Annotated in this window: 50 protein-coding genes and 1 other RNA gene (1 of these 51 only partly in view); 29 read left to right on the plus strand and 22 right to left on the minus strand. The window is 57.0% G+C overall.

Annotated features, from left to right (window positions below):
* Positions 1-890: HAD-IC family P-type ATPase (locus FD37_RS13105; protein ID WP_235807849.1), on the minus strand; the 890-nt coding region annotated here is incomplete at its 3' end.
* A gap of 208 nt (positions 891-1098) precedes the next feature.
* On the opposite strand from FD37_RS13105, the gene FD37_RS02780 reads away from it, so the two are divergent.
* The 3 genes from FD37_RS02780 (at position 1099) to FD37_RS02790 (ending at position 5265) form a co-directional block, all read left to right on the plus strand.
* A complete protein-coding gene (locus tag FD37_RS02780; protein ID WP_045806613.1) occupies positions 1099-1722 on the plus strand; it encodes a cation efflux transmembrane domain-containing protein in 624 nt (207 codons plus the stop codon).
* 660 nt (positions 1723-2382) lie between these two features.
* Entirely contained in the window at positions 2383-3309 is a 927-nt protein-coding gene (locus FD37_RS02785) for a replication initiation protein (protein ID WP_056963280.1), read from the plus strand.
* Between the two features lie 363 nt (positions 3310-3672).
* The gene (locus tag FD37_RS02790) at positions 3673-5265 is read left to right on the plus strand and encodes a cation:proton antiporter (RefSeq protein ID WP_056963282.1); all 1593 of its coding nucleotides are present in this window, start codon (positions 3673-3675) and stop codon (positions 5263-5265) included.
* Between the two features lie 112 nt (positions 5266-5377).
* On the opposite strand, the gene FD37_RS02795 is transcribed toward FD37_RS02790, so the two are convergent.
* The gene (locus FD37_RS02795) at positions 5378-5698 is read right to left on the minus strand and encodes a DsrE family protein (RefSeq protein ID WP_056963284.1); all 321 of its coding nucleotides are present in this window, start codon (positions 5696-5698) and stop codon (positions 5378-5380) included.
* Positions 5695-6567: a sugar phosphate isomerase/epimerase family protein gene (locus FD37_RS02800; RefSeq protein WP_056963286.1), complete on the minus strand. Its 873-nt coding sequence runs from the start codon at positions 6565-6567 to the stop codon at positions 5695-5697. Before FD37_RS02800 ends, FD37_RS02795 begins: the two co-directional genes overlap by 4 nt.
* 907 nt (positions 6568-7474) lie before the next feature.
* Between FD37_RS02800 and FD37_RS02805 the strand changes: the two genes are divergently transcribed.
* Positions 7475-9445 (plus strand): elongation factor G, encoded by a 1971-nt coding sequence (locus FD37_RS02805; protein WP_056963289.1) that lies wholly within the window; start codon positions 7475-7477, stop codon positions 9443-9445.
* Positions 9446-9599: 154 nt separating this feature from the next.
* On the opposite strand, the gene FD37_RS02810 is transcribed toward FD37_RS02805, so the two are convergent.
* Complete coding sequence (locus FD37_RS02810) at positions 9600-10547, minus strand: helix-turn-helix transcriptional regulator (protein ID WP_056963291.1); 948 nt, start codon at positions 10545-10547, stop codon at positions 9600-9602.
* 104 nt (positions 10548-10651) lie between these two features.
* On the opposite strand from FD37_RS02810, the gene FD37_RS02815 reads away from it, so the two are divergent.
* Positions 10652-11299 carry an FMN-dependent NADH-azoreductase gene (locus FD37_RS02815; RefSeq protein ID WP_056963293.1) on the plus strand — a complete coding sequence of 216 codons (648 nt, stop codon included), beginning with the start codon at positions 10652-10654 and terminating at the stop codon, positions 11297-11299.
* Between the two features lie 85 nt (positions 11300-11384).
* On the opposite strand, the gene FD37_RS02820 is transcribed toward FD37_RS02815, so the two are convergent.
* Positions 11385-11603, minus strand: a complete 219-nt coding sequence (locus tag FD37_RS02820) for a hypothetical protein (protein WP_056963296.1) — start codon at positions 11601-11603, stop codon at positions 11385-11387.
* Positions 11604-12046: 443 nt separating this feature from the next.
* Here FD37_RS02820 and FD37_RS02825 point away from each other — a divergent pair, with 443 nt between their 5' ends.
* The 3 genes from FD37_RS02825 (at position 12047) to FD37_RS02835 (ending at position 15662) form a co-directional block, all read left to right on the plus strand.
* Positions 12047-14062 carry a hypothetical protein gene (locus tag FD37_RS02825; RefSeq protein ID WP_147007647.1) on the plus strand — a complete coding sequence of 672 codons (2016 nt, stop codon included), beginning with the start codon at positions 12047-12049 and terminating at the stop codon, positions 14060-14062.
* A 302-nt stretch (positions 14063-14364) separates the two neighbouring features.
* On the plus strand, positions 14365-15039 hold the full coding sequence (locus FD37_RS02830; RefSeq protein WP_056963298.1) for a type 1 glutamine amidotransferase: 675 nt from the start codon (positions 14365-14367) through the stop codon (positions 15037-15039).
* Positions 15040-15173: 134 nt separating this feature from the next.
* A complete protein-coding gene (locus FD37_RS02835; RefSeq protein WP_056963300.1) occupies positions 15174-15662 on the plus strand; it encodes a hypothetical protein in 489 nt (162 codons plus the stop codon).
* 145 nt (positions 15663-15807) lie between these two features.
* Here FD37_RS02835 and FD37_RS02840 read toward each other — a convergent pair whose 3' ends face one another.
* Positions 15808-16062, minus strand: coding sequence for a hypothetical protein (locus FD37_RS02840; RefSeq protein WP_056963302.1), 255 nt, complete (start codon positions 16060-16062; stop codon positions 15808-15810).
* A 277-nt stretch (positions 16063-16339) separates the two neighbouring features.
* Here FD37_RS02840 and FD37_RS02845 point away from each other — a divergent pair, with 277 nt between their 5' ends.
* The 4 genes from FD37_RS02845 to FD37_RS02860 all read left to right on the plus strand — a co-directional run bounded on the left by FD37_RS02845 (position 16340) and on the right by FD37_RS02860 (position 19913).
* Positions 16340-16711, plus strand: a complete 372-nt coding sequence (locus FD37_RS02845) for a cupredoxin domain-containing protein (RefSeq protein ID WP_045806600.1) — start codon at positions 16340-16342, stop codon at positions 16709-16711.
* Positions 16712-16723: 12 nt separating this feature from the next.
* Positions 16724-16996, plus strand: a complete 273-nt coding sequence (locus FD37_RS02850; RefSeq protein WP_082605101.1) for a cupredoxin domain-containing protein — start codon at positions 16724-16726, stop codon at positions 16994-16996.
* Positions 16993-18921, plus strand: coding sequence for a copper-translocating P-type ATPase (locus FD37_RS02855; protein ID WP_056963306.1), 1929 nt, complete (start codon positions 16993-16995; stop codon positions 18919-18921). The genes FD37_RS02850 and FD37_RS02855 overlap by 4 nt, the downstream gene beginning before the upstream one ends.
* Positions 18922-19439: 518 nt before the next feature.
* A complete protein-coding gene (locus FD37_RS02860) occupies positions 19440-19913 on the plus strand; it encodes a GNAT family N-acetyltransferase (RefSeq protein WP_056963308.1) in 474 nt (157 codons plus the stop codon).
* Positions 19914-20303: 390 nt separating this feature from the next.
* Here the strand turns inward: FD37_RS02860 and FD37_RS02865 are convergent, their stop codons facing one another.
* Genes FD37_RS02865 through FD37_RS02875 form a run of 3 tightly spaced genes read right to left on the minus strand, consistent with a single transcriptional unit; the run spans position 20304 to position 23406 of the window.
* Positions 20304-21143, minus strand: a complete 840-nt coding sequence (locus FD37_RS02865; RefSeq protein WP_045806595.1) for an energy-coupling factor transporter transmembrane component T family protein — start codon at positions 21141-21143, stop codon at positions 20304-20306.
* A complete protein-coding gene (locus tag FD37_RS02870) occupies positions 21125-22843 on the minus strand; it encodes an ABC transporter ATP-binding protein (protein ID WP_056963310.1) in 1719 nt (572 codons plus the stop codon). The genes FD37_RS02865 and FD37_RS02870 overlap by 19 nt, the downstream gene beginning before the upstream one ends.
* 2 nt (positions 22844-22845) lie before the next feature.
* A complete protein-coding gene (locus FD37_RS02875; RefSeq protein ID WP_045806593.1) occupies positions 22846-23406 on the minus strand; it encodes an ECF-type riboflavin transporter substrate-binding protein in 561 nt (186 codons plus the stop codon).
* Between the two features lie 643 nt (positions 23407-24049).
* Here FD37_RS02875 and FD37_RS02880 point away from each other — a divergent pair.
* Positions 24050-24946 carry an EamA family transporter gene (locus FD37_RS02880; RefSeq protein ID WP_056963313.1) on the plus strand — a complete coding sequence of 299 codons (897 nt, stop codon included), beginning with the start codon at positions 24050-24052 and terminating at the stop codon, positions 24944-24946.
* Between the two features lie 145 nt (positions 24947-25091).
* On the opposite strand, the gene FD37_RS02885 is transcribed toward FD37_RS02880, so the two are convergent.
* Positions 25092-25550: a nitroreductase family protein gene (locus FD37_RS02885; protein ID WP_045806591.1), complete on the minus strand. Its 459-nt coding sequence runs from the start codon at positions 25548-25550 to the stop codon at positions 25092-25094.
* A 172-nt stretch (positions 25551-25722) separates the two neighbouring features.
* On the opposite strand from FD37_RS02885, the gene FD37_RS02890 reads away from it, so the two are divergent.
* Positions 25723-26154, plus strand: a complete 432-nt coding sequence (locus FD37_RS02890) for an NUDIX domain-containing protein (RefSeq protein WP_045806590.1) — start codon at positions 25723-25725, stop codon at positions 26152-26154.
* 164 nt (positions 26155-26318) lie between these two features.
* On the opposite strand, the gene FD37_RS02895 is transcribed toward FD37_RS02890, so the two are convergent.
* The gene (locus FD37_RS02895; protein WP_056963315.1) at positions 26319-27506 is read right to left on the minus strand and encodes a helix-turn-helix domain-containing protein; all 1188 of its coding nucleotides are present in this window, start codon (positions 27504-27506) and stop codon (positions 26319-26321) included.
* 169 nt (positions 27507-27675) lie between these two features.
* Here FD37_RS02895 and FD37_RS02900 point away from each other — a divergent pair, with 169 nt between their 5' ends.
* Together FD37_RS02900 and FD37_RS02905 are read left to right on the plus strand one after the other, a co-directional pair.
* Complete coding sequence (locus FD37_RS02900) at positions 27676-29709, plus strand: right-handed parallel beta-helix repeat-containing protein (RefSeq protein ID WP_045806588.1); 2034 nt, start codon at positions 27676-27678, stop codon at positions 29707-29709.
* 206 nt (positions 29710-29915) lie between these two features.
* Positions 29916-31151, plus strand: a complete 1236-nt coding sequence (locus FD37_RS02905) for an MFS transporter (RefSeq protein WP_045806587.1) — start codon at positions 29916-29918, stop codon at positions 31149-31151.
* A 345-nt stretch (positions 31152-31496) separates the two neighbouring features.
* Here the strand turns inward: FD37_RS02905 and FD37_RS02910 are convergent, their stop codons facing one another.
* Together FD37_RS02910 and FD37_RS02915 are read right to left on the minus strand one after the other, a co-directional pair.
* The gene (locus FD37_RS02910) at positions 31497-32009 is read right to left on the minus strand and encodes a PadR family transcriptional regulator (protein ID WP_056963317.1); all 513 of its coding nucleotides are present in this window, start codon (positions 32007-32009) and stop codon (positions 31497-31499) included.
* A complete protein-coding gene (locus FD37_RS02915; RefSeq protein WP_056963320.1) occupies positions 32006-32857 on the minus strand; it encodes a sialate O-acetylesterase in 852 nt (283 codons plus the stop codon). The genes FD37_RS02910 and FD37_RS02915 overlap by 4 nt, the downstream gene beginning before the upstream one ends.
* A gap of 222 nt (positions 32858-33079) precedes the next feature.
* Here FD37_RS02915 and FD37_RS02920 point away from each other — a divergent pair, with 222 nt between their 5' ends.
* Positions 33080-33637 (plus strand): TetR/AcrR family transcriptional regulator, encoded by a 558-nt coding sequence (locus FD37_RS02920; RefSeq protein WP_056963322.1) that lies wholly within the window; start codon positions 33080-33082, stop codon positions 33635-33637.
* Between the two features lie 28 nt (positions 33638-33665).
* On the opposite strand, the gene FD37_RS02925 is transcribed toward FD37_RS02920, so the two are convergent.
* Positions 33666-34358, minus strand: coding sequence for a YjjG family noncanonical pyrimidine nucleotidase (locus FD37_RS02925; protein WP_056963324.1), 693 nt, complete (start codon positions 34356-34358; stop codon positions 33666-33668).
* A 185-nt stretch (positions 34359-34543) separates the two neighbouring features.
* Between FD37_RS02925 and FD37_RS02930 the strand changes: the two genes are divergently transcribed.
* The 5 genes from FD37_RS02930 to FD37_RS02950 all read left to right on the plus strand — a co-directional run bounded on the left by FD37_RS02930 (position 34544) and on the right by FD37_RS02950 (position 41718).
* Positions 34544-35389 (plus strand): alpha/beta hydrolase, encoded by an 846-nt coding sequence (locus FD37_RS02930; protein ID WP_225436284.1) that lies wholly within the window; start codon positions 34544-34546, stop codon positions 35387-35389.
* 195 nt (positions 35390-35584) lie between these two features.
* Positions 35585-37447 (plus strand): bifunctional metallophosphatase/5'-nucleotidase, encoded by a 1863-nt coding sequence (locus FD37_RS02935; RefSeq protein ID WP_056963325.1) that lies wholly within the window; start codon positions 35585-35587, stop codon positions 37445-37447.
* A 303-nt stretch (positions 37448-37750) separates the two neighbouring features.
* Positions 37751-39154: an APC family permease gene (locus FD37_RS02940; protein ID WP_045806580.1), complete on the plus strand. Its 1404-nt coding sequence runs from the start codon at positions 37751-37753 to the stop codon at positions 39152-39154.
* Between the two features lie 169 nt (positions 39155-39323).
* The gene (locus tag FD37_RS02945; protein WP_056963327.1) at positions 39324-40748 is read left to right on the plus strand and encodes a hypothetical protein; all 1425 of its coding nucleotides are present in this window, start codon (positions 39324-39326) and stop codon (positions 40746-40748) included.
* Positions 40749-40908: 160 nt separating this feature from the next.
* Positions 40909-41718 (plus strand): Cof-type HAD-IIB family hydrolase, encoded by an 810-nt coding sequence (locus tag FD37_RS02950; RefSeq protein ID WP_056963330.1) that lies wholly within the window; start codon positions 40909-40911, stop codon positions 41716-41718.
* 125 nt (positions 41719-41843) lie between these two features.
* Here the strand turns inward: FD37_RS02950 and FD37_RS02955 are convergent, their stop codons facing one another.
* The 3 genes from FD37_RS02955 to FD37_RS02965 form a co-directional block, all read right to left on the minus strand.
* Complete coding sequence (locus FD37_RS02955) at positions 41844-42242, minus strand: aggregation-promoting factor C-terminal-like domain-containing protein (RefSeq protein WP_056963332.1); 399 nt, start codon at positions 42240-42242, stop codon at positions 41844-41846.
* Positions 42243-42447: 205 nt separating this feature from the next.
* Positions 42448-43581, minus strand: coding sequence for an MFS transporter (locus FD37_RS02960; RefSeq protein ID WP_056963334.1), 1134 nt, complete (start codon positions 43579-43581; stop codon positions 42448-42450).
* A 184-nt stretch (positions 43582-43765) separates the two neighbouring features.
* Entirely contained in the window at positions 43766-45100 is a 1335-nt protein-coding gene (locus FD37_RS02965) for an amidohydrolase family protein (RefSeq protein WP_056963336.1), read from the minus strand.
* 589 nt (positions 45101-45689) lie between these two features.
* Here FD37_RS02965 and brnQ point away from each other — a divergent pair.
* The gene (gene brnQ, locus FD37_RS02970; RefSeq protein ID WP_056963338.1) at positions 45690-47066 is read left to right on the plus strand and encodes a branched-chain amino acid transport system II carrier protein; all 1377 of its coding nucleotides are present in this window, start codon (positions 45690-45692) and stop codon (positions 47064-47066) included.
* Between the two features lie 89 nt (positions 47067-47155).
* Here brnQ and FD37_RS02975 read toward each other — a convergent pair whose 3' ends face one another.
* Positions 47156-47491, minus strand: coding sequence for an ASCH domain-containing protein (locus tag FD37_RS02975; protein ID WP_056963508.1), 336 nt, complete (start codon positions 47489-47491; stop codon positions 47156-47158).
* Between the two features lie 133 nt (positions 47492-47624).
* Between FD37_RS02975 and FD37_RS02980 the strand changes: the two genes are divergently transcribed.
* Together FD37_RS02980 and FD37_RS02985 are read left to right on the plus strand one after the other, a co-directional pair.
* Positions 47625-48107: a GNAT family N-acetyltransferase gene (locus tag FD37_RS02980; RefSeq protein WP_056963340.1), complete on the plus strand. Its 483-nt coding sequence runs from the start codon at positions 47625-47627 to the stop codon at positions 48105-48107.
* Between the two features lie 107 nt (positions 48108-48214).
* Positions 48215-49087 carry an aldo/keto reductase gene (locus tag FD37_RS02985; protein ID WP_056963343.1) on the plus strand — a complete coding sequence of 291 codons (873 nt, stop codon included), beginning with the start codon at positions 48215-48217 and terminating at the stop codon, positions 49085-49087.
* Positions 49088-49577: 490 nt separating this feature from the next.
* Here FD37_RS02985 and FD37_RS02990 read toward each other — a convergent pair whose 3' ends face one another.
* From FD37_RS02990 to recU, 4 genes are all read right to left on the minus strand, one after another.
* Positions 49578-50330 (minus strand): ABC transporter ATP-binding protein, encoded by a 753-nt coding sequence (locus tag FD37_RS02990; protein ID WP_056963345.1) that lies wholly within the window; start codon positions 50328-50330, stop codon positions 49578-49580.
* Positions 50327-51151: an ABC transporter permease subunit gene (locus FD37_RS02995; RefSeq protein WP_082077997.1), complete on the minus strand. Its 825-nt coding sequence runs from the start codon at positions 51149-51151 to the stop codon at positions 50327-50329. The genes FD37_RS02990 and FD37_RS02995 overlap by 4 nt, the downstream gene beginning before the upstream one ends.
* Positions 51152-51351: 200 nt before the next feature.
* The gene (locus FD37_RS03000) at positions 51352-53694 is read right to left on the minus strand and encodes a transglycosylase domain-containing protein (protein ID WP_045806571.1); all 2343 of its coding nucleotides are present in this window, start codon (positions 53692-53694) and stop codon (positions 51352-51354) included.
* A 32-nt stretch (positions 53695-53726) separates the two neighbouring features.
* Complete coding sequence (gene recU, locus FD37_RS03005; RefSeq protein WP_045806570.1) at positions 53727-54332, minus strand: Holliday junction resolvase RecU; 606 nt, start codon at positions 54330-54332, stop codon at positions 53727-53729.
* A gap of 280 nt (positions 54333-54612) precedes the next feature.
* Here recU and FD37_RS03010 point away from each other — a divergent pair, with 280 nt between their 5' ends.
* The 4 genes from FD37_RS03010 to FD37_RS03020 all read left to right on the plus strand — a co-directional run.
* Positions 54613-55182, plus strand: a complete 570-nt coding sequence (locus tag FD37_RS03010; RefSeq protein ID WP_056963347.1) for an SLOG family protein — start codon at positions 54613-54615, stop codon at positions 55180-55182.
* Between the two features lie 54 nt (positions 55183-55236).
* Positions 55237-55590: a cell division regulator GpsB gene (gpsB, locus tag FD37_RS03015; RefSeq protein ID WP_045806568.1), complete on the plus strand. Its 354-nt coding sequence runs from the start codon at positions 55237-55239 to the stop codon at positions 55588-55590.
* 18 nt (positions 55591-55608) lie between these two features.
* Positions 55609-55982: RNase P RNA component class B (gene rnpB / locus FD37_RS12555), an RNA gene on the plus strand.
* 240 nt (positions 55983-56222) lie between these two features.
* Positions 56223-57259, plus strand: the 5' portion of a protein-coding gene (locus FD37_RS03020) for a THUMP domain-containing class I SAM-dependent RNA methyltransferase (protein ID WP_045806567.1). It continues 121 nt past the right edge of the window; only the first 1037 of its 1158 coding nucleotides appear in the window; it begins with the start codon at positions 56223-56225; the stop codon falls past the right edge of the window.

A 57259-nucleotide genomic window follows, 5' to 3' on the forward strand; every position in this document is an offset into this window, starting at 1 on the left:
ATGCGCTTGACCCCGTGGGCCAGGCTGATGGTCACGATGATGGGCAGCGTTTCCGGGACGGCGGCGACCGCCAGCGAGATCCCGATCATCAGACTGTCGGCCAGACCCTGGTTTTGCATCCAAATGCTCAGGGCGAAGATGGCCAGCCCCCCGATGATGGCAAAACTCGTCAGCCAGCCGGAAAGGCGGTTGAGGCGGCCCTGTAACGGCGTCGCCCGTTTTTTCGTTTTGTTCAGGAGCCCCGCGATTTGGCCCAGTTCCGTGGCCATACCCGTGGTCGTGACCTGCATGGTGGCCGTCCCCGCTGTCACGGCGGTTCCGGAGTAAACTTGTTGTTCGGCACTCGGGGTGTCCGCCGTGGTCACGGCCGTCTTAGCGACCGGGAGACTTTCCCCGGTCAGGACCGCTTCGTCGACGGCGAGGTTGGTGCTCTGCCGCACGATGCCGTCGGCGGGGACCTGGTCGCCGGCCTTGAGCAGGATCAGGTCGCCGACGACCACGTCCTTTGCGGGAATCGTCCGGGCCACGTCGTCGCGGCGGACGGTCGTGGTCGGCAGGCTCATGGATTGCAGGGCGGCCAGGGCCTTTTCGGCGGAGGCCTCCTGGTACAGGCCAATCGCCACGTTGATGATCAGGATGGCCCCGATCACCAGGGGCTTGGTCCACCCGCCACCCTGCGCCACCGCCATGTAAGTGGCGAGGCCCACGGCGAAGAGGAGGACCAGGGAGGAAACGTCGTTCAGGTGGTGCGCGATTTGGCGCCACAATGCGGGCTTTTTCGCCGCAATCAGTTCGTTGGGGCCGTCGCTGTGGCGTTGGCGGGCCGCCTGGTCAGTGGTCAGCCCGGCCTGGGCCGTTAGGTTGAAAGGGGTCATCTCTTTTCTGGTCATGAATAAGTCCTCCGAATCTATAAAATGGTTACTGTATGAATTACTATAACCTTATTATTACGAAAAGTTTTGTGTAGAATATGGACAAAATGTGATTTTTTTGTGAGGGTTCGCGTCTCCAAGGGTTGTCATTTGATTTTTATATGTTATGTTATACATATGATAACAACATATTTAAAGCGATTGTTATCTAAAAGGAGGAGATTTCATGGAAGAAACGTTGGTGACCGTTCGGCGGGGAATTCGAACGGAGATCTTTTCGACGGGGTGGATGGCGTTCGAATTTTTAGTGGCCCTGTATTCGGGCATCACGGCCGGGTCGATCCTGTTGGTGGCCTTCGGGCTGGACAGCTGCCTCGAGATCATTGCGGGGGGCACCCTGATCTGGCGGCTGCGCAAAGAGGCGCGGGGGGCCTCGACCGCAACGATTCAGCGGGCCGAACGCCGCTCATCACTCATCGTGGGGACGGTACTGGTGTTGCTAGCGCTCTACGTCGTGGGGGTGTCGGCGGTCAACCTGGTGACCCATCAAACGGCCGAAGCGAGTTGGTCGGGACTGGCCATCGCGGGGGCCTCGGTGGTGCTGATGCCCCTATTGACGCTGCGTAAACGCGCCTTGGGGCGCCAGCTGCACTCGGCGGCCTTAATGGAAGACGGCATGTGCAACATCACCTGCGCCTACATGGCGGGAACGGTGCTGGTCGGGGCGCTCCTGACGCTGCTGTTCAACTGGTGGTGGGCCGACTCGGTGGCCGCCCTGGTGCTGGTCTATTTCATTGCCAGTGAGGGGTGGGAAGCCCTGCAGACCGGTTTAGGTCACGGGGAAGCCTGAGTCAAGCGAAACGTCCGGGCGTGACGGCCGGGGCGTTTTTTTAATGCGGCTGACTTAGAATCCAGTGAACCGCTCGGCCGGTCCATCGGCATGGGGGACATGAAGTCACCAAAATACGGGTCAGTCGTCAATTGGGTGACTGGGTGTCCCTCATCGGCCGAGCAAAGCGCGACTGGTGGGGCTTCACGCCGGGTATGGGGGACACCCAGTCACTCAGGGATCCCTGCTGCGCCTGAGAAGTGACTTGGTGTCCCCCATACCCGACGAAAAAGCCCGCGAAAAGCGCGGTGGGTCGCGTTTATGGCCGGATTTTTACGTGCTGTCCCTCATTCAGTTACGCGGTGTCCCTCATTAAGCAACCGGGTGTCCCCCATGCGCTGCACGCGGTGTCCCTGACGCGGTGACGCGCCGTCCCCCAAACGGGGGCTCAAATGCCGCCATACCAGCTTTTCGGGAACGCTGAAAGAGGGTCTTTAAAGCCGTTTAAAGCAGGGCACTTAAAGGAGTCAACCAGGCCGGTCATGACCGGTTATTGCCGGGGAATGGTTCCCGGTGAATGGGGGACACGGCGTAACTAACCTGACAACGGGGGATTGTGTTTCGGCGATTCGGCGTGGTAAATTGGGAACATGCAAGCCAACGGAAAGTCAGGTGACGGTGATGGAACCGGCAGAACAGGTGGAACAAACGGCGTTACCACTGGGCCACGAGGTGGTCAAGTGGGACAACGCGATGAATGAAATCAACTTAGCGTCACTTTCGGTCGTCGAGATGAACCTGTTTACCGCCATCTGCGCGCAGGTCGTCGAACGCAACGCTGATGAGGTCCATCTGACCTACTCGGCGCTCCGGGAGCTGATGCACTACAAGTCCAAGAGTCGGGTGCGCTTTGCCAAGATGGTGGTCAAGGCGACCGACCGGCTCCGGGCCTTTTCCGTGACCTACGAACGGGGCGATAAGGTCGGGGCCGGCCAACTGTTTTACAACGTGGAGGCCAATAAGGTGACCGGGGACATGACGGTGGCGGTCAATCCGAAGGTCCTGGGCATCCTCAACGATCTGACCAATCACTTTACGCTGTTTCTCCAACCCGACTGGGTCATGCTCGACAGCAAGTACGCCAAGCTGATCTATCTGATGGTCATGCAGTGGCGGACCACCGGGAAGGACCTGGTGATCCCCGTGACGGAATTTCGGCAGCGACTGGGGATTCCCGACTCCATGAGCACGAGCCAGGTGACCAAGCGGATTATCTTGCCGGTGGAGCAGCAGCTGAATCAGAAGAACCTGGTGCCCGGCTTCAAGATCACGCCGATCAGCCGGGGTCGCAAGTACATCAAGTACCGGCTGAGCTTTGACGCCCTGCCGAAGTTACGGCACACCACGCCGGCCCAAGACGACCGGATTCGGCGCCTGACCGAGGTCGCCGAGGCCAAGGACCCGCAGACCGCGGCCATGTACGGGGCGGCGGATCGGCGCGTGTTGAGCGACGCCACGCTGACCCATACCGAGGCCCGGCGGCAGGTGCGGGCCCACCAACAAGCCCAGGGACTGCCCGATATCCCAATATTCAAATTGACTGATTAGAGGCCATTCCGAACCCGGAATGGTTTTTGTGTGGCCAATTTTGGACGGAATTGTCTGCTCATTTTGCCTTGTTCTTGGCACGACCGACGCCGTTTGGGATAATGAGCGGGGAGGGGGCCAGAGCCGTGTTTATTATCGGGATTATTGAAATTATTATTGGATTGCTCATTTTCAAGATGGCGTTATCCTTGTTGTTTATGTAGAAAATGGGATGAAGCGTCAGGACCCCGCGTGCGGTTCTGGCGCTTTTTGCTTGGGCGAAGCGTCTCTCTAGGCGTCTAACCGCGGATGAGCGCCAGGGTATGCTATATTTAGTTAGGTTATTGAATGAATCATCAATTAAAGTGAAGGAGTCGTCCAGTCATGAGTCAGATGATTTCCACGTTTATCCTGGTGTTGGCCGCAGCGTTGAGTATCTTCATCTCCCAGGTCTTCCCCAAGATATCGGTCAATTATATTAGTATGTTGATGGGCGCCGGGATCTTCCTGGTGCCGTTACTCGGCAGTCACGTTGAGGCGTTCAATTCCGACATCTTTATCGGAATGATCGTCGCACCCCTGCTGTTCTTCGAGGGGCAGGCCACCCGGCTGAACCTGGTCGGCCAGGAACTGCGCCACATCCTGCAAACGGCGGTGGCCTTGGTCTTGCTGTGCCTGGTGTTCGCCGGATTCAGCGTGTGGGTCGTGGGCGGGGTGAGCCTGCCGCTGGCCTTCATCCTGGCGGCCATCAGCACGCCGACCGACGCCACCGCCATGGAGTCGGTCACCAACGGCCTGAAGAGCCCCCAGGAGACCGGGGTCTTCTTGAAAATGGAGTCGTTGTTTAACGACGCCTCCGGGATCATCCTGTTGAACATGGCCGCCTTGTGGTACGTCAACGGGTACATCAACTACCAAGAGACCGTCGTCGACTTTCTGATCTCCGCGGTCGGCGGGGCGGCCTTCGGGTTTGCGGTGGAGTGGGGCGTGACGCTGGTCCGTCAATTACTGATGCGGACCTCGTACAACTCGCTAAACGCGCAGATTCTGCTGTATATCCTGACGCCGTTTGTCCTGTACTACGCGTCGGAGGCCCTCCACGTGTCGGGCATCATCGCCGTGGTCTGTGCCGGGCTGGTCAGTAACGCCGAGGCCCAACGCAGCCGGTTACTCAACGCCCGGCAGATTCACCTGGGGGTCGACCTGCAGGACATGATCACGGAGATCTTTAACAGTGTGGTCTTCGTGGTGCTGGGGTTCATGTTCCTCACCATCCTGGCGCAAGAACACCTGACTGGCAGCACACTGAATTGGCTGGTCATTGGGGTCGTCCTGTACCTGGTCAACGTCCTGGTCCGTTACGGCTACGGCCGCTTACGCCTACGCTTCACCAATCGCCTGGGCTGGGTCTTTGCATTGGGCGGCGTTCACGGGGCCGTGACCCTGGCCTTGGCCTACACGTTGGCCGAAGCCCACGTCAGCACCGGGGACTTTAACCTGGTCCTGATGGCCGAAAGCGTGCTGATTCTCCTGAGCCTGCTGGTCCCGACCGTGGTCTTCCGGTGGCTGCTGCCCCCGGCCGTGTCCGACCAGGATGCCAGCCAGGAGTTGGCCGAGATTCGGGTCACCATGGTGCACCACGCCATCGACGCGGTGCAGAAGATGTATTTGCCGGAAAACGTGAAGCGGTCGGTCATCTTCGATCTACTGGCCCAAAAGCAGGTCACCAAGATTCGTGACTTCACCAAGGAATGGCGAGAAGCGGTCCGCCGCCCCGAATTTACCGGTGCCGAGAAGGAGCTGGAGATGCGGGCGTTCATGAACGCCTTCGCCCGGGAACGGGACTACCTGGACACGATTTCGCAAAGCGAGGTCCGGTACCAGGACTACGTCTTTAGCCTGTACAACGAACTCCTGTTGGCGGAATCACTGGTGATCGGTCCGGCCGTGGCCGAGGCGGACGAGAACCCGCGTTAGACATCCCTGCAGGGCGCGCCCTCTGTTGCGGTGACGTCACTTGAAAAGATTGAAAAGGCCCGTTTGAGCGGTTAAAGCTCAAGCGGGTCTTCTCTTGTAACGATTGGTTCATCTAAGGCTTCAGATAGAGGAATCCCTGGGCCTGGAGTTCCACGATGCGGACCACACCGGCCGCGACCACGTGGACGCCCGCGGGAAGCTGGGCGGGCGTGAGGTGTTGGCTGTCCAGGGCGTGGTGGCAGGCCTCGACTTGTACCTGGGGCAGGGCCGTCAAGAAGGCGGTCCAGGCGGGGGTGGCCAACGACGCCACGGCCGGGCCGTTCACGACCAGGACCACGTGCAGGGATGGCAGGTCGCTGACGAGATGGCGGACGTTGTTTTGCGCCAGCGGGACCTTGGCGAGCTCGTCGAGGTGGACGACTAGATCGGTCATGGGCGCACCTCCCGTTCGAGTTGGCGGGTCTCCAGGTCCCGGAGATAGTGGTAGCTGTGCAACATGTTGGCACAGGTCGCCGCCGTTTTGTCGGGGACCTCGTAGATCATGGACGCGGCTGGGTTCAACAGGGGTAAGACCCGTTGCCAGTCGATCAGGCCCTGACCCAGGGGCAGGCTGTCGTGGCGTTGCCCCAGAGAATCGACCAGGTGATAGTGGCGAATCTGGGGTGCCAACCGACGCAGGGTGGCCACGGTCGCGTTCATGTCACCGTTTAAGCCGATGAAGACGTGGCTGAGGTCACAGACCAGGGGCCAGTGGTGCTGGATGATCCGGCCGTCTAAGGCGGGGTCCCCGTAGAGAAAGGTCGGGGTGAGGCCGTTTTCGATCATCACGTGGCCGCCCCCCTGCCGGATCAGGTGCGCCAAGCGGGTGAAGACCACGTCCTGGGCGTCCGCCAGCGAGGGGTACTCGGCGATCAATCGTTGACTTTCGGCGCCCCCGTAGCCCCCGTGGACCAGGATCCGGACGTTGAACCGCTGGGCCAGCTCCAGCAGGTCGGCCGTCGAGCGGTGTAGAAAAGAATAGGCCGCGGCTTCACGGTGCGGATCGAGCAGTTGGTCCAGGTGCTGGCCCTGAAAGGTCATTGGGTGGTGGATCACGATGGTTGGGGTCACGGCCTCCTGAACGAATTGGACGGCGGTGCGCAAGCGGTGCAGGCCGGTCGGTGTGAAGTCGGCCTCGGCGGTGAAAAATTCGAAGACGGCGGGCCGGTATTTCAGTCGGTCAAGCAGTTGCGCCGGTTCGGCGGCCGCCTTGAGGCCCAATTGGACCCGACCGGGCCGGGGTGGCAGGGTTAAGGTGTTCATCACAAAAAAACTCCCTTCATAAAAATCGTTAGGGTTAGTATACCCCTAAGTGCCCGCAAAGAGGATGGGGCGGTCGCATGCAAAGAGAGTGGGCCAAAAGGCGGTTAGCTGGCGAGCATTCACGTCGTCAGGCGGACAATCCTGAACGTGGATTGTTTGACTGACGGGGTTAAGCGGAACCAGCTGCCTTTTGGCCCACGTTGCGCCACCCAATATTCGGAGACACTAAAAAAGAGCCTGAGACTTTTGTCCCAGGCTCACAGATTACGGTTGGTAAAATTGTAAAACCACGCCTAACCAGACCAAGCCAATCACGGCGACGGTCAGGAAGAGGTAGATCAGTTGCTTGAACTCCGGTTGACGGTGCATCATGGCCGCCCCTCGATCCGCGGGTTTTCGATGAAAGTTTGCATGCTTGCCCCCTGTTGGGCCCCCGATGAAACCGCTGGGGTCCTGGCTCTACTATAGCGGAATTCGGAGCCGGAGTGGGTGACAGTTTCGCAACAATTAGGGGGCTTCATTAACGGGTCCGTCACCAAACGATTGCGAAACGGTTACAAACCGGCTAGGGGTGGTAACAAACGATGACCAGGCCCAGCCACCCCAGGCCGATCAGGGCCACCAGGGTGAGGCCGATGATGAGGTATTTCCAGTCTGAACGGTGCCACATAAATCGATGAAACCCTTTCTTTAGCGGAGATCCTGACAAGGAGATCTCCCGGGTACCAAATTTGTTCTCAGGTGAAGCGCTCCCTTTCAGTATAGAACACTTTTAGTGGTTTGACGATAGCTAGTGTAGATTAATTTATGGGCGACACGTCTAAATCGGAAAGCGGCGCTATTGAATCTTGACGAGCGGATGGCTAAACTAGTGAATATGACTAAGTAAAACGAGGAGACGTGAGAAATGAAACAAATCGTAACGGGCATCGTGGCCCACGTCGACGCCGGGAAGACCACCCTGTCGGAGGCCTTGCTGTACCGTGCCGGGACGCTCCGGAAGCTGGGGCGGGTGGACAACGGGGATGCCTTCCTGGACTCCGACGACCTGGAAAAACGGCGGGGCATCACCATCTTTTCCCACCAGGCCGCGCTGCGGTATCGGGACCTGGACCTGACCCTGTTGGACACCCCGGGACACGTCGACTTCGCCGCGCAAGCCGAGCAGGTCTTGGACGTGCTGGACTACGCCATTCTGGTGGTCTCGGCGACCGACGGCATTCAGGGCTACACCCGCACATTGTGGCGGTTATTGGCCCGCTACCAGGTGCCCACGGTGATTTTCGTGAATAAAATGGACGCCGTGACGGCCGACCGCGACCAGATCCTGTCACAGTTGCAGACCAGCCTCTCCGCGGGGTGTATTCCCTTTGACACGCAGGCGGATGGCGGCTTAACGGCCGACGCGGTGGAGAACGTGGCGATGCAGGATGACCAGGTGCTGGAAGCCTACCTGGACCAGGGGACCCTGTCCGCGGTCACGATTCAGGACCTGATCGCCCGGCGCCGGGTCTTTCCCTGCTACTTCGGTGCGGCCCTCAAGCTGGACGGCGTCGACGCGTTGCTCCAGGGACTCCACGACTGGACCCGCGTGCCGCAAGTCGCCCCGGAATTTGGCGCGCGGGTCTTTAAGATCTCCCACGACGACAAGGGTGAGCGCTTGACCTGGCTGCGCTTGACCGGCGGGACCCTGCGGACCAAGGACGTCTTGCTGGGCGAACAAAAGGCCAATCAGCTACGCCGGTATAATGGGACCAAGTACACGGTCACGCCCGCCGTGAGTGCTGGTCAGGTCTGCGCGGTACCGGGACTGACGGGGACGACCCCCGGCATGGGACTGGGCCACGCGCCGGCCGGGCCCCAGCCACTGATCCAACCGGTGTTGAACTACGCGGTGGACCCGCAAGCTCACGACCTGCAGGTGGTCCTAGCGGCGTTGCGGGAGCTGGAGGACGAGGATCCCCAGTTGCACGTGTCCTGGTCCAGTCACCTGCAGGAGCTGCGGGTCCAACTGATGGGGACGGTCCAGCTGGAGGTCCTCCAGCAGTTATTACACGACCGTTTTCACCTGGACGTGGCCTTTGACCAGGGCAGTATCCTGTACCGGGAGACGGTGACCGCGGCAGTCGAGGGCGTCGGGCACTTCGAGCCCCTGCGTCACTATGCCGAGGTCCACGTGCTGATCCAACCCACCGAGCCGGGCAGCGGGATCACGGTGGCCACGGACTGCAGCCTCGAGGTCCTCGGCCGCAACTGGCAACACCAGGTGGTGACCAACCTGCAGGCCAAGGAACAGCTGGGGGTCCTGGTGGGCGCACCGCTCACGGACGTCAAGCTCACGTTGGTCGGCGGTCGGGCCAGCATCGTGCATTCGGTGGGGGGCGACTTCCGGGAGGCCACCTGGCGATCGGTCCGGCAGGGCTTGATGATGGCGCGCCAACAGGGGCACGCCCAACTGCTGGAGCCCTGGTACCGTTTCCGCTTGGAGGTGGGCCAGGAACAGATCGGGCGGGCGATGACCGACATTCAACGGATGAGCGGGACCTTTGAGTCGCCCACGACCAACGCGACGACCGGGGGGGCGACCCTGACCGGCGTGGCGCCGGTGGCCGAGATGCAGGACTACTCCCAGGAGGTCTACGCCTACACCCACGGCCAGGGACAGCTGGAGTGCGTGGTGGACGGGTACCGCCCGTGCCACAACGCCGAAGAGGTCATTTCGGACCGGGCGTACGAGCCCACGGCCGACCTGGAAAACACCCCGGATTCGGTATTCTGCGCCCACGGGGCCGGTTATCCGGTCAAGTGGGACCAGGTGCCGGCAATGGCGCATGTCCCGTACGTGTACACGGCCGAGCAACTGCGGGCCTTATCTTAGCGGCAAGTGGGTCCCAGGGCGGTTAGCGGACGCCGTTAAGCGAAAGCAGCTGCTCTGGGGCGCCCGTTTCGGCGCGATTATTCGACAGAGATAACAGCAGGACGAAGGGTCTCGATTTGAGGCCCTTCGTCCTGTTTGTGATCAAAGGGGCTGCTTAGGCGTCTGACGGGGCCGCGGGCGGATCGTAGCGGGCTAGGATTTCCCGGAGCTCTTGCAGGTAGGCGGCCTGCAGGGCGGGTGGCGCGAGGACGTGGACGTTGTTTCCCAGCCCCAGCAGGTACTGGACCATGTAGGCGAATTCGTCGGCGTTGTACCCGCCGAACAGGATCGTCTGCCCGTGCTCGGTGTGCAGGTGCATGTTGGGGTAGCGGTTCTTCTGGACCAGCTCACGGCCCAGCGGGGTCAGGGTGCAGCGGAAGGGCACGTCGTGGTGGTGGGCGTCGTAGTCGCGCCGGAACCGGTCGAGGGTCGCCCGGTCGTAAACGGCCGGCTCGGCGGAAACGCTGAGGGCGGAAACGGCGTCGCAGCGGGTGATGCCCCAGACGTGCCGGTCCAGGTCGTACCCGCTAAAAAACCAGATGCCGTGCCGGTAGAGCAGGTCGAACAGCTGTTGCTTGTGGGGGCCGCTCGGCAGGGTCACGGTGACGACCTGCTGGTCCACGATGGCCGTCAGCAGGTCGCTGAGAAAGGTCGGCGTGTCCAGGTTGGGCACGTTGTAGTAGTGGACCACGGCCTGCAGCTGGCGGACGGTCCGTTGCTGGGGCACCGGCAGGGTGGCCATCAGCTTGTCGTAGATGGCCCGGTAGGACTTCTCGAACGGGGTGGCCGACAGGAGCGAGAGGGCCTTGATGGCGAAGAACAGGGCGTTGATCTCCTGACCGTTGAACAGCACCGGGACCCATTGATCCTGCTTGGTCAGCCGGTAGCCCCCGTAGCGGCCCGGTTCCGTGTAGAAGGTGAGTCCGAGGCCTTCGAGCGCCGTGATGTCGCGCAGGGCGGTGCGTTTGGAGATGTGAAATTCGTTCATGAGGTCCTGAACGTGAAAGCCGGTCTTGTAACTGAGAAAGATCAATTCTTGGTTGAGTCGTTCAAACTTGGTCATGGGAGGACCTCCGAAAAAAGTTTTTTAAAGGTGCCAGGGTTTGGCACCTTTAAATTGTAGACTCAAGTCATGGAACAAATCAATGACTAAAGGAGTCTTTTTCGATGAAAACTTTACTGATCAACGCCCACCCCGATTACCAAAACGCCCAACACTACTCGCTGCGCCTGCAGGACCGCTTCCTGGAAAATTACCGGCGGGCCTTTCCGGAACAGACGGTCGACGTCTTGAACCTGTACGGCACCGAACTGCCCCAGCTGACGACCGACCAGCTCCTGGGGATCTGGCGCAAGCAGGCGGCCCACGTGACGCTGAGCCCGGAGGAAACCCGGCTCTGGGGCCTGAACCAACGGCTGTTAGGCCAGTTCAAGGCCCACCACCGCATCGTCATTGTGTCGCCGCTGCATAACTTCAACGTGACCGCCCGGCTGAAGGACTACCTGGACAACATCCTGGTTGCCCGGGAGACCTTCCGGTACACGGCAACGGGGTCGGTGGGTCTGATGACCGACGATTACCGGGTCCTTTTGCTCCAGGCCAGCGGCTCGGTCTACACCCGCAACGACCGGTACACGCCGATGGAGTTCTCCCGGCTGTACCTGCAGAAGATGTTCCAGGAGATCATGGGCTTCGACCGGTTTGGCATCGTGCGCATCGAGGGGACCCAGACCCACGGCGTTGACGTGTCCGCGGCGGTTCACCAGGGGTTGGTGGATCTGGACGCCCAGTTTGCGCAGTTCTATGCCGACTAGGGTGGCGACCAAAAAGACGCACCGCGAATTCATGCTCGCGGTGCGTCTTTTTGACGGCTGATTGGGTGAGCCAGGGAGCGCCCACCTAGTTTTCGAGTTCCATGAAGGGAACGCCGCGCCCGGTGGCCAGTTTGATGATGGCCTGGGCGGTCTCGAAGTCCTGCTTGCTCATCAGGACCACATCGTCGGCCCCCCCCGTGGGGCGTAACAGGACCGGACGGTGGGTCGTGGTGACCCGCTGGGCGAGTTCCGTGAATTCCGTTTCAGCAGTGTGATTTTTTAAAGCAGTTGGTTGTTTTGGCATGATTAAAACCTCCAGTATCTGTACAGTGTTCAGCGTCAGTCACTGCGGCCAATCGTGAATCATGGGTTGGATAGCGGTGGCGCTCATCTATTGATTATATAAGAGACGATGGTGGCCAGGGCCCTGGGGCGCCCGGTTAGGGTAGTGAATCACCACAAGTAGTTTGACGGGAAGAAACGAAAATACACAAAAATTACTTTAACTAAACAATTAAAATCCACTGCAACCGCCCAACCCACGGTTGCCAAACCGTCTCCAGCGGCCAATTAAGCAACTGGGGTTACCAAACGACCCCTTCCACTTGTGGTGAGGGGCATTAATGGGGATGATTGAGGGTAGTCAACGGCATCAGGTATTGGGGAGACAATCGTGGTGTCGCGGAGCCTGAATCGTGCTAGAATTTTGGGGGAGTCGCGTTAAATTTAGGGGATTGGGGGACCATCATGAAAGGATTATTACGGGGATTCAATGCGTTTACGGCGGGATTACTGGGGTGTGTCGTGTTTCTGGCGGCCCTGCAGCCCGTGACGACGCTGGGCGATCCGGACTGGCCGCAACCGCTGGTCATGGTCTGCCTGACGGCGGCGTTCTTGATTATCTTGAATTGGGTGCGCAAGTGGCTGGCCACCTGGACACCGGCCACGTATCGCAAGGCGTTGTGGGTAATTGGCATTCTGATTGTTCTGGTCCAGTTGGCGGTGGCCGTCAGCTTCACCGACGCGGCGCGGGCCGACGCCTACTTCGTGCGGAAGCAGGCGATTCAGCTGGCGCAGGGAAACCTGAACTGGAACAACTACTTTATGATTTATCCGAACAACGTGAACATTACCTTGATTGAAGCGCTGCTGCTACGGCCCTTACTGGCAATCACGTCCTCGCCGTGGATCATCATGAACGTCCTGCGGTTTGCCTGGCTGGATACGGGGCTCCTCGCCGGGCTGGCGCTTTTGAAACACTGGCGGAAGTGGCAACCGGGGGCCATCGCTTACCTGACCCTGTGGCTCATCAGCGTGCCGGTCTACGCGTACGGCCTGTACGCCTACACCGACGTGCTGGTCTTTCCCCTGGTCTTGGATATCCTGGTCCTGGTGCTGTGGACGCAGCGGCTACGGGGGCTCAAGCGGTGGCTGGGCGTGTGGGCGACCTTACTCCTGCTGAGCCTAGGAGTCGCCGTGAAAAGCAACATGATCGTTCTGTGGATCGCCGTGGGCCTGCTGATCCTGCTGCTCTGGTGGCAACGGCAACTGACCGGGCGCCAGGTCGCCGGTTGGGTGGCGAGTGCCTGTGTTCTGCTGGCGGCCGTCATGGCGGGGATGTCGCTGTGGGGCCATCAGCAGGGGTACCGGCAACAACCAGATACCAAGTTGCCGGCAACTAGCTGGATCGCCATGAGCCTGAACCCTGGGACCAACGGTGAATACAACCTGAAGGACTTTACCACCGTGCAGCAACAGCCCACGGCAGCGGATAAGCAGGCCGTGGCGTCCTACATGATTCAGGAACGGTTGGGCCGCATGGGCGTCAGTGGATTCCTGATCCACGTGTCCCGGAAGTTTCGGCTTTTCTGGGCCACGGGTGACTTTGACAGTTTTAAGCTGACGTCGCAGTGGTTCCACGCGCCCCGGTGGTATCTGACCCACCAGATCAACCTGCAGTTTTGGCTGGTCACCCTGACGCAGGTCGTCTACCTGGCCATGCTGCTCCAGACCATCTGGGTCCTGTTCTTCCTGAAACGTCCGACCGCGGTCACCAGCTTTTTGGTGCTGATGATGCTGGGGCTGACGGCCTTCCACGTGGTCATCTGGGAGGTGGAACCGCGGTACGCCTTGCCATTGCTGCCCATCATCATGTTACTGGGGAGCGTGGGGCTGCAGGAGATTCCAATCTGGGACCTCAGTCCGCGGGTCGTGCGGTCGGGCCGGTGGTTCGCCGTGATTCTGGCGGCCTTCTGTGCGCTGAGCCTGGGGCAGACCAGTCAGGACAACACGACCAGTGACAGCGTCGTGGGTCGGCAATGGGCCGGGACCTATATCCGGTACCGAACGCAGGCGCTGGCGCCGGGGCAGCAGATGTCCTGGACGGCCCCGGCACACGGGAAGAGTAACCGGATTCAGCTGTACCCGCGGGTCAGCGAAGGGCGGGTCGAGGTCACGGTACGGGACCAGACGGGTGTGTTGGCCCGTAAACGGGGTAAGCCGGCAACTCTGGCCACCACGACCTATCCGCTGACGACGGCCAAACAACTGCGGTTTACCGTGAAAAACGTCGGTAACTTGCCACTACGGTACGGCGTCGCGGTCGCTGACTACAACCTACACACCGGGGAGGTCACCCCGGATAGCCGGGTCTACCCGCAGTACTACCTGTTACACCACCACGCGCCGCAAGCGTTAACGCGGACCTGGGAGATTGGACTGGTCGTACTGGTGGTCCTGGTCGGGGTCCTGCTGACGTTGTAGCGGGTATCTGAAAAATTCTCAGCAAACGTTCAGTTGAAGGGCCTGTTCGGCAGCGTGATGAAGCGGTATGCTGGTTTCGTCAAGGACGGCGGACGGGCAGCGGTCCGTCGCCCTCGGCAGCCAACGTGATGTTAGTAGACGGTTGATGTGAAAATTGTGATTGCAACCTACTCTTGAGGCGACCCCACGTGAAAGGGGGCGCCTTTTTGGGGCCCCTGAATGGTCACGTGCTATAATGGGAGCATCTTGGGGATTTGCAGGCGATACCCATAACAGATTGCCGGAGAAGGAAAGGATTCATCATGCGAGTGAACGTGTTGCAACAAACGTCGAACGAAGGCCCGGGGATGATCGCCGATTGGGCGCAGGCGCGGGGCCATCAGCTGTTCGTCTACCATCCGGACCAGTTCGGACACTTGCCCACGGCCGCGGAAACGGACATGCTGGTGATTTTAGGCGGGCCCATGAGCCCGAACGACGACCTGCCATGGATCGCCCAGGAACGCGTCTTAATCAGACAATTGTTGGACCGCCACGTGCCCTTATTTGGGGCGTGCTTTGGCGCCCAGCAGATTGCGAAGGTTCTGGGCGGTGCGGTGACCAAGGCCCCGGCCAAGGAAGTCGGCTGGGCCCCGGTCTACCGGCAAACGACCACCATTCCCGGTATCCCCCCAGAGTTGTCGGTGCTGCACTGGCACGAGGAGATGTGTACCATTCCGGCGGGGGGCGAACGCCTCTTTAGCAGCGAACGGGTCCCCAATCAGGGCTTCGTGTGGGGGCACCACGTTATTGGGCTGCAGTTTCACTTTGAGCCCAAGCCGGCCAACGTGCGGGAAATGGTGGTCAACGACTACCCCTACATCGCCGGTTCGGCGCTGGGGCAGACCGCGCAGGAGATTATGACCAGACCCGTCCCACCGGAGAACGCGGCCGCGTTGTTCACGCTACTGGATTACGTGACGGCACCGGACGACTAACCAAAATAATGATAAAAGCGCGTGCCGATGAAAATTTTTCGGCAACGCGCTTTTTTTACGACCACAACATTAAAAAAAGAATATAATACGGTTAAGAAATGGTGAGAAAAAGTCGTTAGAATGGAAGCGGTCAAATGGCAACATACGTACGACGTTATCTTCAACAGGTCCTGCGGGGCAGCTTGGTCGTCGTTCTCTTTTTGGTGGGGCTCCTATCCCGGACGCCCCACGGCTGGACTCTGGCCTGGACCCCCTGGACGTTTTGGGTCGTTATCAGTTGGTTGGGCTGTTACCCGGTGCTCCGGGCCTGGCATCCCGAGCTCTATTCTCGCAAGGACCCGGACATGACGTCCTTCAAGGCCCGGGCGTTGGCGCTACACCATCAGGACCTCGCCAACGCGCATCAGGGCCACCGCTGGACGCTCAACGGCGTCAGCAGCAATCCCTGGGAATATAGTCAGGGGCGTACGCAGAGCACGGATGACATTGTGAACCCGCTCTACCGTTTCTGTGCCCATCTCTGGATGAGTGTCCTCCTGATCCTGCTGGGGCCGGTACTCGTTGGTGGCGAGGTGGGGGTCAGGGGCCTGCGCGCCGGTTACCGGTGGTTACGCCACCGCTGAGGTCGGGGAACCGCCCTGCACATTCGGCTGGGCAGTGTCGAAAAAGCGGGTCACTGGGTCAACATCACGGCAGTTGGTTGCCAGAAAAAAGCCAAGCGAATCTGAGAGGCGTGTCTCTCGGACCCGCTTGGCTTTTCATCGTTGGTTAATCGGTCGCGTCCACCTGATGGGCAACGGCGCGGTAGAGCGCGTCCATCCGGGCCTGCCAGGCGTTCAGCGCGTAGACTTGATGGGCGATGACGGCGTCGGCCAGGGGCTTGGTTCGTAAGAAAGCCCGTAAGGAATCGCGGGTCAGGCCGACCGGTAGCTCGGTCACTAGACTGCGCTGTTGCAGTCGTTCGGCCGTCTGTCGGGCCACGTGGAGTTCGTGATTCAAGATAGGTAAGGTCGTTTGCGGCATGGTCAGCACCTTCTTTCGCGTGAAAAATTAGCAGCGACGCGAGGTCGCTACTGTCGCCACCTTGATGATAGTCTTATATTTTTATTATTACAACAATAAGGTACTACTTAGAGATAGGGTCGGGGCTCTAAGGGAATTCCCGGTTTTTCCCGAAATAGGTGGAAAAGCGATTTTTATCGTTGACAAATGTAATCGGTGGGCGTACGCTGTATTCATCGATTACAAACGTAAACTAATTGAGTGACGCGTTTGGATACCTAACCAAGGAGTGAGTGGCATGATTAAAATTTTCGTCTTATTGGGTGGCCTCCTGGCCATCGGGTTCATCTTTTGGTGGTTCTTCGGCCAGCACACGACGCAGACGGTCGCGGCGGCCGTTTCCGGTGAGCGGCAGCGCGTTGACGTGGAGGTCAACGGGGGCTATTCGCCCGAACGGATCGTCCTCAAGCAAGGCGTTCCCGCCGAGTTGCATTTTACCCGTAAGGATGCGTCCAGCTGTCTGGACCGGGTCGTCTTCAGTGACTTCGGCATCAACCAAGAATTACCGCAGAACCAGGAACGGGTGATTCAGATCGATACCAGTCGGCCCGGCGATTACCAATGGGCTTGCGGGATGGACATGTTTCACGGTCAGTTGATCATTAAGTAGGAGGTTAGCATCATGGAAAAGACACAAACGGTTCAGGTTACGGTGGATGGCGGGTACGCCCCACAGGAAATTCATTTGAAGCAGGGCCAACCCGCAACGATCACCTTCACGCGGGTCAGTTCGCGCGGGTGTTTAGATGAGGTTCAATCGACGGATTTGGCATTCAAACGGGCGTTGCCGTTGAACCAGCCCACGACGGTCACGGTCGCCACGGATCAGGCGGGGACCTTCGGGTTTAGCTGTGGGATGGACATGGTCCACGGAAAAGTGGTGATCGACCGATGAGCATTACCAAGCGGTTTTGGGTGTCGCTGATCCTGTCCTTGCCGATGTTAGCCAACATGCTGCTGATGCCGTTTGGCTGGATGTTGCCGGGCGGGGCCTGGACCCAACTGGTGCTGACCACCCTGATCATGCTGATCTCGGCCCGGCCATTTTGGCAGAGTGCCTGGGCGTCCTTCACCAAGCACCACGCCAACATGGACACCCTGGTGGCCATCGGGACGGCGACGGCCTACGTCTACAGCCTCTACGCGATGCTGACGGGGCAGGCCGTCTTCTTCGAAAGTGCCGCCTTCGTCACGACCTTCGTTCTCTTGGGTCAGGTCTTCGAGGAACGGATGCGCCGCAACTCGGCCAACGCGGTCGAGAAGCTGGCGAACCTGCAGGCCAAGGAAGCCGAGGTCCAGCGGGGCGACCGGTTCGTCAAGGTGCCCTTAGCGGACGTTCAACTGGGCGACGTGTTACGGGTCAAGCCCGGGCAGAAGGTCCCCGTCGATGGGGTCATCGTCCAGGGCAGCTCCACCATCGATGAATCGATGGTGACCGGCGAAAGCCTGCCCGTGACCAAGCAGGTCGACGATGCCGTGATCGGGGCAACGCAAAACGGGACCGGGACGTTCCTCTTCCGGGCGACAAAGATCGGGGAAAACACGATGCTGGCCCAAATCGTTGAGTTGGTGAAGAAGGCCCAAAACAGCCACGCACCCATTCAAAAGTTGACCGATAAGGTGTCCGACATTTTCGTACCGGTCGTCTTGAGCCTGGCCATCGCCACCTTTTTGATCTGGTACGTCTTCCTGGGCGCGAGCCTCGCCAACGCGTTGATCTTTGCCGTGTCCGTCGTGGTCATTGCCTGCCCGTGTGCGCTGGGCTTAGCCACGCCCACGGCCCTGATGGTCGGGACCGGTCGCGGTGCCAAGATGGGCATCCTGATCAAGAACGGGGAAGTCCTGGAAGCCGTCAACGACGTGAAGACCGTGGTCTTCGATAAGACCGGGACCATTACTGTCGGCCACCCCCAGGTAACGGACGTGATCGGGGATGAAGCCCGCGTTTTGACGCTGGCCGCCAGCCTGGAGGAGGCTTCCGAGCATCCCCTGGCCGCCGCCATTTTGGACCGGGCCCAGGCGTTGGCCCTGACGGTGCCGGCCGCCACGAACTTCCACGCCATTGAGGGCAAGGGGGTCCAGGCGACCGTCGCGGGTCAGACCGCGGTCGTCGGGAACCACAAGCTGGTCGCGGATTTTGCCCTTACGGAAGCGATGCAACGCCAGGTAGTGGCTCTGCAAGACGCCGCCAAGACGGTGGTCTTCGTGGGCCTGGGTGACCAGATCATTGGGTTGATCGCCATCCAGGACGTGCCGAAGTCCACGTCGCGCGAGGCGATTGCGGACTTAAAGGCGCGCGGATTGAAGACGGTCATGCTGACCGGAGACAACCAGCGGGTGGCGACGGCGGTGGCCCAACAAGTGGGCATCGACCAAGTCATCGCCGACGTGTTGCCGGGCGATAAGGCCGATCACGTGCGCCAGTTGCAGCAAACCGGCAAGGTCGCTTTCGTGGGCGACGGCATTAATGACGCACCCGCCCTGACGACCGCCGACGTGGGGATCGCCATGGGGTCGGGGACCGATATCGCCATTGACGCCGGGGGGATCGTGCTGGTCAAGAACGACCTGCGGGACGTCGACCGGGCCTTGGCCCTGAGTCGCAAGACCTTCAACCGCATCAAGCTGAACCTCTTCTGGGCGTTCATCTACAACGTCCTCGGGATTCCGGTCGCCGCGGGGGTCTTCTACGCGATCGGTTTGACGCTGAGCCCCGAATTGGCGGGCCTGGCGATGGCCTTTAGCTCCCTGTCGGTGGTCACGAGTTCGGTCCTATTGAACCGGGCGAAGATTCGCACGAAGGTTCGGACAACGGCTTAGGGGCCCGTAAGCCTTAAAATGAATGAAAACCAACCAAAACGGGCCCGAAGAAGCCAGCATACGACTTCTTGGGGCCCGTTTTGTGGCGGTTTTCGGGATAAAGTCCTGAGCGAAAAGCCCACATCACGAAAAAAAACGCCCCGTGACTGACCCCCCGGTCCAGCACGTGACGTTTATGTAACTTGTGACTGCCTGCCGGGGATTGAGGTCCGCCGGGCAGTGGCCAACTTGGATAAAGGCTCTTTGATTTCGCCAACGTGGTCCGCGCCTCCTCTGGTGAAACCCTTACTCGTGGCCATCGCGTGAACGACAAACAGTGTCGTTGTGTTGGAATCTCAGCGGACCGGGTAAAATCAAAGATTACAACTACTATACGTTTATGACAGAAAGATGTCAAATTTAATTTTATGTAACAATTAGGTAATGTTAGCCCCATCTGACCGGTATTTCGATTGTGTTTGGGGGTGAAAAGGCGTATTCTTCTCCTTAACTTAGTGGGACACCAGGAGGGTGAAGCTATGCAGATCGATCCACTCACACAAGCCAACGCAACTACGATTGCCAACGATTGGCACTATCCGGGGGCGTACGCCTTTTATGACATGACGGCAGACCCGGAGGACTACGCGGAGCTGCTCTCCGCACAACAGCGGGGCGACCGGTATTACCAGGTCGTCACGGCAACGGGACACCTCTTTGGTTTCTTCGTGATCGATCCCACGGAGGAGGCGGGCGTGGTCGAAGTGGGGCTGGGGATGGTTCCCGCCCACACCGGCCGCGGGCAGGGCGAGAAGTTTGTTCGCGAGGTGCTGAGCTTCGTCCGTGAACGGCATGCGCCCCGTGAAATCATCTTGGACGTGGCCGCCTTCAACCAGCGCGCTCAGATCGTGTATCAGCGACTGGGGTTTCGGGTCGTCCGCGAGCATTCACAAGCGACCAACGGCGCCGTCTTCCCCTTTGTGGAGATGCGGTGGCGCGCGGCCGACCACTAACGCCGGATAAGCATTGATTGGAAAATGAAAGACAGCCGTTGCCGGTGAGGCGCGGCTGTCTTTTTGCTTAAAATCAATCGGAAAAACCGCTGGCGAGTTCCGTGACCAGCGCCTGAACGCTCACGACGGTGTTGAGGGTGGCGCTCCCGCTGTTAACGGCAACGATCCCGTGCTCGGGGTCGCCCAGCAGCATGCCGGTCCGCAGCCCGCCGGCTTGACCGATCGCGTGGTCGTGCTCGGCCGTGGGACTGCCTTGGGCGGAGGCGTCAACGATCGATAGACAAAAAAAAGGCAGAAGATTCTCGATTGAGAACTTTCTGCCTGTTTTAGAAACCGCATGATGGTTCCAGGGTTTCTTTAGAATGGGTGGTTTTCAACTGGCGGGTCATTTTAGGCTTTAAACGGGTTCCAGAACCGACCGCCGTTCACCCGAAAGAGGGCGATGCCCAAGACGATGAGCAGGCCCACAATCAGCAGGGCGAGGTAGTCGTTGCGCTTGAAGCGTTGGGCCATGTACCAGGTCCGCCGCTTGCCCTTGCCGAACCGGCGGAGTTCCATGGCTTGGCTGATGACCTCGATGCGGTCGAGACTCGAGAAGATCAACGGCAGGAGGATCTGCACGCCGCCACGCACCCGGGTCATGAACTTGGCCTTTTTAGAGATCTCGAACCCCCGGGCCTGTTGCGCCAGGCTGATGGTCCGGTAGTCGCTCTGGACGTCCGGAATGTAGCGTAGCGCGATGGCGACCGAGTAGCTGATCCGGTAGGAAACGCCGATCTTATTCAGACTCGCGGCGAATTCGCTGGGGTTGGTGGTCATCAAAAAGATCAGGGCCAGGGGCACCATGAAGGTGTACTTCAGTAACAGGTTGAACTCGTAGAAGAGTTGTTCCGTGGTCAGGTTGAAGTAGGCCGCGTGGTGACCCAACAAGAGGTGCTCCGTGCCGTAGATGGTGACCCCGTAGTGGGGTGCGAAGACGTAGACCATCACCAGGTTGAGGACCGAGAAGCCCAGGATCACGCTCAAGATGAAGGACACGTCGCGGAATTTGATTCGCGAAAAGTGAAATAAAATCAAGGAGAGGACCATGATGCCCAGCAGGTAGCGGGTGTCGTAGGTCATCATCCCGATGATGGAGAGGCCGACAAAGCAGAGCAGTTTGGTACTGCCGCTGAGCCGGTTCAAGAAGGTGTGCCGGTCATCGTACCCGATTAAGAGTTGGTGTTGCATGCGCGCACCTCCCGTTCGGCTTGGACAAACTTAGCGACAAATTCAGTGGGATCCAGCTGGTGTTGTTCGGCCAGCGTGTAGAGGCTGGTCTTGGCCAGGGAGGCCCGTTCGATGATAGCCTGGTTAGTCAGCACGTCGGCCGGCGCAGCGTCCATCAAGACGTTGCCCCCACCCAAGACGATGGTGCGGTCGGTGTACTCCAGCATCAGGTGCATGTCGTGGGTGATCAGCATGATGGTCATCTGTTGGTCCCGGTTGATCTTTTCCAGGAAGGTCATCATCTCGGTGTAGTGTGCCAGGTCTTGGCCGGCCGTGGGTTCATCGAGGATCAGCATCTCCGGTTGCAGCACCAGAATCGCGGCAATCGTGACCCGCTTCTTCTGCCCGAAGCTCAGGGCCGAGATCGGCCAGTGACGAAATTCGTAGAGGCCACAGACCTTGAGGGTGGCGAGGACGCGGTCGTGGATCGTGTCCTCGTCGATGCCCCGCAAGACCAGTCCGGCCGCCACTTCATCGTAGATGAGGGTCTTCGAGATCATCTGGTTGGGGTCCTGGAGGATGTAGCCGATGTGGTCGGCCCGTTCCTTCACGGATTGCTGGTTCAGCGACCGCCCGGCAAAGGTCAACTGGCCCGCCTGGGGCGTCAGGAAGCCGGTGATCAGGTTACTCAGGGTCGACTTGCCGACCCCGTTTTGACCGACCAGACTGATCATTTCCCCCCGGTGCAGGGTCAACGACAGGTCGTGGAGGATCGGGTGGTCCGGTGTGTACCCGAACGACAGTCCCTGAATGTCCAGGAGGGGGTCGGTGTGGGCCACGGGGGCGTTCAGCGTGACCCCCTGAGTCCAGTGTTGCAGGGTCGGCGTGAGGTTCGGGGCGCTGAGGTGCGTCAGGTCGTCCAGGTGACGACAATCGCGCAGGGGAATCCCCGCCAGTTTCAGCGCCGACAGGTAGAGCGGCTCCCGCAATCCCAGCTGAGCCATCAACGACTCGCGTAAAATGGTTTCCGGGCGGTCATTGGCGACGATTTCACCGTCTTGCATGACGACGAGCCGGTCGATGGGTTGTTGTAAGACGTCCTCGATGCGGTGCTCGATGATGACGACCGTCAGTTCCTGACTGTGCGTCAACCGGTCGATCAGCGCCATCGAGGCCTTGCCCGAGGCGGGGTCGAGGCTTGCTAGGGGCTCGTCGAACAGGAGGACCTTACTGTTGTCGATCAGCACCCCGGCCATGGCGACCCGCTGCTTTTGCCCACCAGAGAGTTCCTGGGGGCGGTGCGTCAGCAGGTGCTGCAGGTCCAGCGTTTGGGCCCATTGCTGCGTCGCCGTTTGCATGGCGTCCTGGGATTGTTGGTCGTTTTCCAGGGAGAAGGCCATGTCCTCGACCACGGTCAGCCCGACGAATTGGCTGTCGGGGTCCTGTAAGACCGTGCCCACGTTTAGGGACAGGTCAAAGATGGAGCTGTGGCGAATGTCTTGGCCGGCGACCGTGGCCTGCCCGCTGACGGTGCCCGGATAGGACTGGGGAATCAAGCCGTTGAGGCAGCGGCCCAGCGTGGACTTGCCGGATCCGGACGGTCCCGCGATCAGGACCTTTTCGCCGGGGTAGATGTCCAGGTTGATGTGCCGCAGGGTCGGCTCAGTCTGGCTATTGTATTGAAATGAGAAGTCTTTGAAGCTGATAATCGGTGCTGTCATCGTTATTTTTCCTTTTTTAGGCTACCCCGTTGCGTCCGGGTCCGGGCGTAGAGGGCTAAGAGCAGCGTCCCAATGATGGCGACGGAGATGGAATCCACGATCCAGGTCGTGATCCCTTGCAGGTAGACCTTGCTAGCGGGTTCGTGGTAGATGATGATGTCGCCGGTCGGGGCTAACAGGACCCAGGCCACGAAGTTGACGATGACCTGGTAAACGTTGAACCAGACCAACTTACTGGTCTTGAGGGCGCCATCCGCGATCTTCAGGCGGTTCTTGGCCAGGCCGAAGGCGACGCCGACCAGTCCGTCGACGATGATCCAGGTCCACCACGGGGATCCGTAAGTCACAAAGTCATTCAGGGCGTGACCGATAAAGACGGCCAGGCCAGCCGCGACGGGACCGAAGATGGCCCCCAGCAGGGCCAGAAAACCGATAGCCACGTTGAATTGGGTGTTGGGAATCCCGGTCGGAATGGCCACGAACTTCATCAAGACAAAGATAATAGCGGCCCCAATCCCGGTCGCGACCACGGTACGAATCGAATTAGACTGTTTGTTCTGCAAAATAAATCCACTCCTTATAAATGATGAGATAATGGCGTACGCGTTCAGACGGGAAGCACCGCAACGAAAAACGCGCCCGAAAGCGAAATGCTTTCAAGGACGCGTTTGCGTGTTACCACCTAGGTTTTCCCGGGCAGGCCCGGGACTTATCTTGAGGGTAACGGATCGCTCCGATTAGGCGGCTACCTAATTCGCTTCTTCAGGACCATCTTCGCCGGTCATTGTCGTTGCGTTACACCGTGGATCGCAACTCTCTGGGGACAATCAACCCGGGTACTCATCCTGTCACAGCTTTCTCATCTGAATTTAACTTCCCTTAGCATACGCTAAAAGCCGGCCACGTACAAGAAAAAGCGAACAACTGAATCCGGTTACATTTAAAAAGGGGCTCGTCGGCCCCGAAGCCAGGACGTTTACGTCATTTAAAGGTTGGTTATTCGGGCCAAAAAACCGACCACTGTCCCGGTATCGATGGTGGATGGCCCCAACTATCATGAAAAACTCATCATCCCCCGGCAAGGTTCTGGGGGTCAGTTTTCGGTGGATCGGCAACGAGGATTGCGTCGGGCCGTCTTGGAAAATGCGCGCATTCCGTGTATCATAAAATGGTATAGTCACTTGATACATAAAGGATGGTTTGGTTTTGAAGAAAATAGCGCCGCTTTTTGTTGCACTGGGGGCCCTGAGCTTTGGGGTGCCCGCGTCATTGTTTAAAATTGCCCGCCGGGAAGGGGTCGTGAACGGACCGTTGTTGTTCTGGTCCTTCTTGAGCGCCGTGGTCATTCTGGGCATCGTCCACGTGGCCCGGCGCAACTGGCTGCGGTACCAGCACACCAACTGGAAGCAAATCGGGCTGGTGATCGCGGCCGGGACCGGGTCGGGGTTCACCAATACGTTTTACATTCAGGCTCTCAAGTTGATTCCCGTAGCCGCAGCGGCCGTTATGCTGATGCAGGCCGTCTGGTTGTCGGTGCTGCTGGGGTCGTTGATCCAGCGCCGGTGGCCGTCCCGGCTGCAGGTGCTCAGCATCGTGCTGGTACTGGTGGGAACCGTCCTAGCAGCGGGTCTGTTCCCCATCACCGAGGCCCTGTCGCCACTCGGCCTGTTCTTCGGCTTCCTGGCGGCCTGTGGGTATGCTTGTACCATGCAATTCACGGCCAGTCTGGGGAATAACCTGGATCCGATGACCAAGACCTGGTTGCTGTGCTTCGGGGCGTTCTTGCTGATCTCCATCGTGTGGGGGCCGCAGATCACCACGTCGCCGGTCACGTGGCCAACGTTGAAGTGGGGCGTCCTGATCGCCCTGTTCTCGATGGTCTTTCCACTGGTGGCCTATTCGTTGTTCATGCCGTTACTGGACCTCGGCATTGGGCCCATCCTGTCCTCACTGGAGCTGCCGTCGTCGATTGCGGTGGCGTTCATCCTATTAGGTGAAACGGTCAGTGGGTTGCAGATGGTGGGGGTCCTGATCATCATCACCGCCGTGGTGTTGCCGAACGTTTGGGGGATGTGGCACCGCCAACGCACGAACAAGGCTTGACTGAGAAACGGGGGTAGAATCTGCCCCAAATAAAACAGCAGGCAGAAGATTCTCTTAAAACTGGGAATTTTCTGCCTGCTGTTTGTGTCTCCGACCAGTTAGGGCCGAAACGTGCGCCAGCTAACCGCCCTTGGACCGGGCTGGCTTACTTAATGATGGTTGTGGGAATCCGGTCGGCCGGAATCTCTCGGGGCGTGAAGGTCGCGGTCGTTTGGCCGACGGTGAGACCGAAGACGGCCTCAAAGCCGGGGGGTAAGACCCCCGCGGGCAGACTCGGCAGGCTGGCCATGTTGTAGTTGGCCCCCAGCCCCAGGTCTTCGGCACACAGCACCATGTTGTGGACGATGACGCCGGCCGAGAGGACCTCCATGCGGCCGGGCTGGTGAACGGCCACGATGATCTCCGTTGGGGCGTCGTAGTTACCGGATAGCTGGTGGAGCAGGTCGGGGTCCTGAATGGCGACGAGTCGGTAGTCACCGTAGTTGCCCATCCCGACCGGCGCAGCGTTTCCGGCCGCCAAAAGGGTGGTCAGTTGTTCCGGCGTGATCTGGCCCGTGTAGGTACGAATGGCGCGGCGGGCGCGCAGTAATTTTGCAGTTTCCATAGTATCATCATCCCTCCTGTCCCCATTGTACTCGGCCACGATGGGAAGCAAACGGGGCAACTTTAGTAAGTTGGTAAAACCATTTAAACTGAAAATTGACCCGGCGCGGTCGCTTTAGTAGCTTTTAGGGGGGCAGGTTCGCTAAAATAGACCGCAAAAGGAGTGAGGGATTATGCGACCACGGGCACGGTGTTTTCTGTATCACGCAGCGACGGATTCGGTCTTATTAATTACCCGGTTTAAGGATGGCCAACACTATTGGACGGTTCCTGGCGGGGCCGTTTTGACGGACGAGACGGCCGCGGAGACCGTTCAACGGGAACTATTAGCGGAGTTGCGCCTGCACCTGACGCCGGGCCAGCTCCGGCCCTTGGCGGAGACGGTGCGGCACGGGGATCCCGAAACGTATTTTGTGGCGGAGCTGGCCATGGATCAACCCCTGACGATTCACAGTGTCGAGTTGAATCAGGAGCGCGCCAACAATTGGTACCAACCCCAGTGGGTCTCCCGGGACAGCTTGGTGACCAAGCTACCATACCTCAACGCCATCGCGCGGTTGGCGACGGCCCAACTGGCGGAGAGGATTCCCGCGGGGGCTCTCTGAAGGGACGAATGAAGCCCGGTAGTGACGAAAGATTCCATAAAGTAAATTGGCCCAGTGAGAATCTGAAAATTCTCACTGGGCCGATTTTTGATGAAGCGGAAAAGTATTGACTGGATTTGATACCTCACAGAGAGCCGCAGAGTCGAAATAGGGCGAGAAACGCTTCAGCCAACATTTATTTTAAGATATTGGTAGGGGGACCACTCATCGGCAAGATGGGGATTCTTTCTGACCGCGCTAGGGGTTACACCAACGAGGTCTTTGAATTCACGTGTGAGGTGGGATTGGTCTGAAAACTTTAAGGCTTCGGCGATCCTCGATAGTGGGAAATTGGTGATCTGAATGAGCTGAATGACCCGATTTACTTTGATTAAAATCTTAAACCGCGTAATCGTGACGCCAATTTCGTTTTTGAAACTTTTTCCTAAGTAGTGCTGGGATACTCCTAATTGGTTGCCGAATTCACTAGGCGTTGGACTACTTTCAGGAGAGTCAACGATTGTTTGGTAGACGTAACGTACATTCTTAGAAAGATGGACGTTGTGTAGGTGTTGGACCCGGGTTGCCATATCCACTAAAATTTCTTCAATTTTTTGCATAACTTCATCGAAAGAGCCAAGTTGCTCTAGGATTCGGATGTACTCATCGTTTAGTGAATAGGCTTGATCGTAATCCATCCCTGATTTAATGGCTGAACGTAAGGTTACGGAAACGCAAATGATGCCCCAGTTCTTAACGCTGCGAACACGTCCCTTATCCGAGAGAATTCCAATTCGCCCAGAATGAATCAGGCGAATGAGGGTATCGTGGATTGCTGAAGTGTCGCCCAACATAACGGCCGATTTTAAGGCTTGTTCATAGACGTAACTGATATGGACACCCTTATCAGCAAAATTGACGGTGGTGATAATATTATTCATTTGGTTAGAGGCTTTGGTGTTCTGAAAAGCGACATCAATAGTCGTTTCATCGACGGGATGCTGAATCAGTTCGGAGAAAAATAAAATTTGTTTGTAGCATTGGTCCCGTTCCAAGATGGTGGTATTTAACCGTTTGGACATGTAAATGATTTTATAGTCTTGATTAAATTCTTGGTCATCAGGGGTGTAATTAAGGATTTCGGGACCGATGAGGTAGGCAGTACCGGACTTGATGAAGCAAAACGTGTAGAGCGTTTGACTATGACGAAAGATAACAAAACTATCATGATGGGGAATGCTTTTTAGCATTGTGATGTACGCATTTGAGAGTATTCGGCCCGCTTTGAATTCGACTTTGAAAAGATTCTTCAAAATTTTTATTTGAATGGCGGGGATGTTTAAAGAGCTGATGTAGAGCTGTTCGAGCGTCATTTGATCACCTGATTTTTAAATTTATCTTCTAAAAAGGACCGTTTTATTCAAATTAAGACTATTATAAGCCGTTATACTCATTCGTGTAAGCGGTTACGTGAAATAAACAATAAAAGGAGTTTGTTTTATGTAATCCGCATGAAAACAATACGTATGGGAGGTATTCATCGTGAAAATCTATGTTGATGCAAAAGCAACACGAGATGGCAACGGAACTAAAGAAGCACCGTACAAACAAATTAACCACGCAGCACAGGTGGCTGAACCAGGAGATGAAGTCTTAGTCTTCCCTGGAATCTATCGTGAATACGTCAATCCAGTTCATGGCGGAACTGACGATGCACGGATTACATACCGCAGTGTGGAGCCGCTAAAGGCCACAATTACCGGTGCGGAAGAAGTTAAGAGCTGGAAACAGTACCAAGGCAATGTGTGGGTCGCTCGGATTGACAACGGATTATTTGGATCATGGAACCCCTACACGACTTATGTGATGGGTGATTGGTACTTTGGTCCAGTGGATAAGCATACCGGAGCCGTTTACATGAACGACCGTCAATTCTACGAAACGACCTCTTTGGAAGAGTGTCTCGAAGCCAAAGTGTACGGGCGGTCATGGGAACGGAAGAACTCAATTTATAAGTGGTATACCGAACAAGATGAAGCGGCCGACCAAACTATTATTTATGCTAATTTCCAGGGTAAGAATCCTAATCATGAAAACGTGGATATCAACGTTCGTCGGGAAGTCTTCATGCCTCAAGAAACCGGCATTAATAACATTACGGTTAGTGGTTTCACCATCAATAAAGCCGCTACGACTTGGGCACCACCTGCATCTTACCAAGATGGGATGATTGGCCCGCACTGGTCTAAGAATTGGATTATCGAAGACTGCGATATCAGTCATAGTCGGTGTGCCGGAATTTCATTAGGGAAGTATCGCGATCCAGTCAACGACCAGTACTTTACTTACAAGCATGTGAAGAGTCCCACTCAAATGGAACGGGATGCAGTTTGCCGGGGTCAATATCATGGCTGGTTAAAGGAAAATATTGGCCATCACATTGTTCGTCGTTGCAATATCCATCACTGTGAACAAAACGGAATTGTTGGGCGTCAAGGTGGAGTCTTCAGCTTAATTGAGGACAACCATATCCATGATATCAACAATATGCAAGAATTGGCGGGTGCTGAAATTGCCGGTATCAAGATGCACGCGGCAATCGATGTGATTATTCGTCGGAACCATATCAATGATTGCACCATGGGTATTTGGACCGACTGGGAAGCTCAAGGTACTCGAATTACTCAAAATCTTCTGGATCATAACTATGCACCGGATGGTACGGCGGTTCGAATTGTTGGTGCCATGCAGAGTCAGGATATCTTCGTGGAAGTGGGGCATGGACCAACCTTAATTGATAATAATCTCTTGCTTTCTAAGGCGTCACTTCGGTTAGCAACTGAAGGGGTTGCCTGTGTTCACAACTTGATGTTGGGATCTATTACGTCAATTGGGGCTAATACGGACTATCCAGGTGTTGGTAAGACGGAACCACGGTTTACGCCATATCACATTCAACATCGGACGGAAGTTGCGGGCTTCATGACTATTTTGCACGGGGACGATCGATTCTACAACAATATCTTCGTTCAAAACTGGGCAGTAGAGCCTAAAGATCAAGAGACGGTTGTTGACCGTGAGCCGGAAGATACTGAACAAGTTGGGACCAACGGTTTCGATGATTATCCAACCTATGACGAATGGTATGCACCATTTGCACGACTCGATGGCACGTACGCAAGAGAAAATGACATGAATGATTTAATGAGTGCGCATTTCGGCCATTTGCCAGTCTGGGCTGCTGGGAATATGTACTTTAACGGTGCGAAAGCTTGGAAGAAGGAACAGGACAACTTCATTAATACAACGGATAAGGTGACGTTTGAATTAGTTGAAGATGGTGATAAGACGACCATTAAGACGAATCTGTATGACCTTATGGGTGAGTACTACGAAGGGATTATTACGTCCGATACGTTGGGTGAAGCGTTTGAACCAGAGCAACGTTATGAAACCCCGCAAGGCGATGACATCGTCTTCAATCAAGATTACTTTGGCAATCATCGTGGCGTATCCACGGTTCCTGGGCCGTTCGTTTCAGGTGAAGCAGCGCAAAAGGCATTATGGACTAAATAAAATCAGCTTCGAATTAGAATCAACTTACACTTTAGAATTCGATCATTTCATAAATTAAAGTTTAGTTCGTTGTTATACGAAAGGGTTCTTACTAGAAAGGAGCAATCGTTGTTGTGACCTCTAGTGGGGACCCTTTTACATAAAAATATGTAGTGGATTGGTGCTAGGTGATCGGTAGAATTGTTCGTTAATATGGAGGAATCATAATGGAAAATGCAGTGGAAAAAAAGGGAAAATTTCCTTATAGATTAGGATTTGGGATTCTGTTTGGACTTTTAGGTTGGTTGGTCCCTTATTTAGGGGTTAACTCAACGTTACTGCCTGCTAAGATCCAGCAAATAGCACCTGGTCAAAAGGTTCAAATTGTTGCGTTGCTTGCGACGATTGCAATGGTTGTTGCCACGATTGCTAACATCATTGAAGGGGCCTTGTCCGACCGAACTGTGAGTCGTTGGGGGAAACGGAACCCTTGGATTTTCGCAGGGATGATCAGTACCTTAATCTGTTTCTACTTTCTAACGAAGGTTACGACGATTTCCGGAATTATTTTGAACTGGTCGTTATTCCAGGTAGCTCTGAACATGATGGTTGCGCCGTTAGTTGCCTTCATTGCCGACAAGGCACCAAAGAAGTACCGTGGATCAATTTCAGCTTTTTACGGTGTTGGGATGAACTTTGGGACGCCAGTTGGTACGATGATTGCTTCCCGCTACATTACCAACATTAATAGTGGTATTTATATCTTCATGGTATTTGAAGTTATCTTTACACTGATTGGGTTATTCTTAGTGGGTGATGGGAGTAACAAGGGAGAAAAGGTTCCTAAGTTACATGGTTCCGAACTAATTGAAGCATTCTCCTTCCCGATTCATGGTGATGTTCGAGATTTCTACTTTGCTGTTTTTGGTAAATTGCTCTTTGTTTCTGCACAATTTATCATTACAGGGTATCAATTGTATATTTTCACGGATTATATGAAACTCTCTTCCGCCAGTGCCACGCATAATTTATCAATTATGTCGATTATTTTACTCATTACAGGGGTTTCCTTTGCGATTATCGGTGGCCCAATGGCTGATAAGTTCCATAGTCTAAAACTGCTGGTAGCTATTTCTACGGTGGCGATGGGATTAGGGGTCGCAATTCCAGCCATCGATCCAGCCCCTTGGACGATGTTCGTTTATGCCGGCTTAAGTGGGGCTGCCATGGGGATGTACAACTCGGTCGATCAAGCCTTAAATGTAACCGTTTTACCAAATCCTAATAGCGCGGCTAAAGACTTAGGAATTGTGAATTTAGCGAATTCGTTGGGACAAGTCTTCGGTCCAATCTGTGCGTCACTTGTGATTGGTGCCATGGGTTACCGGATGATCTTCCCAATGGCTGGGGTGATGTGTCTGGTTGGTGCCGGTCTGATTCTGATGATCCGTAAGGTTAAATAAGGCAGACAGCTATTGCTTTAAGTTTAATCAATATGAAAGGGCCATCCCACGTTGAAAATGTGAGATGGCCCTTTCTTGTCGCTCTGTGACTGCTTTGACAGGTGTATATTAACGGATGTGACATAAACATGTCCCGCTAGTTGATCAGAAAATGGTGGTGATATTGACTTGTTTCTCTGTCGGCTGGTGCTTCCGTACTAAACACGGGAAAATAGCAACGTCACTCTAATAAGGTGGCAGTTAAGACGATATGACAGGATGCCCGCAATCGACAGTTTCCACTGATGGTACTATGCGTATTGACATACGTGGGCTTCAAGGTTACTGACACAGTTAATACTGGGACTAGTCGGTATAGGTCGCGAGCAGTTCCTGATACCAGACCAGGTTGGCGCGGTGATGGGCGACCGTGTTGGTCAGAATCTGGGAAAAGTGGTTGGGAAGATTGGGCGTCTCTCGCAGTGACGTCTCGGTCAGCGCAATCTTTTTTTCTGTCGTGGCGATTTGCCCCCGCAGGAGCTCGGGCAACAGGTCCGGGGCCTGGTCGGCAAAGAGCAAGACGACGTAGAAGGCCATCGGGGTGGGATCGTTGACCCGACCAAACCGGGCAAAGGCCCGCCGAAAGTCGGCCACGCCAGCCGCCGTGATTTGATAACGGGTCTCCTTGGCATCGGCCGTCGCGGCGGGCAATTGCTGAATCAGGCCCTTATGCGCCAGTTGCGTCAGGTTATAGTAGAACGACCCCTTGGTGTAGTGAATGACGTAGTCGAAGTGGTGCGTTCGCATGTAGGTCAGGAGCTCGTAGCCGTAAGACCCGACGCCCTGCTGCAGCAATCCCAGGATGAGAAAGGGGATCATGCCGGATCCTCCTGAGCCGCTTGGTAGGCGGCGATGAAGTCGGCAAACGTCCCCTGACCCTGGGCGAACCGTTTGCTGGCTAGGTACTGCCGTTCGGCCGGCGTTGGCGTGGACTGGGTCAGTTGAGCCACCTGGGTCGCCTCCTGGGCAGCGGGGACGGTGACGTCAGCCTGCGTTTGAAAGGCCTGATAGTACCGGTAGCCGAAGCGCCGTTGGGAAGGGGCGTCCAGGTGGATACCATCGGGATTGGACGTGAGGCCCGTGGCGGTGGCCACGTAGGCCTGCGGCAGTGCGGCAGCGACCTGGTGGATGGCGGCGTTGATCTGTGGGGCCTCCACGGCACTCAGGCCGAAGCCTTGTTGGCCTAAGAAGTCCGGTAATTCACCCAGGATAATGGGCACGTGGGGCAGCTTGAGGGCCGTTCGCAGGTGCGTTAGCGTGGCCGTTAACTGTTGTGGATAGGTCCGGTAGAGATGGTCATGACTGTCGTTTTCCCCCTGGTGCCAGAGAATGGCGATGATGTCGCTGGTTTCCTGGGCGAACTGGGCCTCTTGGATGGCGTGACGCAGCAATGGGCCGTCCGGGCCCCATTCGGCGATGGCACTTCCCCCTTCGGCACAGGGAATCAGGCCGAGTTGCTCATGCGGATGAGCTTGCGACCACGCCTGGGCGAAGGCCGGGGCGGGACCGACACCCGCGACCTCCCGATCAAAGTTGACCGGTTCGGCCATGAGTTGCCAGCGCCCGTTGCGGAACATGGACAGGTTTTCGTTAACGATGGGGGGAACGGCGGTCAGGAAGCCCCGACCGGCCATGTTCGATTGACCCACCATGAGAATTGATTTCATGATTAAAACTCCTTTTAGTCTAATTAGACTACTTAGTTTAAAGACTGGCGCGCTAAACGTCAAGGGACGACTGACTAAAAAGAGGCGAGGGTTGGCTGAATTTAGTATAATGTATCTAAGGAACCTTTTATAAAGACTAATATGTCAGTAAATAGATGGCGGTTGATTATGATAAAGTAACTCAGTAACTTTTACAATTTACTCGAAAGTGAGGTGGCATCATTGGGAAAACGACTCGAAAATAAGCGTCGGAAGCGGTTGGAAATCATCACGAACGCCCTCCGGTTATTTCAGGAACGGGGCTATGAGCAGGTCTCAACCGCCGATATCGCCACGGCAAGTCACATCGCCAAGAAGACGTTTTACCAGTATTTTCCCACTAAGGACGCGGTGGTCTTTGACCGCGAGGGTGCATTGCTGGCGCAGCTGGTGGCCTTCTTGCAGACCCGACCAGCTCCCGTCTGGCCGGCCTACGTGGCGTGGGTCCGCCGCTGGGCCCAACAGGACACCCACGCCTCCGTCGCCCACGTCTTGTTTGCCAACCCGGAACTGGTGCGGGCGACCCCTGCGCTGCAGACCCGGTTACTGGTGATGTGGGCCGGTTACGAACGGGTCTTGGCACAATACCTTCGCCGATTAGACCTGTGTCCGGACCCGGTCACGGCCCAGCTGCTGGCCGGTCGCCTGGTGACGGTCTTTCGGGTGGCCGTCGACCAGAATCTCGCGGTGACGGGAGTGCTTGACCGCCTGACGCAAAAAACGTTTCCGCCGGTCGTCTGACCGGGGAAACGTTTTTTTAGGGGACTACTTAGTCTTGCGCCGCCAACAAGGGTAAGAGGTCGGTCAACTGATGAATCTGGTAGGTCGGTTGGCTGGTCGCGGGGAGGTCCTGATGGGCGGGATTGAACCAGACGCTGGCCAGGTCGGCCTGGTGAGCGCCTGCGATGTCCGCACTCAGGGAATCACCGATGACCAGCATGTCGGACGGGGTCGCTGGGGCCAACGTGGCCTCAACGGTCTTGAAGAAGTGGGGGTCGGGCTTGCTGTAGCCCAATTCCTCGGCCAAGAATAGGCGGTCGAAGTAGTGTTCGATGTGGGCGGCGGCCAGCTGTTGGTGCTGCTTGGCCCGTGACCCGTTCGAGATGACGACCAACTGGTGGTGCGGGTGCAGGGCAGCCAGAATCTCCCGCGCGCCGGCAATCAGGTGGTGTTCGGCGAAGAAGAGGCCTTGAAACTGTTGCTCACAGGCCACGCCATCGACGGCGATGCCAAAATGATCGAAGTAGCGGCTGAAGCGGGTGTTGACGAGTTCGGTCTGGGTCAGTTGCTTTTGTTCCAGCTGCCCCCACATCTCCCAGTTAAGCCGGTGCCAGTAGGCCAATTGGTCGTGGTCAAAGGCAAAGTCAAAGGGCAAATCCAGTTGCCGCAACGCCTCCTGGGCATTGCGGTCGGTGTCGAGCAGGGTTTGGTCTAAATCGAATAATAGGACGGGATACTGCACGGTCCGTCGCCTCCTAAATTTTTTTCTTAGGATTAACTCTATCATATTTTGCCCAACCTTGGCGATGGTTCAGGCCCGAAAATGGCCGGCCAACCATTTCATTTTATGGCGTGACTTGTTACACTAAGAACGATACTAGTCCATTTTCAGGCTAGCACGATCAGAAACATGGAGGCCAGAAAAGGATGCAATCATTGAAACGACGACTGGTGCTCGCCCTCTGTCTCGGGGGCTGGGGCATCTGGGGCCTGGTTCCGGCGGCCCAGGCGGCCACCATCGCTCCGGCGGACGTGGTCCCGACCCTGTTTTTCCACGGGTCCGATAGCAGTTATCACGCCGAGCGGTATATGGTGGGTGCGGCCAAGCACGCCAAGGTGACCAAGTCGGTGATCCGCGCCGACGTATCGGCCCGGGGAAAGGTAAAGTTGATTGGGAAGTTTCGCCCGACGTCACCCACCCCCATCGTGGAGGTCAATTACCGCAACAGTCGCAACTTTAACTATCGAACGGATGGTCGTTGGGCCCGTAACGTGGTCCGCAAGCTGCAAAGCGTGTACCACTTTAAGCGCATGAACATGGTGGGGCATTCGATGGGGAACATGGCCATTATGTACTACTTACTGGCGAACGGGACCAACCGCAAGCTGCCCCAATTGCAGAAGCAGGTCTCGCTTGGCGGGCACTATGATGGGGTCCTGGGCGAGGGCGATTGGCCCCACCGGATTCGCCTGGCCAAGTCGGGGCGGCCCACGCCGATGGATACGGCCTACCGGCAATTATTGGCGCTGCGGCAACGCTACCCGTGGCACCAGGTGCGGGTGCTGAACATTTACGGCGACCTGGGAGACGGCACGGACTCGGACGGCCGGGTCGCGAACAACTCGTCCCGGTCGCTCCGGTATTTGGTGGCACACCGGGTGCTCAGTTACCGCGACAAGCAATTTAAGGGGCGTAACGCCCAGCACAGCAAGTTGCACCATAACGCCCAGGTCGATCGAACCTTGATCAAGTTCCTGTGGAATAAGGCCTAAGTACGACGCCGTCCGCAATCGTGGACGGGGCCGTTTTTTTGCGACCTGACCCGGGGTTGAGTATTAAACGATTAATCAGCAAACGAATCCGGTGGAGCGCTGACCAATGCAGTCAGTAAAGAATTGCGACGCCCCGGTTCCCTTGGTATTCTGAGCAAGTACCATCAAATACGGGGAACACGAGGAGGATTATTCATGGGAGCGACATCACATGGATTGCAAAAAGCTTTACTGAGTTTATTGGTACCGCTGATGGTGACGGGGGGCCTGGGAAACCTGACGACGGCCCACGCCGCGACGACCGGAGTGCCAATCACGGCGCCGGCGCAACCGGATAAATACCGCACGGCGTTGAGCGAACCCGGGTTTCAAACCGCACAGCGACAGTACCGCCGCGATATTCCGGTCCAATTCCTGGGCATTAACGACCTGCACGGGGGGCTCGATAATACGGGGATGGCCTGGATCAACAACGTTAAGTACGACGGTGTGGGGCACGTTAGCCGCTTGGCCGCGTACCTGAATCAGGCACAACGCCAGTTCTTGCGGGTCCACCATTCGTTGAATACGTTTCGGCTGCAGGCGGGGGACATGGTCGGGGCCTCACCCGCTAATTCCAGCCTGTTAGCCCACGAACCCACCATGCACGCCTTACGGGCCATGCATTTTCAACTGGGGACCCTGGGGAACCACGAGTTCGACCGGGGACTGGGTGAATTCAACCGGATCTTGACGGGCGGGTCGCCCGGTGCGGATGCCGATTCAGTCGTCAAGCGCTACCCACACCGGGCGACCCGGATGCAGGAAGTGGTCTCGAACGTGGTCCGGAAGTCCGATGGCAAGCAACCTTACGGCTATCAGCCCTACGTGATTCGCACGGTACGGGCCCATGGTCGCAGCGCTAAGATCGGCTTTATCGGCATTGAGACGACCGACCTGCCGAACCTGACCTATCCCCGAAATTACAAGGATTACCGGGTGCTGGACGAGGCCGAGACCATTGCCAAGTATGACAAGCTGCTGAACAAGAAGGGCGTTAAGGCCGTGGTGGTCATGGCCCATACCGGTGCCGGTACCTGGAAGGGGAAGACCAGCGGGGATGCGGTCAACATCTTGCAAAAGGTCAACCGGATCGACCCCGATAACAACGTCGGCCTGTACCTGGCCGCCCACTCCCACCAATACGCCAACGCGGTCGTGGGCAAGACCCGCATCGTGCAAGCCCTGTCGAGCAGCCGGGCCTACGACGATACCCAGGGATACATCAACCCCCGTACCGGGAAGTTCAGCACCTTAGAGACCCACGTGTACCCCGTGCTTTCCGCGCAGGATGATCCGCTGACCAAGACCAACCGGCGGGTCGACCGCATCGTACGCGATGCTAACCGGCGGGTCGCTGGGAAGATCAACGCGGTCATCGGAACCGCGGCAACGACGGCGGCGATTGACCAGACGTCCGACCAAAACGGCGAAAGCCCGATCGGAGAACTGGTGGTGGACGGCCAGCTGTACGAAGCCAAGCGGAAGGGCCAACCTGCCGACTTTGCCCTGACCAATACCGGTGGGGTGCGCTCGAAGCTGGTGGTCGACGGGCAAAAGCACATCACCTGGGGCGCCGCGCAGGCCGTGCAACCCTTCGGTAACGTGTTGCAAATCATTGAAATGACGGGACAACAGGTCGTCGATGCGTTGAACAAGCAATACAGTGCCAAAGGGGCTTTGCAGGTTGCCGGATTACGGTATACTTACACGGGAAAGGGCCAACAAACCCGCGTCGTTCGGGTCACTAAGACCGACGGCACCCCGTTGGACCTGCAAGCCAAGTACCGGGTCGTCATCAACGACTTCCTGCACACTAACGCCAAGTACGGTTTCGTAGGGACGCCGGTCGTGGGCTCGTTAGCCTCGGACACGGACGTCTTTGTCCAGTACATTCAGGACATGCAGGCGGCTGGAAAAACCATTGCCGCCCCTAAAGCGGATCGCAAGACGCCCCAATCAGACGCTACGCCGGTCACCAGTCTGACGGTCGCTCCCGTCACGACACCGGCCGCTTAATCATCAATTGTATAAAATGAGAAAAACGGACCTTCGAGAAACTTTCTCGGAGGTTTTTTAAGATGGTCGAGCCTATTATCAAATAATAATGGAAGGATTAGTGAAACGGTTGACATGAAATTAACCGCCAAGCACGCTAAGGGGTGGACGTTTCAATCAGCCAACATAAATCGTTTTACATATTGATAGCGCTTGATTACTAGGAATTTTAGCAAAATCCAAAATCCCCCTTGAAATTACAATTCAATTAGATTAAAGTTAGAAAATTGACTACATAAAACTAACCAGACAAGGAGTGCCGCCATGAAAGACATTTTTAGAAAAGAATCAGTTAGCACTTATTTAAAGGCCGATGCTCGGTTGACCAAGACTCTCCGTGCGCGGGACTTAGTGGCGTTGGGAATCGGGGCCGTCATCGGAACCGGGATCTTCATTCTGCCGGGACACGAGGCGGCGTTGCATGCCGGTCCCGCCGTTGCCGTGGCGTTCTTGCTGGCAGCGTTGGTGTCCGGTATCGTGGGGATGGCCTACGCCGAATTTTCCTCGGCCATGCCAGTAGCCGGCTCGGCCTATTCCTTCGGGTCCGTCATCTATGGGGAAATCGTCGGGTGGATCCTCGGCTGGGCGTTGATCCTGGAATACTTCCTGGCCGTTTCGGCCGAGGCGACCGGCTTTGCGGCCTACTTTAACAACAACATCCTAGCGGCGCTGGGTATCAACCTGCCCAAGGCGCTGCAGGCGGGCCCGATGGAAGGCGGGGTCATCAACCTGTCGGCCACGGTGATCGTGTTGGTGATTGCGTTGATCATCTCGCAGGGGGCCAACCTGTCGAAGAAGGTCGAGAACTTTGCGGTGGTCATTAAGGTGGCCATCATCATCCTGTTCATCGTGGTGGGTGCGTTCTACATCAAGACCGAAAACTACGTGCCGTTTTACCCTAAGCAGTTCCAGACCACGCCGTTTGGGCTCGGGGGGATCTCGACGGCGGCCGCCACGGTCTTCTTCGCCTTTATCGGGTTCGATGCGTTGGCCGCCAACTCCGCGGAGACCATCGAACCGGAAAAAAACGTGGTGCGCGGCATCCTGGGGACCGTTCTGGTCTCCGTGGTCCTATACGTGGCCTTCTCGTTCGTTCTGACCGGAATCGTGAACTACTCGCAATTAAACGTGGATGATCCGGCGGCTTACGCGTTGCAGGTGATCCACCTGAACACCTGGAACAAGCTGATCACGATTGGGGCTCTGATTGGAATCTTTACGGCCATGATCACCATGTTCTTCGGGGGCTCCCGGCTGGTCTACGCCCTGGGCCGCGACGGCCTGTTGCCGGCGAAGATGGGCGCCATCAATTACAAGCACACGGTGCCGCAAAACGCCATCATCGTGGCGACCATCGTGCAGGCGTTCTTTGCCGGACTGGTACCGCTGACCGAGTTGGCATCGTTGATCAACGCCGGAACGCTGTTGGCGTTTGCCTTCATCTCCTTTGGGGTGATTCCGTTGCGGAAACGAAAAGACATCCCCAACAAGGGCTTTAAGATGCCGTGGTACCCGTTTTTGCCGATCCTGGCCGGGCTGTCAAGCATCTACTTCATCATCATGCTGCCCAACATCACCAAGATTTCGGTGGGGCTGTGGCTGGTCTTAGGGCTGGTCATCTACTTCGTGTACGGGATTCGTCACTCGAAGTTACAACAAAACCAATAACACCTAACGGGAACGTCTACCGCGATTGCGGCGAGCCGTTCCCGTTTTTTTTAGGATTTAGGCAAGTTTCTTAAGTTTTCTTGAATGGCCGGGTGATTTTAAGGTTCGTCATCTATACCTAAGCTAGGCGCTTTACCAAGCCAATCAAACTTTCAGGGAGGAACCTTTTATGACAAATTCATCAACGAAAAAAAAGGTCACCATCGCTATCTCCAGCGTTGCCGTTCTTGGCGGTCTGATCGCGGCCCCACAGGTGTTGGGCCAGGGTCATCAAGCCCCCGCGGCGCCCCAAGCCCAGGCCAAGACGAAACCTAGTGGCAAGCCTGGTAGTCAACCGAGCGGGACCAGCGCCCCCGGTCAGACCAGTAGCAGTGCTAAGCTCTCCGGTAAGACCACGGTTACCGGGAAAAAGACCCTTAACCAGCAAACGCTGAAGGCAACGACCGCTAATCAGTCGGCCGTTTACGTGAAGAAGGGCGGGAACCTCACCCTGACCGGGTCGCGGGTGACCAAGTCGGGCAACACCACCAGTACCGATAACAGTAATTTCTTTGGCCAAAACGCCGGCATCTTGGTGACGAAGGGGGGCACGGGCACCCTGAAGAACCTGACTGAGACGACGCAATCGGTGGGCTCCAACGCCGTCTTTGCGACCGGGAGCAATGCCCGGGTCACGGTCAAGAATGCGACGATCCACACGACCAAGAGTTCCTCACGGGGACTCGATGCCACTTATAAGGGCAAGATTACCGCGACGAACACCAACATTACCACGAAGGGCAGCCATTCCGCGGCCCTGGCGACCGACCGGGGTGGTGGGACGGTGCAGCTGACCAAGGGGACCCTCAAAACGGCGGGCGACGGGTCGCCGGTCCTGTACTCGACCGGTGATATTGTCGCCAACAACGTCACCGGGACGGCGACCGGCGCCGAGGCCGCCGATATTGAGGGGTCGAACACGATTACGGTGAAGAACTCGACGCTGACCGGCTACCGTAACAATGGCGTCATGTTGTATCAAAGCATGTCGGGAGATTCCGAGGTCGGGACGTCGGTCTTCACCATGACGAACGGGTACTTAACGTCCAAGGTCAAGAGTGGCTCCAAAGGGACGTCTAAGCATACCGGGGCGCTGTTCTACGTGACCAACACCACGGCCAAAATCAATCTGACCAACGTGAAGCTCAGCAATGCGTCGAGCACGCTGATTCGGCTAGCGGGCGACCGGTGGGACACCAGTGGCAGTAACGGGGGCAAGCTGACCCTGACCGCCAAGAACCAGACCTTAAAGGGCAACGTCTTGATCGCCAAGGGCAGTACCCTGAAGCTCGCCCTGACGTCTGGCAGTACCTTCACCGGGGCCATTAACGCCGCCAACACGGCCGGTAAGTCGACGGTGACGCTGAAGGGGTCCAACACCTGGTCGGTCACCAAGAACTCGCACATTACCGCGTTGATCAGTACCAAACAGGCGTTAAAGAACATTCACTCGAACGGGCACAACGTTTACTATGCTAAGAGCAATCAAGCCAACAAATGGCTCAAGGGCAAGACTTACCACCTGACCGGCGGTGGCAAGCTGATTGCGGAGTAACCACGGTTAACGATGACGAAAAGTCTGGGCGGAGGCCCAGGCTTTTTTTAGGCAGTTGAGGTCGGTGCCCGGACGCCGGAATTTTTCGCGTGGTCCCGTGTCGTCCACCAACCGGGCATGGTATAGTGAATGGTAAAGACCGATTGAGGAGCGATTGTGTATGTATAAAATTATGACCAGTGATCTGGATGAAACGTTGTTGCGTCAGGATGGCAGTATCTCCCAAGCCAACATTGACGCGATTGCCCAGGCGACCCAGCGCGGCGTGAAGTTCGTGCCGAATACCGGGCGGAGCTTTCTCAGCGTGCAGGCCCTGCTGAAGCAGCTGCACCTGTACCAGCAACCCAACGAGTACGTGGTCTCCTATAACGGGGGCGCGGTCATCGAGAACCAGGGGAACCGGGTCATCGTCAGCAACGCCATGCCGTACGCCGAAGCCGCCCAGGTCTTTACGCTGATGCAGCAGTTCGACGTGGACATCCACGTGTATACGCTCGATCACCTGTACATCTACCGGCTCCGGGCCGATGACCGGGACTACCTGGCCACGCGGGGCGTCGCCTTCACCGAGATGGTTGGCGACTTTCGCCAGTTCAAGGACGACCAGATCATGAAGGTCATCTGCATGAACCCGGACCTGACCGTGCGCCAGAACGTGTATCAAGCGGTCACGGCGGCGTTTGAGCAGATCAACTGTACCTATTCCTCGGGCATCTACATGGAGGTCAACCACGCCGGGGTCGACAAGGGCAACGCCATCTTGGCCCTGGGCGACCGACTGGGCGTGAGTGCGGCGGAAATCATCGCCATCGGGGATAACGCCAATGACTTGGGGATGCTGACCAAGGTCGGCATGCCGGTCGCCGTGGCCAACGGGATTCCGGCCGTTAAACGGGTCGCCAAACTCGTGACGCCCCACGATTACGAGCGGGGCGTGGCCGATGCGATTGAAACGCTCATTTTACGCTAGGGCCCGGCAGGCGATGGGATCAGCCACCGCTGCAGGTGGCCATACAAAAAGCACCGTCAAATCTCACTCGATTTGACGGTGCTTTTTAGCGGGTTGCAAGTTCGTTTGGGGGTATCACCGGGCGGTTAGTACCAGTGATGGCTTTGCCAGAACTTCTTGGCCTTGGTCCAGGTACCGTAACGGCCAGCCACGTACGAGTTGGCGACCTTTTCCTGGTTAGCGGGTGAATAGTCCCCGTGCAGGTAAGCCTTCAATAATTGGTAACGGCCGTAACATTGACCGTTACGGGCGGTGTAGCTGTACCGGGATTCACGGTAGGCAATCCACTTCTTAGCGGCTTTTTGTTTTTTGGATAACGATGCGTTGATCTTGGCGATCTTCTTCTTTTGACTCGCGGAAAGCGTCGCCGCTTGAGCGGTCGTCGTGGCTTGCGGCATCAGGCTCGTCGTCACGTTCGTGGCCATCCCGAAGGAGAAGCCAAAGAGTAATAAGAATGTTGCTAGTTTGATTTTGATTTTTGACATGGATTAAAAACTCCCTAATTATCTGCTTTTCACTATCTAGTAGCATACGCGAGAAGTGTGTCAAACAGATTAATAGGCAGTTACTATGCTGTTAAAAACCTGTCACATTTAAGATATTCTCCCAAATGCAACTAGTTGCGCCCCAAAATAACTAAAATTTAGTCATTTAAGCTAAGAAAATGTTGCCGTTTCTGCATTGACGCCGTTAGCGTCGTTGCCGCAGCACGCGCGCCCCCACGGCGATGGTCAGACCCATCAATACCAGGAAGCTTAGCAGGACGGGTGACCAGCTGTGTCCCCACTCGTGGAGGCGCCCGAAGACGACCGGGCCCCCGGCGGCTAAGAGGTACCCCAGCGACTGGGCCACGGCGGAGCGGGCGGCCACCTGATTGGTAACGGGGCTACTGGTGGCGATCCACGTCAGGGCGGTACTGAAAATCAGCGAACAGGTGAAGCCTAAAAGCAGGGCGGCGAGCCACCAGCCGAGCCCGGACCACCCCAGGCTCAGCATCCCCAGCAGATACCCGCCGGCCAGGATGGTCAGCAGCCAACGGTCGTTAGTCACGCGGTTGAGCACCAAGGCGGCGGGGATTCCAATGAATTGGAAGGCCGCGAGCAGTTGGCCCGCTTGGTCGGCGGTCGCACCCAGCGCTTGGAAAATGGTGGGCAGCCAGGTGACCAGGCTGTAAAAGATTAGGGACTGGAGCCCCATGAAGAGGGTCAACCCGCGGGCCTGGCGGTCATGGCGTAAGAGCGTGAATACGGGTGGTTGGGAGGTGGTCGTCGGGGGCGTGGCAATGGCGGGAGTCACCAGGGCTGCCAGCAGGCCCACGACGGCGGGCAGGGCGAAGAGCCGAAGAACGGTGGCCCAGCCCAGCCAGTGTGCGAGGGGAATGGCGGCCGCCGTTCCCCCAGCGGCCAGGCCGTTCATGATGACGGAATAGGCGCTGGTCAACCGAGAAACGGCGGTCGGGGTGGTGGTCGTTTGTGCAATCATGATGGGAATCAGGACGTTCAACACGGCAATGGCGCCTCCGATGAGCAGGGTACCCAGCACGAGCGCACCGGGGGAACTTGGTCGGCAGAGGTTCGCGCCGATCAGGAGACCGTTGGTAATGAGCAGCAGGGGCTTGATACCGACCTGGCGGCTGAGGCGGGGCGTGACCATCGCACCGGCGGCGAAGCACAGCAGGGGGATGGTCACCAACAGGGCGGGCAGCGTCCCGCTAACGTGGAGCGCGTGCTGGATGGTCCCGAAGAGGGGCGTGACGGCGGTGACCGCGAGACGAAGGTTCATGGCGGTGAGCAGAATTAGAATCGTTTGGGCATTTTTGCGCATAAAAAAGAACACTCCTTAGGCTAATTCCAGCCTAGTAGAAGTGCTCCACTAGTAACATGACGGGAAAATCCCGCTATCGGAATGAAGATAATGACTCTAGAATACACGGAAGCCGACGCGGTGACAAGGGAAAATTCACCGGAATAAGTGGCAGTGGTTCGTTAAAGTCAGTTAGACTGCGTGGTTAGCGGTGGTGCACCAACCGGCCACCGACGTATACTTCCTGAATCTCGGCCGGGGTGGTCTGGTAAATCAAGCGTTCGAAGACGCTGTCACTGTCGGTCGGCATAACGGTCGCGTACCGGTCGTGCACCACTTGAAAATCGGCAAGGTAACCGGGGGCAAGCTGGCCGGCCTTCAGGTGGAGACTCTGAGCGCCCCCCTTGGTCGCCAGGTAAAAGGCCGTTTTAGCCGAGATGCGACTGGCCGCCCGTCCGGTGGGCTGGGTCGGCGTGGTTCCGTCTTGAAGCATCTGGGAAGCCATGACGGCCTGTTGGATGTTGCGGTAGAGGCTCGGCGTAAAGCCGCCGGAGATGTCGGACCCCAAGCCAACCGTCACCTGGTGATCCAGGGCGGCTTGGACCGGAAAGACGGCGTTGCCGAAGTAGGCGTTGGAGATGGGGCAGTGGGCGACGGCCGCTTGGGTGCGGTGGAGCCGGGCAAAGTCCGGTGCCGTCAACTGCGTCCCGTGAGCCACGACGGTTTTGGCGGTGAGCAGTCCCGCCCGTTCCAACACCTCAGTGTCCCGCTGGCCATTGAAGTGCGCGGGAACATACTGATCTTCCCAGACACTTTCGCTACAGTGCGTTTGGATGGGGAGCGCGTAGCGGTGGGCTAGTTGCCCGAGAAGGGTGAGGGCTCGAGGCGTGCAACTAGGGATGAAACGTGGGGTGATGACCGGAACGAGGGTCGTCCGGCTTGATTGGGCCAATTTCTGCACGGCCAGAATAAACCGTTCGGTGTCCGCGGTCAGAGTGGCGGTGGCTGAACGGTAGGTCGCGGGGGTCTGGTCGGGATTGTCCATGACGACCTGGCCAACGTACCCCCGTTGGCCTAACCGGACGCACTGCTGCGCCAGTACCAGGTTTGCCGCGTGGTGGATGGTGCCGAAGTATTGCGCGGTGGTGGTCCCATTGGCCAGCAGCTCGGCCACTAGGTGTTGGTAAACGCGCTGAGCGTAGCCGGTATCGGCGTATTTCGCTTCTAGCGGGAAGGTATAGGTGTTGAGCCAGTCTGCCAGTGGTCGATCGAGTGCCAGGCCGGCTTGAGGCCACTGGGGTGCGTGAACGTGCAGATCAATGAAGCCGGGCAACAGGTAGGTGTTGGGCGCGAGAACCACCAGGCGCTCATGGTTCTGCGCCGCTTGGCGAACGGTCGAATAGTCGGTCGCGGTCGTCGGAATGATCCGGGCGATGACGCCAGCCTCGTCGAGACAGAGGAGCGCTTGACGGTGAAAGGTGACGGTGTGTGCATCGGCGGCGGTGAACAGGGAGCCTTGAAAAACCCGGGCAAATGTCATGGAACGAACCTCCTAAAAAGTGGATGGCTTCAGCATACCATGCCGACCACGCCAAGCAAGTCAAAGCAACGGGGACGGTTACCAGCCGTTGTGTGGACGATGAAAAGTGACTTCTGACCAGGATGGGATGGCTGTTCAGTGGCGTCTCCGGCAACAAGGGTTATTTTAAAAATGAGAATTAATCTCATTTAACGATTGACTTTCTCATTTTCCCGAGTAAGATGGACACTATCAAGCGATTGCCAGTCGTGGCAGTCCCGATATCTTTAAAGACGAAGCGTCGCAGAGTAGTCCGGTCAGCGATTGACAGGGAGCTCCCTGGAATGGAACGGGAGTAATCGCCAGCTACGATGAAAGTAAGCGACAAGTCGTGATTGCGACGGGTAACCGGAGTGATCACTGGGAATGCGCCCATTACAGCAATGGAGTCTCACCGACCGTGTGCGCAGCGGCCGGCCGGACTTTCGAAGCTGATCATCGTGAGGTGGTCAGAAATTTAAGGTGGTAACACGCGATGAACCGCGTCCTTAGCAAGTGAACTTGCTAGGGGCGCTTTTTTCGTCCCGTAGCCCCCATGGAGGTCAAAAATATGTCAAAATCCTTAACGAAACGCCAGTATTTAATCTTAGGTTCCCTGTTGTTCGGGCTCTTCTTCGGCGCCGGTAACCTGATCTTTCCCATTCACCTGGGCCAACTCAGCGGGGCTAACTGGGGGGCCGCGACCCTGGGATTTCTTCTCACGGCTATTCTATTGCCGCTCCTGTCGATCCTGGCCATTAGCCTGACTCGCAGTAACAGCGCCTACGACCTGGCGTTACCGGTGGGGCGCCACTTCGCCCTGTTTTTCCTGATCCTGATTCACCTGACGCTGGGCATCTTGGTCGCGTCGCCCCGGACGGCCACGACGACCTTTGCCATGGGCGTTCAGCCGTTTCTGCCGCAGGGAAGCGACCGACTCGGGCTCCTGATCTTCTCGGCGATCTTCTTCGGCATCGCCTACGGCTTGGCGTACCATCAGAGTAAGATCACCGATTACGTGGGCAAATTGTTGAACCCCATCCTGCTGGCGCTGTTGGCGTTCATCTTCTTCATGGCCTTTGTCCTGAAGGGGCAGCTGCGGACCCTACACCTGTGGTCAGCCACGGGGACCGGCGCCGGGAGCAACCTGATCAACGGCTTTTTACAGGGGTATAACACCATGGACGCCCTGGCGGGGCTGGGGTTTGGGGTCACCATCATCGCCGCGCTCAAGGGCTTTGGCCTGACCAACGTCCGGGAACGCTCCCGGGTGGTCGCCCGGGTCGGCGCGCTGAGCATGGGCCTGGAAGCCCTGATCTATCTGGGCCTGATCGCGTTGGGCGCCTCCAGCCTGCAATACCTGTCCCTGTCGAGCGAGGGTGGGACCGCCTTTACCCAGATCATGGCCCACTACACCGGCTTGGCCGGGACCGCGATTCTGGGAGCCGTCACCTTCCTGGCCTGCATGACCTCGTGTATCGGGATGCTGGCCGCGCTTTCCCAGGACTGGGGCGAACGGTTTCCCCGGTTGGGCTACCACTTCTTTTTGACCGTGAGTTGCCTGGGCGCCTTTAGCATCGCCAACCTTGGGCTGACCCAGATCATTCAATATTCGACGCCGCTCCTGAGTTTCGTGTACCCGCTGGCCATGGCACTGATCTTCCTGGGGGTCCTGCACCGGTGGATCGGGCAGAACCCTGTGATTTACCGGACGACAGTTTGGCTGACGCTGCTGCCGGCGGTGTTGGACGCGATTCATAACCTGCCACCGGTCTGGGCCCACTGGCCGCTGTTCCACGCCATCGATGCCTGGGCCAGTCAGACGATTCCGTTGTTCAGCGTAGGGCTCGACTTCTTTCCGTTCATGGTCGTGGGCCTGCTTGGTAGCTGGCTGTGGGTCAAGGCCCGCGGCACGGCGGTGGCCAGTGCGAAATCGGAGCCTCGTTAAGGGGCCATTGGTTGGGTAAAACTTGAAAAGGCGTGCCAACACCGTCGTGACGATGCTGGCACGCCCCTTTTGCGGTGCGGTTCGGGTCCTTAACGGGGGGCAATCCCGATGGCGAGGACGCCCAGCTGGCGTTCTTGCGCCGGCGAATAAAGGGTGTGCATGTCGCGGACCATTTGGGTGACGCTTGTCTGGGGGCCGCTGCCGACCTGCAGGCTGGAATACCGGTTGAAAAGTGCCTGAAAAGTCGTAAACTGGTCAAGACTGGTGACCTTGGTGGTGAGTTGGCGGTGCGTCCGCAGGTCCGTGAAAACGATGGTATCGCCCACGGTGAGCCGCCGGCGTTTGGCGTCGTTCAACCGCACCTCGATGGTCTTGAGTTTGTTTTCAATCAACATGAATTGATCGTGTTGGAGTTGCATGTTCATGGTAGTCATTGATCTCCCCGTCCTTCTTGATGTTCTTATAATTCTTATTATAAGACGAGGGTGGACGTTTGGGTCGGCAGGGCGTGTCAGAATTGCGGGTCACCGGTGAAACGAAAGCGAGTGAGGGAAAAAGATGTTGATTCGAACCATGGAAGCGCGGGACAATCCCGCGATGAAGCAGATTTTGCGCGACGATTTACGAGCGGCCGGACTGGATATTCCGGGGACCGCCTACGATGATGCCAATCTGGACACGCTGGCCCAGTTCTACGCCGCCCGGAATGACCGGCATTACTGGGTGGTCGAAAATGAGCGGGGCGAGGTCGTTGGGGGTGCCGGCTGTGCCGCTTACGACCCGGATCACGGGGTGGCGGAGCTGCAGAAGGTCTACCTGCGGACCGATGCCCGGGGCCACGGGTTGAGCTATCAGCTGATCGACCGGGTCACCGCCTTTGCCCGGTCCGTGGGCTACCAGGAACTGTACCTGGAGACCCACCATCGCCTAGCAGCCGCCATTCACGTGTATGAAAAGCTGGGATTTCACCGGTTGCCGGGCCCCTTGTTGGTGGCCAGTCACGGCACCATGGACCGTTTTTATCTTAAATCATTAGGATAACTTCGAAAAATAATAATTTATCCGGTTAAATAGCTGTTCCTTTGGGGATGAAAGGGCTATCATAAATATGTTCAGCCTAAGTTTTTACCAAAGGAGTGGTGAGTTTCATGACAATGCCCACATTTGAATTAAGTAATGGGGTCCAAATTCCTGCCGCCGGGTTCGGCGTGTTTCAGGTCGAAAACGGTGGGACGACCAAGCAGGCGGTCCTGGATGCCCTGGCGGCCGGCTACCGGTTGATCGATACGGCCCAGGCGTACGGCAACGAAGCCGAGGTCGGTGAGGCCTTGGCGGAATCCGGCGTGGCCCGAGAAGACCTGTTCGTGACGACCAAGGTCTGGGTCAGCTCGGCGGGGTACGACGCGACGATGCAGGCGTTCACGGAGTCATTGCAGAAGCTACAGCTTGACTACCTGGACCTCTACCTGATCCATCAGCCTTACGGGGACGTCTTCGGGTCCTGGCGGGCGCTGGAGGACCTGCGTCAGGCGGGCAAGGTCCGGGCAATCGGCGTGTCGAACTTCAACGCGGACCGCTTGGTCGACCTGGCGCAACACAACGCTATCATCCCACAGGTCAACCAGATTGAGGTCAACCCGTGGTTCCAACAGGAGGATGAATACCAGTGGAACCAGAAGCTGAAGGTTCAGGCGGAGGCCTGGGCGCCGTTCGCGGAAGGGCGGCATCACCTGTTCACCAACGAGACGTTGCAGCGCATCGCGGCGGCCCACGACAAGCAGGTGGGCCAAGTGGTTCTCCGCTGGCTCTACCAACGGGGCATCGTCAGCCTGGCGAAGACGGTTCATCCGGCACGGATGGAAGAGAACCTGGCCATCTTTGATTTCGACCTGTCACCGGTCGAGATGCAGCAGATCACGCAGCTGGACCGGCATGAGTCGGCGTTCTTTGACCACCGGGATCCAGCCACCGTCATTGATTTGGGCGGGGGCATGCCGGACGTGGCGGCCAAGGCCCGTTAAGCGGTAGACGCAACGACTAGGGGAATCTGGGACGAGGGTCCTGGGTTCCTTTTTTGCGTGCCAGTAAGTGGCCGGTCAACGGGAGACCTGGGGTGACTATCATGGTTTTAATCGTTTATGGAAGATGGGTAAGCGAAAAAAGGATTAAACTGGGAAGATTATAAGTATATACATAAAAATTACTTTAACTAAAGTAAACAAACCAATCCCACGACCACAACACAGAACAAAACCATTTCGCTGACAAACTCATCACTAGGCAGGTCAAATGCCGGGCGGATCATCAAAAAAGAGGCTGTGACATAAGTCTCCACAAATGAGTCGGCCCAGTGAGAATCTTCGGATTCTCACTGGGCCGACTTTATTCTTTACCATGATTGATTTCAGCGGCTCGTCCGTCGTAAGTCAAAGTGAACTACCCGGCCGTAAACGACTGAGCTTCTGGGAACATTGAGGAGTGTTTAGGCTGTTATGTCGGTATTCCGAGTACCTAACTCACAGAACTCAACTCTTGGGCCGTCTGGGTGGGCGTCTCGTGCAAGATCACCTGCAACGCGTCCTCGGCCACGGTTCCGACCGCCCGGGCATCGTGGGGGTTGCGCGGGCCGGGGAATTCGGCCAGGTTGGTGTGGTCCTTCATGACCACGATGCGGTTGGCCATCCGGGCCGCCTCGGTCACGTCGTGGGTCACCAGAATGGTCGTTAACTGCTGCTGGCGACAAATGGACAGGATCAAGTCCTGCATCTTACGGCGGGTCAGGGCGTCCAGTGCCCCCAGGGGTTCGTCCAACAAGAGGATCTGCGGATGGGACATCAGGGCGCGGGCCAGGGCGACCCGTTGCTTTTGCCCACCGGATAACTGACCGGGATAGGCGTCCGCGTAGTCGCTCAGCTCGACCAACGCTAATAATTGGACGGCCGCCGCCTTCGTTTTCGCATCGGTGCTCTTGAACGACAGGTTTTCTAAGACCGTCATCCAGGGCAACAGGCGGTCCTCCTGAAACATCACCCGAATCACGGGAGCGGCGGCCTCGCGGGACTGGTGGTCAAAGAGGATCTGCCCGCTCGTCGGCTGCTCTAAGTCGGCAATCAGGCGCAGCAGGGTACTTTTCCCCCCACCGCTCATGCCGACCAGTGCGACGAATTCCCCGGGAAAAATGGTGAGGTCGACCCCGGTCAACGCCGTGAGGGTCTGATACCGTTTGGCGACTTGGTGAATCGTGATTTCTGGAACTTGGGTCATGCGGCTTCACTCCTTTTCGTGGTTTGCCAATCGAGTAAGAGGGCCTCGAAGCCCTTGGCGACCAGGTCCGAGACCTTCCCGAGAATGGCGTAGATGACGATACACAGGACCACCGTCTCCATGTCGACGTAATCTTCGGCGTTGGTCGCCATGTACCCGATCCCGGAACTGGCGGAGAGGGTCTCGGCGACGATCAGGGTTGTCCACATCACCCCTAACGCGTAGCGAATCCCCACTAAGATCTGGGGCAACGCGGCCGGAAAGATAATCTTCTTGAACAGGTCGTGACGGGACAGGTTGTAGGAACGGCCCATCTCAAGCAGGTCGGGGTCCACGGAGCGAATCCCGTTTAAGGTGTTGATGTAGACCGGAAACATCGTCCCGATGGCCACCAGCGAGATCTTCGCGGATTCGTTGATGCCCAGCCAGAGAATGATCAGGGGAATCAGGGCGAGGTGGGGAATGTTCCGAATCATCTGGATGGAAGAGTCCAATAAGAGACGGCAGATCCGCGACGTCCCGTTAATGAATCCCAGAAATAACCCCAGGCCGCCCCCGATCAGCAGGCCCACCGTGGCCCGGTAAAGACTGATGCTCAGGTTCTTCGGTAATTCGCCGGATAGGGTCAGGGTCACCCCGTCCTTCACGACGGCCCAGGGAGACGGCAAGACGCTGCTGGATAACCAGCCGAGACTGCTGCCGAGTTGCCAGAGCAGCACGACCGCGACCGGCAACAGAAAGGGTAAGGCGGCCGTTAACGCGGGTCGCTGGCGGTGCGGGCGCGGCACCGCGGGCGTTGAATAAGTCATTGATTTTTGCATGAAAAGCCTCCTAGCCAATAACGCAGTCACACAAGCGGACGATGGTCGTCCGTTTGACTAGTGTTTAGTTTAGAAAACCTGGTGGCCAGAAACTATTGGTTGCGCATAATAATTTGGTAAGAATTTCTTAGAAAGGGACCTAAAAAAGGGCGCCTCACCGCAAGTGGATCCTTCGGTGAAGCGCCCTGATTGGCGTGGCTTTAATTATTGGTATCGTCGTTAGCGTTGGTGTGGTTATTATCCCCAGCGTCCGTGGTCCCGCCGGTCGTGGTGCTCGTCGAGGAGGACGTCGTGGTCGAACTCGACGTGGTCGTGTCATCGTCACCGGTCCCGCCAGTCGGCTTTTGTTCCGTGCTGGAGGATTCCTTCGACGTGCTCGACTCCGTGGTCGTCGACGTGGTGTTCCGTGAGGAGCTGTTGGTCGTGACCTGACCGTTACTGCTGTAAGCCGAAGAGCTCGTCGTGTTCGTCGAGCCGTACTGACTCGTCGCCGTGGTGTCGCTGACGGTGCCCGGATGACCCGTGACGTAGTACTCCGTCTTGCCGTTTTGCCGGGTCTCCGTGACGGTGTCCGGCTTGGTCCAGTCCGAGTTGGTACTCTTCGAGGCCAGGTAGCTCATCTCGTACTTGTAGATCTCCTGGGCAATCGTGGTCTGCGTCTCACTGACGTAATGACCGGTCTGGAACTGCTTGTCATACCCGGTCCAAACGGAAACGGAGTAGTTCTTGGTGTACCCAGTGAACCAGGAGTCCATCGTGGCACCATCCGGCACCTTGTCCGCGTAATCGTCAGGGTAGGAGTCCGTCCCGGTCTTCCCGGCTTGGTACAGTCCGGAAATGGCGGCGGAGCGTCCCGACCCGTTCTCGTTGGTCATGACGTCCTTCATCATGTCGGTCAACATGAACGCCGTGGCGCTGGACATGGCCCGCTTCCCGGTCGACAGGTAATTGTGTGCCTTGCCGTCCTGGGTGACCACCTTCGAGACCAGGTAAGGCTTGTAGTAGGTCCCACCGTTCGCGAAGGCCGCATACGCGGCGGCTTCTTGTTCGGAGGAGATGTACAGCCCAATCCCGTTTTGCAGGGTCAACGTCTTATCGAACGTCATGCCCAGGCCCTTGAGGAACGTGGTGGCCTTACTGATACCAACATTTTGCAGGGTCCGCACGGCCGGAATGTTCCGGGATTCGTACAGCGCCTTGCGCATGGTGATGGTTCCCTGATACTTCCGGTCCCAGTCGTATAACTTCTTCGTGGTGCCGGGGTAGGTGAACTCCGTATCCTTCACGGGTTCGTAGGTCGGGTAGTAGAGGTACTGAATGGCGGGACCGTAGTCCATCAGCGGCTTGGCCGTCGAAGCACTGGAACGGTCGGTCTGCACGGCCCGGTTCAACCCGAAGGTCACGTTACCGGTCTTCCGGCCACCGATCATGGCGACGACCTTCCCGTTATTCGGGTTCACAATGGTCGAACCGACCTGGAACTTATCGGACGGGAAGGAGATGTAGGTACTGCCGTTGACAATATCGTACAGCTTCTTTTGGGCGCCCATGTCCAGGTTGGTGTAGACCTTCAGCCCACCACTGGTGGTGTTATAGCCCTTGGTCTTTAACTCGGCGTACACCTGCTTGAGGTAGGCGTCGACGACCTTGCTGGTCTTGGCACTGATCTGCGTCGAGGTCGTGTGGTCCTTGACCAACCCCGTTTGAACGTTGACGGCTTCGGCTTCCTGGGCCTGCGCGGAGGTGATGACGTTGTTCTTGGCCATCGCCTGCAGGACCAGGTTCCGCCGCTGCGTCGCGTACTTAGGGTAATGGATCGGGTCATAGTTGGTCGGTGATTGCGGCATACCCGCTAACTGGGCGAGCTGGGACAGGTTCAACTGGCTCAGCTTTTTCCCGTAGTAGTACTGGGCCGCCGTTTGCATTCCGTAGACCCCGTTACCCATGTAAACTTTGTTGATGTAATACTCTAGAATCTGGTCCTTCGAGTAGTCGTGGTCGACCTTTAAGGCTAACCAGGCTTCTTGGGCCTTCCGCTTTAACGTCCGGTCAGAAGCCGCCGTCGAGAAGACGGAGAGCTTGACCAGTTGTTGCGTCAGCGTACTCCCACCTTGCATTCCCAGCGAGGAACCGCTGATGTTAGAGAAGGCCGCCCCGATGATCCGGACCGGGTCGATCCCGCTGTTCTTGTAGAAACGGCGGTCTTCGGTCGAGACCACCGCCTTTTTCAGCAGGGCCGGAATCTGGTCGGACTTGACGTAGGTCCGGTTCTGGGCACCCAACCGGGAAATCACTTTCCCGTTCGCGTCGTAGACCCGCGTCGAGGCGTCACTCGAGAGGGCCGACTGCGTTACCTTGGGGGCGCTTTGGGCGTAATAGAAGAAGAGACCCGCACCCGCGAGAATTCCTAAAACGATCACCGCGACGATGACGTAAAGGATGCGGCGAAAGGTTCGCCAGCCGTGGTGCGGTTTTTGCGGCCCCGATTGTCGGTCGGCGTTGCGACTCATGCGGGTTTCCCGCGTATTATTGTTACTAGACATGGTAATCTCCTTTGCAAATTAAATCGTGGCCGCTAGTTCAGTAGCTGGTCCACGGCCTTGAGGTAAGGAATCAAAGGCTGAATCTGGGGGGTGATCAAGACCCCGTGGTCCTGAATCTCATCGTAGGGAATCGATTTACGACCGCCGGCGACCTGAGCGTCCCAAAAGGTGAACAACTCCTGAGCAGGGTAGAGATAGATCTCGTCGTGGGCGACGAACTTGATAATGGCAAAACAGATACCACCCTGAGCGGTGCAGGCCCGTAAATGGTCGATCTGGTGTTGGTGGAAGTTCTTCAACGGAAAGGCCGTTTTATTCCGCGTTTCCTTGGCATCAAAATCCAGATAATGACCCCGATACACACCGTTGTAGTCGGTCGTCGAGGCGGTGCTGAAGTAGGCTTCCTTAATCACCGCAGCACTGCGCTTGGGATAATCGACCTTGACGATGCGAATCGGGGTGGGTTTCTTGTGAACGACCGCAAGACCTTGTGTTTCGTAGTAAACATTACTTTCGTTGAGCGCCTCTTCCAGCGACATACCCCGTTTTCCGTAGTTCGTATACGCACTCGAAAAGTGGGGGTGTTCCTTCGTGGCAGGCGCTCGGTAGGCATGCCCATTGGGATACCGGATGGTCATGGTGCCTCACACTCCTTCGGGCTGGATGGCCCAGTTACAGACATTATACCAAGCTCATCACAAAATAAAAACTCTTAAAGCCACCTCGCCAACCCACTTTCGCGAAAAATGGCGGCTTATCAATTGCCGCTCACGGAATTATTCGGTACACTAAAGGTAGTATTTTCACGGGATGACGGCAGGTCGCGTTTCTCGCACGCGTGCTCGTCGGTGCGGGGACGACCTGCCGTGGCGGTGGGTGTAAAAAAATTATTTTATCCTATTAGAGGAGGGTGATGTGGTGAGTCGTTTATGGCTAACGGGGTACCGGAGCTATGAATTAGGCGTCTTTGGCGATCAGGACCCCAAGCTACTGGTGATCAAGGACACCCTCAAGAAGCTGCTGATCGAAAAAATCGAAAATGGCACCGACTGGCTGATCACCGGGGGTCAGCTGGGCGTCGAGCAGTGGGCCGCCGAGGTCGGATTGGCACTGAAGGCCGATTATCCCGAGCTGCAGGTTGCCATGATGACCCCGTTTGCGGACTTTGGCCATAACTGGAACGAGACCAATCAGGCCAAGTACATGCAGCTGGCCAGTCGGGTGGACTTCCACCAGGCCGTTAGCGCACAACCCTATCATGGCCCCCAACAATTAAGAAACTATCAAGAATTTATGTTAACCCACACGGACGAAGCGGTCTTGGTTTATGATTTAGAAGTACCGGGCAAGCCAAAGTACGACTATCAGGCGATTGACCGGTTTCAGGAGCAGCATCCGTACCCGGTCACGCTGATCGATATGGACTGGCTCCAGGAGAGTGCCAACGAATATCAAGAAAATTTAAATAATAGTTCCCAATTTGATTGAAAACTGGTATTATATTAATTGCCGGTTCGATAAGACAACGAGGTGTAGTAATCAATGGAAAACGTTAATTTTACTCCCAAAGAGATTTTGCAAAAGCAGTTCCGCCAAAAGATGCGGGGCTACGATCCTGACGACGTTGATAGTTTCTTAGACAACGTCATCAAGGATTACGATACTTTTGTTAAAGAAAATCAACGGCTTCAAGAAGAAAACGAACGGTTATTGGCCAAGGTCGATGAACTGACCAAGCAGATCCAAGTCGGTGGCAGTCAGCCACAGGCGGCGTCAACCAATCAACCGTCTTCAAATGTCACCAACATGGACATTTTGAAGCGACTGTCCAACTTGGAACGTCACGTTTTCGGTTCACAACTAGATAATGATCCAAACGAGTCACATCGTTTGTAGAATTATAATGACGGTGTAAATCCTGGGTAATTGCGGTCGGCTTATGTCGGCTGAGGAAAGTCCATTCTCGCACAGGCTGTGATGCCTGTAGTGTTCGTGGTCGGTGAAAAAATAAGCCGGCGGACGTGCTTGCACGTTACGGCGAGGGAAACCAGCTAAGGCTTCGGCTATGCTCGAGTACCTCTGAAAGTGCCACAGTGACGATACGTTTAGGGAAACCTAGGCGGTGGAACGCGGTAAACCCCTCGAGCGGGAAACCCAAACTTTGGTAGGGGAGCTTCACGTAAGGAACCGAACGATGCGTGGGGCAGACAGAGATGTCTGAGATAGATGATTACCGCCACATCATGGTTGCCTGAATCATGGTGCGGTACAAAACATGGCTTACAGGGATTTGCACTTCGTCAGGTGGTGAGGACTTCGGTTCTCACTTTTTTTGTGCCCATTTGGATTGAATCGGTGGCCATTGGCTCCCAGCGCCCATCTTTTCGGTGGGAAAGATAGCCAAGGGCCCCGTTCAATGATAGGATAAACCTAGTGCTCCTCGAAATAGCCAAAAGTTAGGGCTTTGCGAGCATCACCATTAACGGTCAACTCTCATCACTACTTGTTTTGATCACCAGGAGGACAACATGGAAAAATTTCATTTATACGCCGCGACTGCCGCGGGGGTCGAAGCCCTCGCCGGTCGCGAGCTCCGCGATATGGGCTACCAAACGCAGGTCGAAAACGGCCGGGTCCGGTTTGATGGCACTATCGAAGACATCTTAAAAACAAATCTCTGGTTACGCACGGCCGACCGGATTCGGATCATCGTGACCGAGTTCGAAGCCAAGACCTTTGACGAATTGTTCAACGCCACGCAGGCGGTCCCGTGGGATCAGTACCTGCCGATGGACGCCGCCTTTCCGGTCGAGGGACGCTCCCAAAAGTCCCAACTCCACAGTGTGCCCGACGCCCAAGCCATCGTGAAGAAGGCCGTGGCGACGAAGCTGGCCGCCATCTATCACCGGCGGACGCGGTTGCCCGAAACCGGGGCGACCTATCCCTTGGAAGTCATCATCAATAAGAACCACGTCATGCTGACGCTAGATACTACCGGCCCAAGCCTGTTCAAGCGGGGCTACCGGGTCGGCAAGGGGGGCGCGCCCATCAAGGAAAACATGGCCGCCGCTTTGATTGCCCTGACCAGCTGGCACACCGACATGCCGTTCGTCGATCCCGTTTGTGGGTCGGGAACCATTCCCATCGAAGCGGCCATGATTGGCCGCAACCTCGCGCCCGGCTACAACCGGGACTTTCTGTGTGAAAAGTGGGACTGGATCCCCAACGCCCTGAGCCAACAGGTCCGGGACGAGGCCGAGTCTCAGGCGGACTACGACACGCCACTCCAGATCTTCGGGAGCGATATCGATGGCAGTATGATCGCCATCGCCAAGCGCAACGCCGAGGAAGCCGGCCTGTCCCAAGACATCGACTTTAAGCAGCTGGCCGTGCAGGACTTCACCACCGACCTGCATCACGGGGTCATCGTCGCCAACCCGCCTTACGGGGAACGGCTGAGCGACCAGGCCGGCGTCCGGGAACTGTACAAGCAGATGGGGCAGGTCTTTAAGCCCCTGACCGACTGGTCGAAGTACATCTTGACGGCGGACCTGGAGTTCGAACA

The sequence above is a fragment of the Levilactobacillus spicheri DSM 15429 genome, from assembly GCF_001435095.1.
In the GTDB taxonomy this organism is placed as follows: domain Bacteria; phylum Bacillota; class Bacilli; order Lactobacillales; family Lactobacillaceae; genus Levilactobacillus; species Levilactobacillus spicheri.

Excerpts from the sequence above, each read along its gene's own strand:
- FD37_RS02780 (WP_045806613.1), top strand. The coding sequence starts at position 1,099 with ATGGAAGAAACGTTGGTGACCGTTCGGCGGGGAATTCGAACGGAGATC.
- FD37_RS02785 (WP_056963280.1), top strand. The coding sequence starts at position 2,383 with ATGGAACCGGCAGAACAGGTGGAACAAACGGCGTTACCACTGGGCCAC.
- FD37_RS02790 (WP_056963282.1), top strand. The coding sequence starts at position 3,673 with ATGAGTCAGATGATTTCCACGTTTATCCTGGTGTTGGCCGCAGCGTTG.
- FD37_RS02795 (WP_056963284.1), bottom strand. The coding sequence starts at position 5,698 with ATGACCGATCTAGTCGTCCACCTCGACGAGCTCGCCAAGGTCCCGCTG.
- FD37_RS02800 (WP_056963286.1), bottom strand. The coding sequence starts at position 6,567 with ATGAACACCTTAACCCTGCCACCCCGGCCCGGTCGGGTCCAATTGGGC.
- FD37_RS02805 (WP_056963289.1), top strand. The coding sequence starts at position 7,475 with ATGAAACAAATCGTAACGGGCATCGTGGCCCACGTCGACGCCGGGAAG.
- FD37_RS02810 (WP_056963291.1), bottom strand. The coding sequence starts at position 10,547 with ATGACCAAGTTTGAACGACTCAACCAAGAATTGATCTTTCTCAGTTAC.
- FD37_RS02815 (WP_056963293.1), top strand. The coding sequence starts at position 10,652 with ATGAAAACTTTACTGATCAACGCCCACCCCGATTACCAAAACGCCCAA.
- FD37_RS02820 (WP_056963296.1), bottom strand. The coding sequence starts at position 11,603 with ATGCCAAAACAACCAACTGCTTTAAAAAATCACACTGCTGAAACGGAA.
- FD37_RS02825 (WP_147007647.1), top strand. The coding sequence starts at position 12,047 with ATGAAAGGATTATTACGGGGATTCAATGCGTTTACGGCGGGATTACTG.
- FD37_RS02830 (WP_056963298.1), top strand. The coding sequence starts at position 14,365 with ATGCGAGTGAACGTGTTGCAACAAACGTCGAACGAAGGCCCGGGGATG.
- FD37_RS02835 (WP_056963300.1), top strand. The coding sequence starts at position 15,174 with ATGGCAACATACGTACGACGTTATCTTCAACAGGTCCTGCGGGGCAGC.
- FD37_RS02840 (WP_056963302.1), bottom strand. The coding sequence starts at position 16,062 with ATGCCGCAAACGACCTTACCTATCTTGAATCACGAACTCCACGTGGCC.
- FD37_RS02845 (WP_045806600.1), top strand. The coding sequence starts at position 16,340 with ATGATTAAAATTTTCGTCTTATTGGGTGGCCTCCTGGCCATCGGGTTC.
- FD37_RS02850 (WP_082605101.1), top strand. The coding sequence starts at position 16,724 with ATGGAAAAGACACAAACGGTTCAGGTTACGGTGGATGGCGGGTACGCC.
- FD37_RS02855 (WP_056963306.1), top strand. The coding sequence starts at position 16,993 with ATGAGCATTACCAAGCGGTTTTGGGTGTCGCTGATCCTGTCCTTGCCG.
- FD37_RS02860 (WP_056963308.1), top strand. The coding sequence starts at position 19,440 with ATGCAGATCGATCCACTCACACAAGCCAACGCAACTACGATTGCCAAC.
- FD37_RS02865 (WP_045806595.1), bottom strand. The coding sequence starts at position 21,143 with ATGCAACACCAACTCTTAATCGGGTACGATGACCGGCACACCTTCTTG.
- FD37_RS02870 (WP_056963310.1), bottom strand. The coding sequence starts at position 22,843 with ATGACAGCACCGATTATCAGCTTCAAAGACTTCTCATTTCAATACAAT.
- FD37_RS02885 (WP_045806591.1), bottom strand. The coding sequence starts at position 25,550 with ATGGAAACTGCAAAATTACTGCGCGCCCGCCGCGCCATTCGTACCTAC.
- FD37_RS02890 (WP_045806590.1), top strand. The coding sequence starts at position 25,723 with ATGCGACCACGGGCACGGTGTTTTCTGTATCACGCAGCGACGGATTCG.
- FD37_RS02895 (WP_056963315.1), bottom strand. The coding sequence starts at position 27,506 with ATGACGCTCGAACAGCTCTACATCAGCTCTTTAAACATCCCCGCCATT.
- FD37_RS02905 (WP_045806587.1), top strand. The coding sequence starts at position 29,916 with ATGGAAAATGCAGTGGAAAAAAAGGGAAAATTTCCTTATAGATTAGGA.
- FD37_RS02910 (WP_056963317.1), bottom strand. The coding sequence starts at position 32,009 with ATGATCCCCTTTCTCATCCTGGGATTGCTGCAGCAGGGCGTCGGGTCT.
- FD37_RS02915 (WP_056963320.1), bottom strand. The coding sequence starts at position 32,857 with ATGAAATCAATTCTCATGGTGGGTCAATCGAACATGGCCGGTCGGGGC.
- FD37_RS02930 (WP_225436284.1), top strand. The coding sequence starts at position 34,544 with ATGCAATCATTGAAACGACGACTGGTGCTCGCCCTCTGTCTCGGGGGC.
- FD37_RS02935 (WP_056963325.1), top strand. The coding sequence starts at position 35,585 with ATGGGAGCGACATCACATGGATTGCAAAAAGCTTTACTGAGTTTATTG.
- FD37_RS02940 (WP_045806580.1), top strand. The coding sequence starts at position 37,751 with ATGAAAGACATTTTTAGAAAAGAATCAGTTAGCACTTATTTAAAGGCC.
- FD37_RS02945 (WP_056963327.1), top strand. The coding sequence starts at position 39,324 with ATGACAAATTCATCAACGAAAAAAAAGGTCACCATCGCTATCTCCAGC.
- FD37_RS02950 (WP_056963330.1), top strand. The coding sequence starts at position 40,909 with ATGTATAAAATTATGACCAGTGATCTGGATGAAACGTTGTTGCGTCAG.
- FD37_RS02955 (WP_056963332.1), bottom strand. The coding sequence starts at position 42,242 with ATGTCAAAAATCAAAATCAAACTAGCAACATTCTTATTACTCTTTGGC.
- FD37_RS02960 (WP_056963334.1), bottom strand. The coding sequence starts at position 43,581 with ATGCGCAAAAATGCCCAAACGATTCTAATTCTGCTCACCGCCATGAAC.
- FD37_RS02965 (WP_056963336.1), bottom strand. The coding sequence starts at position 45,100 with ATGACATTTGCCCGGGTTTTTCAAGGCTCCCTGTTCACCGCCGCCGAT.
- brnQ (WP_056963338.1), top strand. The coding sequence starts at position 45,690 with ATGTCAAAATCCTTAACGAAACGCCAGTATTTAATCTTAGGTTCCCTG.
- FD37_RS02975 (WP_056963508.1), bottom strand. The coding sequence starts at position 47,491 with ATGAACATGCAACTCCAACACGATCAATTCATGTTGATTGAAAACAAA.
- FD37_RS02980 (WP_056963340.1), top strand. The coding sequence starts at position 47,625 with ATGTTGATTCGAACCATGGAAGCGCGGGACAATCCCGCGATGAAGCAG.
- FD37_RS02985 (WP_056963343.1), top strand. The coding sequence starts at position 48,215 with ATGACAATGCCCACATTTGAATTAAGTAATGGGGTCCAAATTCCTGCC.
- FD37_RS02990 (WP_056963345.1), bottom strand. The coding sequence starts at position 50,330 with ATGACCCAAGTTCCAGAAATCACGATTCACCAAGTCGCCAAACGGTAT.
- FD37_RS02995 (WP_082077997.1), bottom strand. The coding sequence starts at position 51,151 with ATGCAAAAATCAATGACTTATTCAACGCCCGCGGTGCCGCGCCCGCAC.
- FD37_RS03000 (WP_045806571.1), bottom strand. The coding sequence starts at position 53,694 with ATGTCTAGTAACAATAATACGCGGGAAACCCGCATGAGTCGCAACGCC.
- recU (WP_045806570.1), bottom strand. The coding sequence starts at position 54,332 with ATGACCATCCGGTATCCCAATGGGCATGCCTACCGAGCGCCTGCCACG.
- gpsB (WP_045806568.1), top strand. The coding sequence starts at position 55,237 with ATGGAAAACGTTAATTTTACTCCCAAAGAGATTTTGCAAAAGCAGTTC.